This window comes from Rickettsia endosymbiont of Oedothorax gibbosus (genome assembly GCF_936269705.1).
Taxonomy (GTDB): Bacteria; Pseudomonadota; Alphaproteobacteria; order Rickettsiales; family Rickettsiaceae; genus Tisiphia.
In genome coordinates, this window is sequence record NZ_OW370493.1 from 978399 (window position 1) to 1036069 (window position 57671).

Consider the following 57671-nt stretch of genomic DNA (forward strand, 5'->3'; position numbering starts at 1 on the left):
GAAAAATAAACCTTCAACAAAATTTGATTTTAATCTACATGTTCACAATATCCTTATCCCGAATTGACGTAATATAATATTGGTATCAAGTTATGCATTCAAAGAAACATTTAAGTTTTAGTGCAATCAGAAGTATGATTGCAGATAGATTTGCTGGTATAGAAGATAGAAGGGGTGTAAATAGTAGTAATAGTATAGCAGATATTATGTTATCTGGTTTGGCGTGTATGTATTTTCAATCAGTATCTTTGCTAGAATTTCAAAGGCGTATGGAAAGGAAGGAACAACGTAATAATCTGCGTAGCATGTTTACAGTACAATCGCTTCCTAGCGATCAGGGGATGAGGAACGTAATAGACCAAGTAGATAGTGACGTAACGTTTAGACCTATTTTCAAAGAATTATTTAACCTGAGTTTGACGTAAGCACCAAACAAAATGCTAAGCATTATGTAATAACATAAACAAACTGTTGGTGGTGAGCTATGGTAAAAATAAAACCTTCTTTCAAACTAGTGTGTTAGGAGAAAGAATATTTGAAAAGTAAGAAGGGAGGGATTATAAAGTTCTCGAATAATAACAACAAAATTGGAGAATATATTATGATCCCTCTTACGGAGATTTTCTGCTTAATTGATGATTTTTGCAAGCATTTTGATACGGAGCAAAATAAATATATATTACCAAATCCTAACCGTAAGCGTAAAGTAGTTTGCAGTATAGGACTCTCAGAGATTATTACTATTATAGTAATGTTTCACTTGAGTCACTACCGTACCTTTAAAGATTTTTATTTATGCTGCCTATGTCAAAGTTATAGAAAGGAATTTCCAAAACTTGTGAGCTATAGTCGTTTTGTTCAGTTAATGCCAATGAGCTTCATGCCCATGGTATTACTGCTAAAAAGCCTATCAGGAAAACAAACTGGTCAATATTATATCGACTCTACTAAACTTCCTGCTTGCCCTAATTTAAGAATTAATAGACATAAAGTATTCAAAGACATAGCAAAAAGAGGTAAGACTTCCACTGGGTGGTTCTTTGGTTGTAAGCTACATATTGTCATTAACAGTTGCGGAGAGATTATGAGTTTTTCTTTAACTCCAGGAAATGTTGATGATAGAGCAGTGGTGGAAAATTTAGTAGATAAATTACAAGGCTGGCTTTTTGGTGATCGTGGGTATATCAGTAAAAAACTCACTCAATCCCTTGCTAATCAAGGTTTAGAACTAATAACAAAAATTAAAAGTAATATGAAAGAAAGAATAATAGATCCTATTAAAAAGCGGTTTTTAAATAAAAGGTATATTATTGAAACCATTAACGATCAACTAAAAAACCTTTGTCATATAGACCATACAAGGCACAGATCTGTTATGAATTTTCAAACTAACGTATTAGCTGGACTGCTTGCCTATGTTTTTAAGCCTAATAAAATTTCTGTAGCTTTTGGAAAATTAAACAATCTCAACCTTCCTCTTACATCAAACTGAGGTTATTTAGTAAATTACAACGAGGGAAGCATCTAGAACAATATCAAATATTTCCTGGTAAATACTTATTAAATGTTGATGGTACACAATATTACAGCTCTGATAAAGTGAGTTGTAAACGTTGCCTAATTAGAGGGCATAAAAATAACCAATATCATTGTCATCAAGTATTACAAGGGGCTATTGTAAAATTTGGGTTACGACAAGTAATACCAGTAATGCCTGAGGAAATTCGTGTACAAGATGGTGATGAGAAAGAGGATTGTGAGACGAATGCTTTCAAGAGATTTTTGACAAGATTTAGAAAGGATCATGATAAATTAGGGATAATAATCAATGCTGATGCCTTATATGCAACAACTCCAGTGATAGAAACAATTCACGTTAATTCGGGATAAGGATTAGTAAAAATGCTTTAGCTATAACTAATACAAGATTTTGGATATGTATAAATTGCATTTCTGTGAATTCATACATTAATTGCTCTTCGTAGTGTATATATGTCTGCTATTTTTACTAATCCTTATCCCGAATTAACGTAATACCAATTGCAATAATTAACACGGTGTGTTTATCCAGTCTCTATACATAATTGATTTTACTAAATCTACATTATGAGCAAATTGATTCCAAGCGTAACAAGCCATAGTGACGATATCTTCATATACACCATAATACCAATTGCAATAATTAACGCAGTGGTGTAAAATGGGTTTTTAACTGATAAAGGTACTCAAATGGCTAGGTTAATATTACCACAAGGTTTTCATGGTCATGATTTTATAAAAATGATGAAACATGAGCCGCATGGTCGAAATCGTATACGTTTATTGGCGATGTATCACCTTCAATTAGGCAAATCTTTAAAAGCCATATCTGAAATAGTGAAGTCACACTGGAAAACTGTGCAATCATGGCTCAGAAGATTTAGGAATCATGGTTTTGAAGGATTATTTGAATCACAAAGAAGCGGCGCCCCTAGGAAGATTAACACTATACAAGAGTCTGCTCTTTTTGATAAAATCAATACGCTCAGTGAAAGTAAAACTGGTGGGTATATAACTGGAAAGGAGCTACATATCATGTTACTTGAGGAATATGGTGCTAAATGCGCTTTAAAAACAGTCTACAATACTATGCACCGCCTTGGTTTTAGCTGGATTACTTCTCGTTCAATGCATCCAAAGTCAAATCAAGAGACTCAAAATACATATAAAAAAACTTCCCAGACATGTTAACAAAATTATTACCAAAAAATATCGATAGATGTAAAGTTGATATATGGTCTCAGGATGAAACTCGAGTTGGGCAACAAGGTAGCTTAACTCGTATATGGGCTAAGCGTGGCACTAGACCCCGTAAAGTTCGGCAACAGCAATTCATTTCAACATATATTTATGGAGCTGCTTGCCATGATACAGGAGAAGCTTTTGCATTAATTTTACCATATGCAAACACACAGGCAATGAATAAATTCTTAGAAGAGCTTTCTCGCAGTATTCAAGGCAACCGACATATAGCTTTACTAACGGATAATGCAGGTTGGCACACAGCCAAAAAACTAACTGTGCCAAGCAATATCACTTTGATACCGCTTCCGCCCTATGCACCGGAACTTAATGCAATGGAACAAGTTTGGGAATGGATCAAAAATCATTTCTTGTCTAACCAATGTTATGGTGTATATGAAGATATCGTCACTATGGCTTGTTACGCTTGGAATCAATTTGCTCATAATGTAGATTTAGTAAAATCAATTATGTATAGAGACTGGATAAACACACCGTGTTAATTATTGCAATTGGTATAATGTCATATTTGGAATTGCTGCGGCAAAAGATTTAATATCGAAATGCAAATTACTGACGCGGATGATTATGACAAAAGAGCTCTGTATTATTGGGCAAAGTTATATACTGAGCAATTAAAGAATGCAGAGGATTATGCTACTTTATCGAAAGCCATTGGTATTCATATATTAAACTTTACCTCTATTTTACATGAAAATAAATATCATAATGTGTTTCATATAGTAGAAAAAGATAGTGGTTTGTTATATTTTAAAGATTTAGAATTGCATACTATTGAGCTAAATAAGTTTACTAATAATCCGAAGGAACAGCTGACGGACATAGTAAAAAAGGTAAAAACCTCTCTTGATAGATGGAGTACTTTTTTAACTAGACATGATTTGCTGAACAAAGATTTTACCTAAAGAGTTAAATGATGCTAGCCTAAAAAAAGCCCTGACAGTTCTAGATGCAGCAATGCTAAAATTTCCCTATGTATCCATAATGTCATATTTGGAATTGCTGGTACTAATAGCTTAAAATTATTAGCAATAAAAAATATTGAATTAGACTATTTAAATTTGCATTTAAAACACTATATTAATAACATTAAATAGTATTATAGGACTTGACTATGACCCAAGAAAAAAAGAAGTTTGACGCTGAAGTTGGTAAGATTTTAAACTTAATGATCCATTCTCTTTATACTAATAAAGAGATTTTTATGCGTGAGTTAATATCTAATGCTTCAGATGCTTGTGATAAATTAAGGTATTTAGCACAAAGTGATGCCAAACTTATTGCAGATGATCCTACCTTTAAAATTACTGTGAGAATTGATAAAGATAAAAAGCAGATTATTATTAGAGATAATGGTATTGGTATGAACCGAGAAGATTTGATCGATAATCTAGGAACTATTGCAAAATCTGGTACAGGAAATTTCTTAAACAACATGTCTGGAGATGCTAAAAAAGACAGTATGTTGATAGGGCAATTTGGCGTTGGGTTTTATTCAGCTTTTATGGTTGCTGATAATATTACTGTTACCTCAAGAAAAGCAGGAGAAGAGAAAGCTTATGTTTGGCAATCAGATGGTCTTGGAGAATATATGGTTGATGATTTTGACCATGATTTTACCAGGGGAACTGAGGTGGTTATTCACGTTAAGCCAGAAGAAGACAGTTATATTGATCATTTTAGATTGAAGCATATAGTTAAAAGTTATTCTGATCATATAGCCATACCTATATATTTTATTGATGAATCAACTAATAATGAAATACAACTTAACTCAGCTTCAGCATTATGGACAAGACCTAAGTCTGACTTAACTTTTGAGCAATATAAAGAATTTTATAAAGCTTTGTCTTATTCGATGGATGATCCTTGGTTAACTATTCATAACAAAAATGAAGGTACGGTTGAATTTACTAATTTGTTATTTATTCCATCAACTAAGACTTTCGATTTATTTCACCCTGATCGTAAGAGGAGAGTGAAATTATACATCAAGAGAGTTTTTATTTCTGATGAGAATGTAGATTTAATACCTTCTTACCTAAGATTCCTAAGAGGGGTAGTAGATTCAGAGGATTTACCTCTTAATATTAGTCGTGAATCTTTGCAGCATAATAGTACTTTAGAGAAGATTAAGTCAGCAATAACCAAAAGAGTTTTAGGTGAACTCAAAAAGAAAAAAGAGGAGTCTATAGAGGAATATAGCAACTTTTGGAGCAATTTTGGTGCTGCTTTAAAAGAAGGATTGTGTGAGGCAACTAGTGATCATGATAAATTGCTTGAGACCTGTATATTTAAAAGTAGTCTTTTAAGTAAAATGATTAGCCTTGACGATTATATTAGTAACTTTAAAGAAGGACAGAATACTATATATTATCTTAGCGGCGATGATTCAGCAAAATTACTTTCTAGCCCTCAAATAGAAGGATTCTTAAGTAAAAATATAGATGTACTTCTGTTTACTGATACGGTTGATGATTTTTGGGTTAATGTTAATAGTAGCTATAAGGGTTATGCAATTAAATCAGTTACTAGGAGTGATATTGATTTAGAAAAATCTGAGCAAAAAACTGAAGAGACAAAAGAAGACAAGGATGAGTACACTAAATTAACAGAATATTTTAAAGAAATATTAGGTAATTTAGTAAAAGATGTAAGGATTTCTAAAAAACTTACTCTAAGCCCTGCTTGTCTGGTAGTTGGTGATGGAGCGATGGATATTCGTATGGAAAGATTCTTAATTGAGCAAAAACAGTTAATGGCATCATCGGCTAAAATACTTGAGTTAAATCCTAAGCATAAAATTATTGAGAAAATTAACGCTGGTATAATCTCAAATAGTAAAGACTATGCTAACGAGGAGTTGGTAAAATTAATGTATGATCAAGCATGTATTCTAGAAGGTGAGCCAGTCAATGATACTGGTGAATTTGCCAAAAGACTCAATGATATTGTGCAAAAAGCTATATTATAAAATGTTTAGAGGCTTTTCTATTTTTAATAGTAATAATTTTGATTGTAATAGGTAATGAATCTGTTAATATTAATTAAATCTTTCTGAAACCTTTTATTAGCAAAATATAATGAATAAATATTTGATACCATAGCAATTATCTTTTATCTAAATTTTCAAAAAAATATTTATCTAAATAATAAAACAACGTTTTTGTTGAATAAGTTTATGGCAAACTTCAAGTAGCTTACGCATACCAGCAATTCCAAATATGACATTATGGATACATAGGGAAATTTTAGCATTGCGATCCACTCAACTTTAAGACGAATAATCTATTTTTCTGTTAAAGATTTGTATGTATTTTCTTGAATTCTATAAATATTTTTATACAAACTTATCATAATTCACGTTATTGTAATCAATTTGGTAAAAACCAACGGTTAGCAATAAATAAGTCTATTGCTCTAGAAAAAGCTTTTGATAGGTCGAATCTATATTGGCGGGACTCTGTAATCTCGTTTGCCAGCTAATATCTCCCATAACATTTCCATTGATTCAAAGAAAAAAAGGTCTACTAAACTTCTTATTCGTTCCCATAACGATCCTAATCTACCAAATTGCTCCCTCATTTCTTGAAATAATTTATCAACTAATTGGTGTATTTGATGAATAGTAAATGCTAACAAAGTAAAATTGTAGAAATTATAACATAGATTCTCAGAACCATGACCGTAATTATGTTCTATATTATAACCATGATTCTTTAAGCTATTAAAGCATTCGTTCTCTATTTTCCAACGTGCTCTTGCTCCGTCTATTATTGTTTTAGCATTATCTGAGGTGATTTCTAGATCAGTAATCCATTTACCATAATACTGACTTTTGTTACTACCATCTTTCTGCGGCACTAGCTCCCATGCCGCTATATAATTTGTTCTTACCTTAGTGCTAGTAAATAATTCAACATCATTAACCCATTCAATTATCAATTTGTTCCTTCTAAGGCTCAATGTCTCTATCTTTGATTTATCTACAGATTGAACATTATCCATTAATGTCTTATGATTATTGGGTTTTACTTTAAAAATATAATTAGCTTTATGATCACGAATTGTTTCTATCACTGGAGTTGTTGCATATAAGGCATCAGCATTGATTATTATCCCTAATTTATCATGATCCTTTCTAAATCTTGTCAAAAATCTCTTGAAAGCATTCGTCTCACAATCCTCTTTCTCATCACCATCTTGTACACGAATTTCCTCAGGCATTACTGGTATTACTTGTCGTAACCCAAATTTTACAATAGCCCCTTGTAATACTTGATGACAATGATATTGGTTATTTTTATGCCCTCTAATTAGGCAACGTTTACAACTCACTTTATCAGAGCTGTAATATTGTGTACCATCAACATTTAATAAGTATTTACCAGGAAATATTTGATATTGTTCTAGATGCTTCCCTCGTTGTAATTTACTAAATAATTCTTTGAAAATAGGTCTAAACGTTACGTCACTATCTACTTGGTCTATTACGTTCCTCATCCCCTGATCGCTAGGAAGCGATTGTACTGTAAACATGCTACGCAGATTATTACGTTGTTCCTTCCTTTCCATACGCCTTTGAAATTCTAGCAAAGATACTGATTGAAAATACATACACGCCAAACCAGATAACATAATATCTGCTATACTATTACTACTATTTACACCCCTTCTATCTTCTATACCAGCAAATCTATCTGCAATCATACTTCTGATTGCACTAAAACTTAAATGTTTCTTTGAATGCATAACTTGATACCAATATTATATTGATATTATCTTAGATAATTTATCCAACTTTGACTACTTTTTTAACTATTCCTCTACGAAAAACTTATTCCATATCCTTTTACTTACCTTCCTTCTATGACATATTTGGAATCGCTGGTAATAGACCAAGTAGATAGTGACGTAACGTTTAGACCTATTTTCAAAGAATTATTTAGTAAATTACAACGAGGGAAGCATCTAGAACAATATCAAATATTTCCTGGTAAATACTTATTAAATGTTGATGGTACACAATATTACAGCTCTGATAAAGTGAGTTGTAAACGTTGCCTAATTAGAGGGCATAAAAATAACCAATATCATTGTCATCAAGTATTACAAGGGGCTATTGTAAAATTTGGGTTACGACAAGTAATACCAGTAATGCCTGAGGAAATTCGTGTACAAGATGGTGATGAGAAAGAGGATTGTGAGACGAATGCTTTCAAGAGATTTTTGACAAGATTTAGAAAGGATCATGATAAATTAGGGATAATAATCAATGCTGATGCCTTATATGCAACAACTCCAGTGATAGAAACAATTCGTGATCATAAAGCTAATTATATTTTTAAAGTAAAACCCAATAATCATAAGACATTAATGGATAATGTTCAATCTGTAGATAAATCAAAGATAGAGACATTGAGCCTTAGAAGGAACAAATTGATAATTGAATGGGTTAATGATGTTGAATTATTTACTAGCACTAAGGTAAGAACAAATTATATAGCGGCATGGGAGCTAGTGCCGCAGAAAGATGGTAGTAACAAAAGTCAGTATTATGGTAAATGGATTACTGATCTAGAAATCACCTCAGATAATGCTAAAACAATAATAGACGGAGCAAGAGCACGTTGGAAAATAGAGAACGAATGCTTTAATAGCTTAAAGAATCATGGTTATAATATAGAACATAATTACGGTCATGGTTCTGAGAATCTATGTTATAATTTCTACAATTTTACTTTGTTAGCATTTACTATTCATCAAATACACCAATTAGTTGATAAATTATTTCAAGAAATGAGGGAGCAATTTGGTAGATTAGGATCGTTATGGGAACGAATAAGAAGTTTAGTAGACCTTTTTTTCTTTGAATCAATGGAAATGTTATGGGAGATATTAGCTGGCAAACGAGATTACAGAGTCCCGCCAATATAGATTCGACCTATCAAAAGCTTTTTCTAGAGCAATAGACTTATTTATTGCTAACCGTTGGTTTTTACCAAATTGATTACAATAACGTGAATTATGATAAGTTTGTATAAAAATATTTATAGAATTCAAGAAAATACATACAAATCTTTAACAGAAAAATAGATTATTCGTCTTAAAGTTGAGTGGATCGCAATGCTAAAATTTCCCTATGTATCCATAATGTCATATTTGGAATTGCTGGTATTATACCTTCAATAGGCGGCTCCGTTTCATAATACTCTGAGTCTGATTCATTCCAGTACTTATTAATAAATTCAACAGCTTTTAAAATCGGTTGATAACTAGAGTGATCTTCTTTTAACTGAAAAGTTTGTAGTATTGGTAGTAGTGTGGTTCTACTTCCATACGCATACTTTGAATGAATCTTATTTTGTACCTGTTGTTGATACCATTTACCGCGTTGCTGTAAATCAGTAATTATTGCTTCTAGTTTTTCTTTAGAAACTTCAGGGTAAATCTTATCTTCAATTGTACTTTTAGGATTGTTAATTGATAAAGATGCTAATTTCTCTAGAATATCAAATTTTCCATCAACACGCTTAACCTCCTTTACAATATAGTTATCTACGTATTTTTCAGAACTAGAACGCATACGTTTTATAAGCTTAATTAATGTATCAGCTAAACTATCTAATATTAGCTGCAATCTTATATAACAGAATATTGCCATAGTCGCATATTTTGCCACAGGGCTAAACTCTAAAATATTACTAGGCGATAAATCCATGATACGATCATAATATTTCAGCAGTAATTTTCTATCTACTAAATCTACAATCGATTTGGGCAAAGTAATTTGTTTTAATAAAGCGATCTTATCCAAAGCAAAATTAACATTTTTTAGCCTAACCCCAGGTATATCATTTTTTAACTCTGATAATTCTATAATACCATTCTTTGACTGTTCGCTTTGTTCAAGGATTTGCTCAATCAAATAACAGTTATCTTGACTTAAACTTTTAAATATCTTTTCAAAAAATTTTTGTTCAAATTGATGCTTTGCTGAAGCAACATAACGATCCAACTGTTTTTTCTTGAATAGTACAATTTTATTTTGGTCAAAAAATAACCTAGTCTGCTCCATTAATAATTCATTAGATGGATAATGAGGTAGAATATTATTTGTTAGATATTCTGTAAATATTAAAACATCATTATTATTTGCTTGGCGATATCCCAAATATTTTCTAATATCCTGATGATATCTTTCGGCTGTTCTACCGCTCCAATTAAATTTTGAAAGAATAGACTCTTCAATATCCAACTCTGAAGCAATGGCTGATATTAATTTTAATGATATTGGTTTTTCTTCTGCTGCAGGGAATTTAATGTGAGACCGAAAATAAATTAACATTACTCCAAAAGCTAGTTGATTGATTTTACCAGTTTTTGTGTTGCATAGATTAAAATCTTCTAATGATAGTAAATTTGACATATATTATTTTGTATATTCCTAGAATACCTAATGTCGGTACTATTTACGAACAATACTACCTATAATTAAATATTATGAGCTATATCTTTTAATATAAATATCAAAAAGTGTCAACAATATTCTTTTAGGAACTTAAAAAGTTAGAACTTTGCATTAAATGTGGCGGCTCATCGCAGCTACCTTAACACTGGTCCTATTAGTAGAAGAGCCTTCAAGTCTTGGATTAGTAAAACCAAATGTTAGATCGGCTCTAACATTATTTGTTAGATAATAACCTACACCAAGATTAACATCTCCCCCAAACAGAGGGGTCATTTTTATATCGAGGATTTTGTCTCTTGTTTTCTGTAATAAAGCTGTACCAACCTCAGCTTTCACATAAAGCTGCCCTTCACTTGCAAATGACATGCTAGAAATCAAGCTAATAAACGTTACAACTGGAATTGATAATAATCTTTTCATATATTTTTATTATTTAATTTCTTAATTATAAAAAAAATTTATATAATCTTTAATACCAATTGCAATAATTAACACGGTGTGTTTATCCAGTCTCTATACATAATTGATTTTACTAAATCTACATTATGAGCAAATTGATTCCAAGCGTAACAAGCCATAGTGACGATATCTTCATATACACCATAACATTGGTTAGACAAGAAATGATTTTTGATCCATTCCCAAACTTGTTCCATTGCATTAAGTTCCGGTGCATAGGGCGGAAGCGGTATCAAAGTGATATTGCTTGGCACAGTTAGTTTTTTGGCTGTGTGCCAACCTGCATTATCCGTTAGTAAAGCTATATGTCGGTTGCCTTGAATACTGCGAGAAAGCTCTTCTAAGAATTTATTCATTGCCTGTGTGTTTGCATATGGTAAAATTAATGCAAAAGCTTCTCCTGTATCATGGCAAGCAGCTCCATAAATATATGTTGAAATGAATTGCTGTTGCCGAACTTTACGGGGTCTAGTGCCACGCTTAGCCCATATACGAGTTAAGCTACCTTGTTGCCCAACTCGAGTTTCATCCTGAGACCATATATCAACTTTACATCTATCGATATTTTTTGGTAATAATTTTGTTAACATGTCTGGGAAGTTTTTTTATATGTATTTTGAGTCTCTTGATTTGACTTTGGATGCATTGAACGAGAAGTAATCCAGCTAAAACCAAGGCGGTGCATAGTATTGTAGACTGTTTTTAAAGCGCATTTAGCACCATATTCCTCAAGTAACATGATATGTAGCTCCTTTCCAGTTATATACCCACCAGTTTTACTTTCACTGAGCGTATTGATTTTATCAAAAAGAGCAGACTCTTGTATAGTGTTAATCTTCCTAGGGGCGCCGCTTCTTTGTGATTCAAATAATCCTTCAAAACCATGATTCCTAAATCTTCTGAGCCATGATTGCACAGTTTTCCAGTGTGACTTCACTATTTCAGATATGGCTTTTAAAGATTTGCCTAATTGAAGGTGATACATCGCCAATAAACGTATACGATTTCGACCATGCGGCTCATGTTTCATCATTTTTATAAAATCATGACCATGAAAACCTTGTGGTAATATTAACCTAGCCATTTGAGTACCTTTATCAGTTAAAAACCCATTTTACACCACTGCGTTAATTATTGCAATTGGTATAATTCTTTATGCAAGCTAAATCTAAATAGATTGACAGCAGCAACCTAATGGTATATAAGTCTTTAACCTTGTGTTTTGTATGATAGCCTTAAGCAATTAACGGAAAGCTCTTAAGAATAATTTCAGCTTACTAAAAGATCACTCTTTAAGTTGATATATATGTTGAGTTTTTTTTTTGTCTTAGGGAATCTTTATTATGACTATTATAAAGTCAAATTCATTTAGCAGCAAATTCAGAACTATCTTTTGGCCTATCCATAATCATGAACTCGGGAAATTCATACCGATGTGTGGTTTGATGTTCTGTGTCTTATTTAACCAAAATATATTAAGAATTTTAAAAGATAGTATTTTAATTTCAGAGATTAGTGCTGAAGTAGTAAGTTTCACTAAAGTTTATTGTGTAACACCTGCAGCAGCTCTATTCGTTATAATCTATGCTAAGATGCTTAATCATTATAGTTTTGAAAAGATTTATGGCTATTTAATTACCTTTTTTATTAGTTTCTTTATTGTTTTTGCTTTCATCATTTATCCTAATGTCCATATTTTCCACATTAATCCAAATTCGCTGGAACAAATTATGGGGAATTATCCTCATTTAAAATGGTATATAGCTTTAATTGGTAATTGGAGTTATGTGGTTTTTTATACATTATCTGAGCTTTGGCCCAATATCTTTTATGTTTTACTGTTTTGGCAGTTTGCTAATGAGCTTACTACAACAGAAGAAGCAAAAAGGTTTTACACTCTTTTTTCATTATTTGGTAATTCTGCTTTAATATTTGTTGGCTTTTTGATGTCAAACTTATCATCTGCTAACACTATAGCTAAGTATTTTTTTACCGTACCGGACAATAAAACTATATTGGTAAAAATATCAACAAGTTTCGTGGTAGTTGCAGCTGTTATATCATATTTACTTGTAAGATTTATTAGCAAAAATGTTTTTACCAATCCAACATTTTACGCAAAGGCTAAAGCTGCTAGATCGACTAAAGATGGAATGGGATTAATCGAAAGTTTTAGATATATCATAAGATCAAAATATTTATGGTTAATGCTAATTTGCTCTGCTGCTTTTGGTTTATCAATGAATTTGGTAGAAGCAGTATGGAAAGCAAAAATAAAAGAATTATACCCCACTGTTAATAGTTATGCAGAATTTAATAGCCTTTATATTCTTTGGACTGGGGTTACTATCATGATAATGACTATAATAGGCAACAATATAATGCGTAGCCATAGCTGGTTTGTTGCGGCTGTAATTTCGCCAATTATCATGATGGTTACTGGTACATTATTCTTTATTTTAATCGTGTTTGACCATCAAATATTGTCTCTATTTGATAGTGCTATTCTTATGACACCACTTGCTCTTGCAGTATCAATTGGGGCTTTACAGAACATTCTAGTGAAAGGTACTAAATATTCAATTTGGGACACCTCTAAAGAGATGCTATATATCCCTCTAGACAAGGAGCTAAAAACCAAAGGTAAAGCAGCTGTTGACGTTATTAGCTCGAAAGTTGGTAAATCTTCGAGCGGATTAATACAATCAGTTATTTTTACATTAGTACCAACAGCAACTTTTAGCTCTATTTCACCATTTTTAATGGTAGTATTTATTGTTGTTTGTATTACCTGGATTTACTCGGTAAGAAAAATATATTTTGAGTATAAGAAAATTGTCTAACCTATCAGGTACTTATATCATAATTTAAAGATATAAGTACCCTACAATTTTTGTAAAGATGGTATTAGGATAGAAAAAAGTTTTTGTTTGGAGGTATTAATAATGTGGATATTAGCTGCGTTATGGCTGTTGTAGATTGATAAAAAGCATTTTTGATATGATCAAAGCCATAGGTAAATAATGAAAACAATTGTCTTTCAATGGTTTTGTACCGTTTTATTCGGATGGGATTTAAGGCATTTTGTATTATTCCATTTTTGACTATTAAAGCTGAAGCAATAGCAGTTATCACTAATAATTTTTCAAATCTATCCAATTTTACAATGTGACTTTTTTCAATATCAAAACCACCGCTTTTTAGGTGCAAAAATAGTCGTTCAACACTCCAACGAAATTTATATAAAGCAAAAATATCTTGCTCTATTTCAATTGAAGACACCAGAACCATCAGCTCGCTCTTATCATTTCTATATGCACGTCAATTCGGGATAAGGATATTGTGAACATGTAGATTAAAATCAAATTTTGTTGAAGGTTTATTTTTCTTTAATGAGTAAGCAACAAGAGTAGATAATATATGGACAAAGGCATTTATTGGTGATCTATGTCTAGTATGTTCAAGGTTCATTTTATTTTTTAGATAATCAAAAACTGTTTCAATTAAGTTACGCTTTCGAAGTAAGATTTTTTCTTTCAAATCCATTAATTTATTTTCCATATTCTTCTTAATTCCATGAATCATTTTTAAGCCTCTTTCATATAAATTTAAGAACAAATTTTGCTTAATATAACCTTTATCAGCTGCTATAATTCCAGTTAATCTTTTTGTTAACTCCGGTACTGGAACCCTATCATCTACATTGCCTTTGGTCACTTTTAATGCCATAAACTCCCCTTTATTATTGATTATTACATGTAATTTAAAACCATAAAAATACCCCATAGAGGATTTACTATGTTTGGCTAATCCTTTAAAAACTTTATTGCTATAACGCCTTTTATTGTGACAAGCTTTAATCGTTGTAGAGTCAATAAAATAAATACCTGTTTCCTCACCAAACAACAAATGAATCAACATATTTAGCGGTATGAATAATCGTGCCATTAATTCAACAAATCTATTATAACTCAAGGCTTTGGGAAAATCATCCTTATGCATGCACTCTATATAACTTTTATAGAAAAATTTAAAATTCTTAGCATAGGATGTATGAAACATAATTATTATTGTTAACATTTCACTTAGACTCATGCTACAACAGCGATTTCTTTGCTTATTTGATGGTAATAACTTTCTCTGTTCATACTCCAAATAAATTTTACAAAAATCATCTATAAAACTATATAATTCTGTGATATCTTTTTTCATGCCTGTAGTTTGTTTTTTTGTTTAAAAATATAAATACTGCAGGCACTCCTTTTTGACAATCCTTTTATCTATTACTATTTCATCTATATCTTATCCCGAACTGACGTATATGCGGTAAAATTAACCTTTCTATTCCATAATATACCACTACAAGCCCTATACTCTAAGGCTTTAACATCACTAAATATTCTTTCAATGGTTAAAGTTCTTAAACCTTTTGTAAGACGAATTTTATGATCCATTTTTAATGGAATAACAAACTTTAGATGGTTATTTATCAGAAAGTCTAACCATTCTTTATTCATAAATTCTCTATCAGCAAGCAAATATTTTATTCTTTCAACGCCAAAATTATTAATAAATTTCTGTAAAAATTCCTTCATAAATTCTGCAGAACACCCGCCACCATGCGACAAAGTCTTCCAGAATATTGGCACCGATATTTTACCAATTACCATTACTAAAAATAAAATATTAATATCGGATTTACCAAATTTCCAACTTGTCCTATCCATGAGCCTTTCTAATTAAGTGTGTAAATTTTTCATAGGGCTTAAATTCTACCTTCAAATTTTATCAAAAAGTGAGCCATAGCTGCGTTCCAGTTCGGAATCGGCATAACCCATTTCTTGGTCATATAATCAATTGCCAAATATAAGGTCTTAAAAACGGCATTATCATTTGGAAAAACCCTTTTATTCTTAGTAACCTTACGTAATTGGCTATTGACAGATTCTATACTATTAGTTGTGTATATTACTTTCCTTATCGCCTCAGGGTATTCTAGAAAAACCATTAAATTTTCCCAATGAACATACCAAGATTTAGCAATTTGTGGATACTGTTTACTCCATTTAGCTTCAAAAGATTCTAAAGCAAGATGTGCTTCTTCCTCTGTGCTAGCAGTATATGGACCAGTGTTAAGAACAAGCTCTTTTGCCGCCACTTACAGTTCCTAAAAAAATAATGTTTACACTTTTTTATTGTTAGAGCAAAAAATATATTGCAAAATAATTGTAATATGAATAAAATCGAGTAAATCAATACCGACACTGTGATTTCTAGGAACAGATAAAAATGCAATATAATTTATCATTAGAGGATTTAAATTTATGCAAGAAAAAGAAAGGTCAATCAAATCAGTTAACTTTTGCAATAATGTTAGTGTATTTCAAAAAATACATACAATTTCCCTCTAATAAAGCTAACACAGTTTCGATGCAATTATTGTTACAGGTTGCCAAACATTTAGATATTGATCCAACACAAATTATTACATTTGACTGGGATACACGTACTGGAGAAAGGTATCGTCAGGATATCAGACAGTATTTAGGATATCGTGTAGCAAATGCCAAGGATATTACATTAATAATGAATTATCTTGTAGATGACTTGATACCGCGTCATTTCTCAGATTCAGTGCTACTTGAACAAATACGTACATATTTCATCAAAGATAGAATAGAAATTGTTAATACCAAACAATTAGAAAATTACATTTCGTTAGCTAAACAAAAATTTGAACAACAATTTTTTAGAAAAATATTTGATAATTTAAGTCAAGGAAATCTTCTTTTAATAGATCGCATTCTTAGTAAAAATAGTGATGAGGATAATAACATTATAGAATTATCAGAACTTAAAAAAGATATCTCTGGAGCTAAAATTAAGAATATTCAATGTGCCATAAATAAAATCAATTTACTAGGTCAAATCAAATTATCTGACTGCATAATAGAGTCAGTAGACAGAAAATTATTATTAAAATATTATGAACGTGTGATGGTTTTTGCACCTAGCAATATTCTAGATTTTGCCCCGACTATAAAATATGCCACCATGGCAATATTCTGTAGTGTAAGACTGGAGCTATTGTTGGATGCCTTAATAGATACCATGATTAAACTAATTAAAAAGATGCGAGCCGGAGCAGAGAAGCATGTAGACCGTCATATTCTTCAGGAAGTTAAGCGTGTTGACGGAAAGTTTGATATTCTAGAAAAGTTGGCTATACTAAATGCAAAAAATCCTAAAAGCATTATTGAGGACAAAGTTTATCCGGTAGTGCCTCAGGAGAAGCTGGAAGAAGTAATTGAAGATCTACAACATCGTGGTAGTAAGTGGTATCAGGCTCAGGTGCGAGAAAAAATGCATACCACCTATGCTTATGGCAATAGAGGTAGTCTACTTGCGATAATAAGAATATTACAAATTTCTGAAGATCATATTGATTATCAACCTATCTTAAAGGCAATTCGTTTTATCAACCAATACTGGAATGAATCAGATTTAGCTTACTATATTAATATCCCACCAATCAATAGAGCTATCCCACAGAACTGGTATAGCATGATCTTTAAAATAGAAAAAGGTCAATTGCGAATAAATAAATATAATTATGAACTAGCCATATTAGAACAGATTAAAGAACTTCTTGGTTTTAAAGCTATTTGGGTTAATAAAAGTTACCGTTATAGAGATCCGAATAAGGACTTACCGAAGGACTTTATTGAGAAACGAGAATCATATTATGAGTTACGTCAGTTCGGGATAAGATATAGATGAAATAGTAATAGATAAAAGGATTGTCAAAAAGGAGTGCCTGCAGTATTTATATTTTTAAACAAAAAAACAAACTACAGGCATGAAAAAAGATATCACAGAATTATATAGTTTTATAGATGATTTTTGTAAAATTTATTTGGAGTATGAACAGAGAAAGTTATTACCATCAAATAAGCAAAGAAATCGCTGTTGTAGCATGAGTCTAAGTGAAATGTTAACAATAATAATTATGTTTCATACATCCTATGCTAAGAATTTTAAATTTTTCTATAAAAGTTATATAGAGTGCATGCATAAGGATGATTTTCCCAAAGCCTTGAGTTATAATAGATTTGTTGAATTAATGGCACGATTATTCATACCGCTAAATATGTTGATTCATTTGTTGTTTGGTGAGGAAACAGGTATTTATTTTATTGACTCTACAACGATTAAAGCTTGTCACAATAAAAGGCGTTATAGCAATAAAGTTTTTAAAGGATTAGCCAAACATAGTAAATCCTCTATGGGGTATTTTTATGGTTTTAAATTACATGTAATAATCAATAATAAAGGGGAGTTTATGGCATTAAAAGTGACCAAAGGCAATGTAGATGATAGGGTTCCAGTACCGGAGTTAACAAAAAGATTAACTGGAATTATAGCAGCTGATAAAGGTTATATTAAGCAAAATTTGTTCTTAAATTTATATGAAAGAGGCTTAAAAATGATTCATGGAATTAAGAAGAATATGGAAAATAAATTAATGGATTTGAAAGAAAAAATCTTACTTCGAAAGCGTAACTTAATTGAAACAGTTTTTGATTATCTAAAAAATAAAATGAACCTTGAACATACTAGACATAGATCACCAATAAATGCCTTTGTCCATATATTATCTACTCTTGTTGCTTACTCATTAAAGAAAAATAAACCTTCAACAAAATTTGATTTTAATCTACATGTTCACAATATCCTTATCCCGAATTGACGTAAAATAATAGGTAAACCTAAAGGTCTAAGTTTGCCTTTTCGTTTGGGAATATACACACGCTTGATCGGTTTAACAGATGATAGATTATTATTTGCTAACTTTTCCATTAACAAATTTCTTTCTTTATCTGTATTAACAACTATTTTATCAATACCAGGACTTTTCTTCCCTTTATTGATTTGGGTAACACGTCTTATAGCAAGTAATTTATTTGTTCTTGATTTCAACATCAATTTCTGTAAACTACGTACTAATTTCATGTTACCATTTGCAGATGCCCTATAGATACGTCTACGAAGATTATTAACCTTTTTATTAACTTCTTGCCAATTTATTGCATGCCAATAAATTTTCTCAAAGTTATTATTATCGGTCTTAATTGTTACATTTGCGTTTTGCATCTAACTTTTCCAATATAATTCATAATCTTGTTTACTTACTTAGGGTAAATCACCAGTCTCAAGTCAGCATCATTTCTGATTAGCACATAGTGCCTATACACCCAGTTATTTATTCCTGTAGCCTTTCAGCTTAGTGTCATTAGCTTTTTAAGACCTCTCTTACCTACTACAAGTTGTCAAGTAATAGGCTTACCACGTTTCACTAATTAAAGATGCGTTAAGTTGGTTATCTTCTTTATACCGGGGAACTGGCATTTTTAAAGAAGGTCGCGTATGCCTTCTTACAGTTAAGCTTTTCAACTTTATCCCTATAATAGATGTTATCTGGAGTATCTACTTTTATATTTACGATATTTTCCAAACAAAGATTCACTTTCGTTTAACCAATTTTAACTTTACCTTGCCCCTATTTCCCATCCAGATTAGTAATTTAGTTAGGCTTCTTATTGCGCTTAGCACAAGATCGTTACCAACCTTGCACCGCAATAATAGTAATTAGGTCTAAATGCAACCTAGCCGCAATATACTTGCAGACTTTATTTTAGTGCCATCGTGTCGCACTACGCAATATATAAACTAAAGTTTATTGCTTTTTTTTTGCTGGTTCATTTGATCTAGATTCTACTCGATGATTTAAAATTAGCATGGTAATGTAATGCAAGATTGAGATAATGAACAGTAAAGAATTATGGCGATACAATTTGCCGGGATCGAGATAGTAAGTAGAAGCTCAGGAGGAAATAGCTGTTGTAAAGCTGCTTATAATGCTAGGATGATTATTAAAGATCATCAGACTAATGTTACTTATAATTTTGCCAGAAAAGGAGATAACGTATATCATACAGTTTTACTACCTAGCTATGTAGATGGAAGATTTAAAGACCCTGAAATATTGATGAATGAGGTAGAGCGTGCAGAAAAAAGAAAAAATAGCCAGTTATTAAAAGATGTTGTTATAGCCTTGCCTGATGATAAGGAACTAGATTTACAAGATAGAATAGCCATTACCCATGAAATAATAGAAGAGATGGCATGGGTAAAAAATGGTTTAGGAGTGCAAGTAGATATACATAAACCCCATAATGGAGAACGAAATTGGCATGCTCATCTGCTTGTTACTACTAGGAGATTTACAGAAGACGGTAAGAGTTTAGGAGCAAAAGCAGTAGATTTAAATCCCGAATTTAAAAAAGTTAAAGGGAAAGCATTTATTATTCCAGAATCACAGATGATTCATCAAAGAGCCAAAGAAGTAATGAACAGATATTTTGCTAAATTAGGTTTAGAAAATAGAGTGGATTCAATAAGCATGATGCCACAACAACATCTTGGTCCTGTGAGAATGAGAGGTATCATTAATGAAATAGCAGAGCAAAATGAGCTATGCAAGCTAGCTCATCTAAAAATTATTAAAGATAGTGAAGGGGTATTAAATCGTATTATAATACCAATTGCAATAATTAACACGGTGTGTTTATCCAGTCTCTATACATAATTGATTTTACTAAATCTACATTATGAGCAAATTGATTCCAAGCGTAACAAGCCATAGTGACGATATCTTCATATACACCATAACATTGGTTAGACAAGAAATGATTTTTGATCCATTCCCAAACTTGTTCCATTGCATTAAGTTCCGGTGCATAGGGCGGAAGCGGTATCAAAGTGATATTGCTTGGCACAGTTAGTTTTTTGGCTGTGTGCCAACCTGCATTATCCGTTAGTAAAGCTATATGTCGGTTGCCTTGAATACTGCGAGAAAGCTCTTCTAAGAATTTATTCATTGCCTGTGTGTTTGCATATGGTAAAATTAATGCAAAAGCTTCTCCTGTATCATGGCAAGCAGCTCCATAAATATATGTTGAAATGAATTGCTGTTGCCGAACTTTACGGGGTCTAGTGCCACGCTTAGCCCATATACGAGTTAAGCTACCTTGTTGCCCAACTCGAGTTTCATCCTGAGACCATATATCAACTTTACATCTATCGATATTTTTTGGTAATAATTTTGTTAACATGTCTGGGAAGTTTTTTTATATGTATTTTGAGTCTCTTGATTTGACTTTGGATGCATTGAACGAGAAGTAATCCAGCTAAAACCAAGGCGGTGCATAGTATTGTAGACTGTTTTTAAAGCGCATTTAGCACCATATTCCTCAAGTAACATGATATGTAGCTCCTTTCCAGTTATATACCCACCAGTTTTACTTTCACTGAGCGTATTGATTTTATCAAAAAGAGCAGACTCTTGTATAGTGTTAATCTTCCTAGGGGCGCCGCTTCTTTGTGATTCAAATAATCCTTCAAAACCATGATTCCTAAATCTTCTGAGCCATGATTGCACAGTTTTCCAGTGTGACTTCACTATTTCAGATATGGCTTTTAAAGATTTGCCTAATTGAAGGTGATACATCGCCAATAAACGTATACGATTTCGACCATGCGGCTCATGTTTCATCATTTTTATAAAATCATGACCATGAAAACCTTGTGGTAATATTAACCTAGCCATTTGAGTACCTTTATCAGTTAAAAACCCATTTTACACCACTGCGTTAATTATTGCAATTGGTATAAGACATCAAGCTATTTTTAGTAAACAAGATGTAGTAAGAGCGGTTAAAGAAATTCAAGGGAAAGAGGAAAAGCAAAAATTAATTCAAGGCGTATTAAATTCAGACAGGTTAGTAAAACTATATAATGAAGATGGCAAAGATACTAAATATTACACTACTTGCGACGTTCGAGAGGAAGAAACGCGTTTACTTAGAATAGCTAATAAAATTCATGATAATATCAATTATCATATAGTCGGTAATATAGCCAATTTAAAAGAAGAGATAGCAAAACTTTCTAACATTAGCGAATCTCAGAGAGAAGCACTACAACATAGTTTACTTACAATTAAAGGGGTAAGAATACTGCGTGGTAGAGCTGGTACTGGTAAATCACAAATACTGGCTACTGCCTATAAACTTGTTACTCACCATGGACAAAATATTATAGGGCTTAGCCCTACTCATAAAGCTGTATCAGAGCTAAAAAGTAAGGGTTATCAACAATGTTACACGGTAAAGGGATTTTTATTTAAATTGTACAATGGTAAAATTACTCTGCCAAATAATAGTTTACTAGTAGTAGATGAAGCAGGCATGGTAAGTAATAGTGATTACTTAGAATTATTTAAGATAGCAAGAAGCTCTAATTGTAATGTAATATTAGCAGGAGATGAGAAGCAACTAACCTCAATCGAACGAGGTGGAATGTTTGAAATATTTGCCAGTACATTTGGTTCATATGTACTCAGTGATATTAGAAGACAAAGCCAGCAGTGGGCAAGAGAAATGGCTTTATGTTTTGCTAAGTCAGATATTGCAGCTGGGCTGTTGTTGTTAGAGAGGCATAATGGATTAAAGATTGATCATACTTTGGAAGAATCAATGGCAAGATTAATTAATGATTGTAATAGTAGCAGATTTAATCTACAAGAACGTTTAATAATTACTGTAGGTAACCAAGAAGTAGATAGTATTAATCAAGGAATAAGAGAATTATTAAAAGTAAGTGGCATACTGACAGGCAAAGAATATCGTCGCTTTATTCTAGACTCAAAATCAGATAAGCAATATGAAGATTATATGTTAGGAGATCGTATTTTATTTAAAGCTACTGACAAAGAGCTGCAAATAGAAAATGGTGAATTTGCTACTCTAGTTTCAGTAAGTGACAATAAGTTTGTCGCTAAAACAGATCAAGGCAAAGAAATAGCATTTAATCCAGAAAAGATCAGTTTTAAACACGGCTACGCTTCTACAGTCTTTAAAGCTCAAGCAGCATCTATCAAAGATGTATATGTCTTACATAATCTAGCTGGTAATGTTCGGAACTCCTATGTTGAGATGACCAGGCATGTAGAACAAGTAAAGCTGTACTGTAATAGACAAGCTACAAGAAATATGGCAAATTTAATATCACAACTTGCTAGGATAGATAATAGGTTAGCAAGTATGCATTTTAAAACTTTAGAAGATTTAAACAAAATGCATGAAGATAAGAATCCTACTATTATCAATAAACTAGGTAATTGGTTTAAATATATAGCTAATGACATAGAGGATAGATTGCATAATAATAGGCAATATTATCAACCGACAGTAACAGCAGAGTCACCTGTTAAAGTAGTAGAAGTTTTGCAGCAGACTAGCATGAATCTTGCTCAAAATAATCAATGGCAAGAAGAGCGAAGAATAAATACTAAGTTACAAGAAGATACTATGATAAATTACACTTTTACTCAGGATAATATAAAAAATAAAAATATGACAAATAACATTAATTATGATTTTATTAACAAGCAAGAAAGTTTAAAATTGAAGCAACTACTATCTTTCAAAGTTGAAGACATAGCACATAGTCTTCTTGGTAGACCAAATGAGCTTTTATCCAATAATTATATATTACGCTGGGAGAAAGATGGTAAAATAGTAATGAAGATTAGAGGTAGCAAAGCTGGGATATGGTATGATTTTAGTAAAGATGAGGGTGGAGATTTATTTACCTTAGTACAAAGAGAAAGAAAATGTAACTTTGTCGAAGCCAAGAAATATTTGCAAGAAATAGTTGGTATGTCAACTGTCAATAAACAAGACCTACTAGCAGATAAGTCTTACAGGCAAGCTAAAACCCAAAATCAACAAGAACAAGACAGAATAATAGCTAAGATAAAACAAGCGGAAGGATTATATGAAAAATCAAGCTCAGTACTATATTCTACCAATAATAATGTAGCTAGACAATATTTAGGTAAGCACCGTGGAATTGAGATAATACTAGAAAATTTTCAATTAAGCGGAGACCTTAAAACTAACATGATGTGGGATAATGAAACCAAACAATATTATCCAGCCTTAATTGCCTTTGCACGAGATAAAGAAGGTAAAATCACTGGTGGACAATCGATCTATTTAAATAAAGAAACAGGTGCTAAAGCTGATATTGCTGTTAATAAACGTTCATTTGGTAAAATTAGTGGTTCTTTTGTGGAAATTCAACAAGATAATCAACAGAAGAATAAGTTAAGGAATAATATAACAATTATAGCAGAAGGAGTAGAAACAGCTCTAAGCTTGCAGGAAGCAGGTATTAAAGGTAAAATCATCTGTAGCTTAGGTATAAATAATATCAAGAATTATCAGCCTACAACAGGCGAGAAGATAATTATTGCGGCTGATAATGATGGACAAAGTAGCATATCAGTTAATATTGCCACTAAAGCTAAAGAACAATTAGCAAATAAAGGGGCAGTAATATCGGTAATAATGCCCCAAGATATAGGGGATTTTAACGATATGCTCAAAACTAAAGGAGTAGAATCTATTAAAAATCTTATAGAACCTGAAATAGCAAAATTAACAATAAATGAAACACTAAACGAAAAAACAACTAAATTTACTGAGTCATTGAAACCAATTGACAATAGTGAGGCTGATAATAATCAATCACAAATCAAATATATAGAACTAGAACTTGGAAAATCAGCAAATAATAATATGTTACAGCAGTTTCAACAGCAGATAAAATCATTGGAAAGATTTACTACCAAAGAGAATATAGGTACAGCCTTACAGATATATAAGGAAAAAGGTATAGAATCTTTTATTATCTATAGCAAAAATAGTTGTTCTAAAGCTATTGAGCAGAAAATAACACAAGATTTACAAATAATGAAAAATAAGTTTGACCCTAATTATAATCTTAGTGCTATTAAATTTTGTGATATAGTAATAGATGATTTTAAAGGTAAAAGCTATCCAGTACCAGAAGATTACTTAGCTGCCATAGGCAAAGATAAACAAGTGATGCAATATATTAATCCACAATCAGTAATAGGTAAGGAAATAAAACATGAATTACGTTAATTCGGGATAAGGATTAGTAAAAATGCTTTAGCTATAACTAATACAAGATTTTGGATATGTATAAATTGCATTTCTGTGAATTCATACATTAATTGCTCTTCGTAGTGTATATATGTCTGCTATTTTTACTAATCCTTATCCCGAATTAACGTGAATTACAAAATGCAGCAGAGACGCAGAAAAATCAAGGAATAATAGTTAAAGGTACTATATAGGTTATATTAAAAATAATAATAATTAACTAATTAAGAATATGTCAAAACAACTAAAACATGATGCATTGTTTAAAAAGATAATGGTCAATCAAATAGCAGCCCAAGAATTTTTGGAGCATTATTTACCAGAAGAGGTTAAGGAAATAGTTGATTTAACCAAAATAACAATAGAGAAAGAATCATTTGTTGAGGATGACCTAAAAAGAGCTCTTAGTGATTTAGTCTATTCTGTTAAGACTAAAGATAATGAGCAAGCCTTTGTGTATGTGTTGATTGAGGCGGAGATAAGACCAAAATATTGGATGGCACTCAAATTATGGAAATATATGTTGCTATTAGCTGAAAGACATAAAAAAGGTAGAAATAAAATACCGTTGATAGTACCAATGGTGTTTTATCATGGTACTAGAAGATTTAATGTGCCAAAGAATTTGTTTGAATTATTTAGCGATCCCAAACTTGCAAAGCAATTGATGTGTGAGGATTATAAGCTAATAGATTTACAATCAATGTCTGATGATGAGATAAAGCAGAAGCAACATTTTGGCATGTTAGAATATATGATGAAATATGTACAGCAGCGAGATATATTGAAGGTGTGGGATGAACTTTTAACAAATTTTAAATCCTATATTAGTATAGATAAGTCAACAGGCTATATTTACATAAGATCGTTTTTATGGTATAGTGAGGCTAAGATAGAAGAAGGTAAGCAACAAGAGCTAGAGAGGCTAATAGCGAGTCATTTAACTGCAACAGAAGAGGGGAATATTATGAGAACTATTGCTGAGAAATATATTGATGAGGGTATAGAAAAAGGTATAGTCCAAGGTATCCAGATCGGTGAAGCTAAAGGCATCCAGGTTGGTAAAGCTGAAGGTAAAGCTGAAGGTAAAGCTGAAGAAAATATCAGAGTAAAAACAGAAATAGCAAAGAAAATGTTAGCTCAAGGCTCTGATGTTGCTTTTATTTCTGCTGTAACTGGTCTTAGCAAATCTTTTATTCAATCTCTTGCTCAGGAAAAATAAACCCAAATTAGCTGTTTAGAAAGGGGTTATAGTGTAATTTCCCCTTTTTATATACTTTTTTGTTACATAAAGCCATTTACCCCCTCTAAAAACGCTTTAAAATATCTTTGACATTTTAGTGAGTTTGCAAATTCATTGTTAGTTTAGTAATAGGAATATTACCAGCAAGCCTAACATAACAAGTAAGGTCTGGTAGATTCATAATTTCAGATGGCATTACTAATAATTTTCTTTTCTCTATATTATTCATATTTACTCCATCACGCATAGTGTTAGAGCCATAAGAAAGATTTTCTTGTGGCTCAATGATTTCCTGCTCACCAAGCATTAAAGCGGTTCTATGGGCTGTTTGTTGGTCACTAACTCGAAAAATAAACTTACTACTAAATAAATCAAGCATCGAACTACTGCCGGCAAAACCATATATTTCCTCTAGCTGGTAAATGTTCTGCATACCAGCAACAAAACATCCGCCATATTTACGTGCTTCAGCTAAAGCAATTGGCAAAGCGGATATTTTTTGTAAGGCTGGTAGCTCATCTAAAATAAACCACATATTGTTATTACCACTGGTATTCCTATCCATTAGAGCTTTAATAGCAATACTTATCCACGAAGCAATTAATGGACGTAATGTTACTCTTTGATTAGGCGTGCTAGTTATAAATAACCAACCTGTTTCAAGTGGATCACTAAACCATCTTCTAATACTAAAATTACCATTAGGCTTTAAATGTTGTAGAGCAGCAATATTTTTACCAATAGTTGCTTGAATACCGGAAGATGTCTCGGGTGCATTATTACTTATTATACCTGCTACTGCAGTATTTTTAAAAATTCTAGCAAATTGTTTATTATCTGAATAAATAATGCTATTAATTAGCTTTTTTATATCTTTACTATCTTGATATAGTTTTAATCCTTCAGCTAAGACTAGCTCGGCATTCTTAGCAAAAAAATCATCTAACCTAGGATTATAGCCGCTAAAACTACTTGCTATATTATCAAAATCAGCAATCTCATAACAATCATTCCAAGGCAGCCAATGCTCTGTACAATCTGCAAAGGGGTTAAGTAATTTATCACAACTAGAGTCAAAAAATCTATCAACAAAACTACCGGTCAGATCAACAATAATGGCTCTATCTTGTTGTCTTCTAATTTGTGGTAGTAACTCATTTAGCAAATTAGTTTTACCACTGCCGGTAGTTCCAGTAATTAGAATATGTTGCCTCTCACTATTTTTAACTAACGGCAGACCAGCAAGTTTAATTTTTGATGCTTTATTATTTTGATGCAGAATTTTAGTCAACATTTTAGCTTCTACAAAATCTGCTCCTCTAATTTTATCTTTACTAATTGTTTTTTTGCCTTGGTAGATAAAGAAGATTATGGAAGTTATTACCCCGATAGTAAAGATAATTATTCCTTCTAACCAAGCTGAGTGTGATAAAAATTGTCCAATTTTCTCAATCCTTGCTCCGTGAGGTGTAACATACCAGAACTTATCAATGAAGCTTTGAGCATTACGATAAACCCAAGCTTTTTGTTCTAAATAATAGAATTTGATACCTATTTGATTAACAGGATAAAAATATTGTCCTACTGCAAGTTTGAACTGAACATAACGCTCTATTATAAAATAATAAAAACTAATTAAGGATAATTTCTGATATATACGCCATATTAGCCAACTGATAGTTAGTACTAACCCGACCATAACAGCATTTATACTTCCTTGTCCAAACATTCTCAATTGATGAGCAAAGATTTGTGAGCCTCGAGTAAAGTTATTTTGATTATGATTTTGATAGCTCATTAGGGTTAAGAGTTTATAAATTATCTTTTAATATCTTTAATTTCTGTTCAAATTCATCAGCCATACGATTGTTACCTAATTGCCGTAAACCTATAATTATTTTTTCATATTCTTCTATAAGATTAGGTTTATATTTAAGAGCTAAAGCTAAGTTTTCTTTAGCTTCCTGGTGTTTTCTTAAATTGCTTAAAGATATGCCTTTTTCTAAATAGCTTTCTGCAAAATCAGCTTTATACTTAATAGCTAAATTATAGTTTTCTATTGCTTTTTGATGTTTACACGTCAATTCGGGATAAGGATATTGTGAACATGTAGATTAAAATCAAATTTTGTTGAAGGTTTATTTTTCTTTAATGAGTAAGCAACAAGAGTAGATAATATATGGACAAAGGCATTTATTGGTGATCTATGTCTAGTATGTTCAAGGTTCATTTTATTTTTTAGATAATCAAAAACTGTTTCAATTAAGTTACGCTTTCGAAGTAAGATTTTTTCTTTCAAATCCATTAATTTATTTTCCATATTCTTCTTAATTCCATGAATCATTTTTAAGCCTCTTTCATATAAATTTAAGAACAAATTTTGCTTAATATAACCTTTATCAGCTGCTATAATTCCAGTTAATCTTTTTGTTAACTCCGGTACTGGAACCCTATCATCTACATTGCCTTTGGTCACTTTTAATGCCATAAACTCCCCTTTATTATTGATTATTACATGTAATTTAAAACCATAAAAATACCCCATAGAGGATTTACTATGTTTGGCTAATCCTTTAAAAACTTTATTGCTATAACGCCTTTTATTGTGACAAGCTTTAATCGTTGTAGAGTCAATAAAATAAATACCTGTTTCCTCACCAAACAACAAATGAATCAACATATTTAGCGGTATGAATAATCGTGCCATTAATTCAACAAATCTATTATAACTCAAGGCTTTGGGAAAATCATCCTTATGCATGCACTCTATATAACTTTTATAGAAAAATTTAAAATTCTTAGCATAGGATGTATGAAACATAATTATTATTGTTAACATTTCACTTAGACTCATGCTACAACAGCGATTTCTTTGCTTATTTGATGGTAATAACTTTCTCTGTTCATACTCCAAATAAATTTTACAAAAATCATCTATAAAACTATATAATTCTGTGATATCTTTTTTCATGCCTGTAGTTTGTTTTTTTGTTTAAAAATATAAATACTGCAGGCACTCCTTTTTGACAATCCTTTTATCTATTACTATTTCATCTATATCTTATCCCGAACTGACGTGTTACGGTTTAGCAGTGAGACAGTTTCTAAGCGACATTTAGCCCTTTCTGATGAAATATCTCCACTACAAGAACCGATGAGAATAGCCTCCTTTATTTGCTCTGTCTTATTGCCTTTCGAAAAAATAGCTGTATCGACTAACCTAAGCATTATTGGTTCAGGGGCTGCAGCATTATTAGTACCAGTACCTACTACTGCTCCAGTTAGTAAGACTCCCCTAGCAAAACTGCCAGTGGTGATATAATCCTTAACATCTTTTTTTACTTGACATCCAGCTCTTTTAACATATCCAAATTGCCTTTTTGCTGGTAAATCTGTTATTATTTGTTCATGTTGCTCATTTGTTAAATCTTGTACTTGCTGATTATTATTAAAACTATTACCATCATATAATATAGTCTCCTCGTTAGGTTTACTTTCTAATAATTCCAATTTTTGCTGAACATCATCAATTTTATTTTTAGTTTCTAAATATTTATTTTCTATTAAACTCTCTAAACGATTTTTCATATCTTTTACTTCATTTAACACTTCTTCTGTCCATTTTGCTCTTGGATCTACTGCCTTCTCTATTCCAGAGATCTCAGCTCGTGACTTACGATCTTTTTCAAGGATTGCTAGATTCTCTACTTTATGTTCAGAAACACAATAAAATATTAAGATGGTTATTATTCCTATACAGGACAAGGAAATTATAGGTTGTTTGTTAACGATATTTATAAATTCTGACAATCTTTTATTATACTCAGATGATAACTTACTATCAGCTAATTTACCCTCTATCTTTTCCTGTCTGTCACTTAGTTGCTGATTTTCTTTCATCATTACTTATCTTACTTCAAGACTTTACTAACTTTTTATACCTTTTGTGCAGTTATTTATCTTACTTGATTTATGCTTAATTAATCTTCATACCACTAGAGACCCACTCTAAGTAAAATCCTAGTATAATACCAATAGCGACAATAACTCCTGCTAGCCTAATATTACCTCTTGCTACTGCCCAAATAGACGATAGGATAGTTGCTCCTGATATACCAATAGTTTTGACTTTACCGCTAGAGAGTCCACCAATCCGATCTAATTGTCCTTCTAAACTAGCTGCCAACACCATTTCTGGCAAAAAAATATAAGCACAAACTACCATCAATATTACAAATATAATAAATTCATTAAATTTTTCAGTAGTTGACGTTTTGTACTGGTTGTTATTGATTATTTTTGTATTATACCAATTGCAATAATTAACACGGTGTGTTTATCCAGTCTCTATACATAATTGATTTTACTAAATCTACATTATGAGCAAATTGATTCCAAGCGTAACAAGCCATAGTGACGATATCTTCATATACACCATAACATTGGTTAGACAAGAAATGATTTTTGATCCATTCCCAAACTTGTTCCATTGCATTAAGTTCCGGTGCATAGGGCGGAAGCGGTATCAAAGTGATATTGCTTGGCACAGTTAGTTTTTTGGCTGTGTGCCAACCTGCATTATCCGTTAGTAAAGCTATATGTCGGTTGCCTTGAATACTGCGAGAAAGCTCTTCTAAGAATTTATTCATTGCCTGTGTGTTTGCATATGGTAAAATTAATGCAAAAGCTTCTCCTGTATCATGGCAAGCAGCTCCATAAATATATGTTGAAATGAATTGCTGTTGCCGAACTTTACGGGGTCTAGTGCCACGCTTAGCCCATATACGAGTTAAGCTACCTTGTTGCCCAACTCGAGTTTCATCCTGAGACCATATATCAACTTTACATCTATCGATATTTTTTGGTAATAATTTTGTTAACATGTCTGGGAAGTTTTTTTATATGTATTTTGAGTCTCTTGATTTGACTTTGGATGCATTGAACGAGAAGTAATCCAGCTAAAACCAAGGCGGTGCATAGTATTGTAGACTGTTTTTAAAGCGCATTTAGCACCATATTCCTCAAGTAACATGATATGTAGCTCCTTTCCAGTTATATACCCACCAGTTTTACTTTCACTGAGCGTATTGATTTTATCAAAAAGAGCAGACTCTTGTATAGTGTTAATCTTCCTAGGGGCGCCGCTTCTTTGTGATTCAAATAATCCTTCAAAACCATGATTCCTAAATCTTCTGAGCCATGATTGCACAGTTTTCCAGTGTGACTTCACTATTTCAGATATGGCTTTTAAAGATTTGCCTAATTGAAGGTGATACATCGCCAATAAACGTATACGATTTCGACCATGCGGCTCATGTTTCATCATTTTTATAAAATCATGACCATGAAAACCTTGTGGTAATATTAACCTAGCCATTTGAGTACCTTTATCAGTTAAAAACCCATTTTACACCACTGTGTTAATTATTGCAATTGGTATTACTTAGTCTTAGATGCTTGTTTATGTACATCTTTCTCCTCTTTTATGTTAGTTAAATCTTGATTTAAGTCATACTTGATAAGCCTTACAGGACTTGGACTCTTGCTAGCAAAACGTAATATTACATCTTGCACCGTACCGTTTTCACCGATCAAGGTTAAATACACCTTACTATTACCAACTTGTGGTAAAATAAATAAACAACCTGAACCATGTATTACTACTTCAACTGCTTCCTTAGGGTGAATAAAAATATCATTAATCTTTTCTCCTTCTATATTAATCCTAGTGGGTGCATCTTTAGCTATCTGTAATTCTAACAAGGAATCATTATGTAACATATAACCTATCGCATAAGCATTATTAAACCAAAAATTTGATAATAATAACATTATAGAAAAAACTAGATATTGCTTAATCATTGACTTGACCACTATATTATTTTGCTTGTTGATAGTCATATTTCTCTCTGATTAGTTTCTTCCTTAATGCCAGTAAGTAATAATAGGTGATTAGCACCTCGCTTATAAGTTAAAAGATAAGTCTTATCAGCTGCAATATGCTTATTCTCACCAAACCAATAACGAAACGTCCCTTGAATTAATACTCCATCATCAGTTATTTTTGCTTTTTTGCAGAAAAAAACAGAAGACACATTAGAACCCTTAACAAATTGTAAATGTTCTTGAAAAAATTTATCTAACTGTTCTGTACTGCTAGAGACTACTTGCATATCAGCTATCTGTCTTTCTACCTCTTCTGGTGAAGTGGTAAATAAACCTTTCATCACAAATATTGCCCATTCCTGCAAGTAAGTTTCATGATAATTTTTTGATGATACTATCATGCGACGATCTGGCTCTATGGCTGGAATTAATAACCATTTTTCTTCTTTACTTATTAGCTTAATTGTTGCAAGTAAACTAGTAACTGCCAGCAATACAGTTACTAATAATAAATGTTTGTTATATCTAACTAGTTGCTGAATTGATGCTTGTTTAAATAACTGATCCATTATTTTCCTACTATTTTACCAAGTAATAGAGGGTAACCTGCAGGAGCAGGCAACCACTTCTTTGCTACTAAAAAGCTTTTTAGTAAAAAATATTCTGAAACACGCTTAAACTTCTTAAATGCATAACATAAAGCAATACCAACTATCATGCATGCTAAGCCTAGCTTAGCATTACCACTATTAAGCAATATTATACCAGGTACTACACCTACTAAAGTGATCCCCCACTCATCTAAACTTAAGCCCATATATTTTAATGGCTTTGATAATGACCAATATAATCTTTGATTTTGATTCAAATTTTGCATAAGCTTATTCAAATTACTAATAATCTTCATAGTCTCTAACAACTGAGACATTAATAGTTTTATTGTTATTTTGCCAATGAATCATTTATACTAATGGAAGAAATTCTACAGCTAATATAAAACTGCGATAATCGGGAGACATACACTGTTTATTGAAGATTAATTGAGAGATTAATTATTGATTAATCTAGTTAGATTTGTTAAATTAATAATATCTAATTAATGATTAATAATATTATGTTTATAAGTGATATAGAATTAAAAATGGAATGTTTAAAACTGGCAATTCAATCTCATTGCAGCTGTGATGCGGTAGATGTGGCAACGAATTATTATAATTTCCTCACAGGACAAAATGATAATATACCATTTACCTTGGCTTTAACTAATAAAATGAATTTTAATTAAGATTATATTATTATTGATTAATAATCTTTGTTGTTAATATTTTATCATTTTTGTAATAAGGTTGCTTTAAAAATTTAAATAGTGCATTTACTATATTTAGCTTATTAATTCTTCTTTTCAGCGATAGTTATAATTTCATTAATGGCTTTCTCTACAAATTCTCGTACTGGATCAAAGTTCAATTTAGCATAGATTTCTGTTGACCTAGAGTCTTTATGATTTAAAGCTTTACCAATTACATATTGACTTGCTCCACTAATAGCCATCCAACTGGCATGGGTTCTTCTAAGATCATGTATCCTTAAATCTTTAAGTTCTGCTTTTTGGCAAATCCTTCCCCAAGCTTTTTTAGGTTCTCGTAAATGACCAGTGCTACTTCCCTCACTGGGAAATACCCACTCACTGTTAGACTCTCTTTTTCTTTTCTCTAGTATTTTCATTGCTACATTTGCTAATATTACAGTATAAGATTCTTTATTCTTACTCTTTGTCTTTGGAATATACCATTTTTGATCAGCAAAGCTGATATGTTCCCAACGCATAGTAAGTACATTATTTTTACGTACTCCAGTAAATAAAGCGATTAAGAAAAAATCTTGCATTATTTGATTTTTCTCTTCTTTTAAACCTTGAAAAAACCCTGATAACTCTTCTCTCATTAAATATCTGTCTCTGGATTCTTCTTTGTGTTTTTTTATTCCAACAGCAGGATTTAAATTAACTAGCTCCCATTCAATAGCTTTATTAAATATAGCTTTTATCCTCGCTAAAGCCTTATTGGCAGCATGTTTCCCAATTTTAGTAGTCTCAGTAAACCATTGCTGAATATCTGTTTTGCTAATAGTAGAGATTTTTCTTGAATAAAAACACTTGGCATGTCTATTTACCTCATCTATACAATCTTGCCAAGTGTTGTTGTTATATTTAGCATAATCATTGATGTATTTATCAAATAGTTCTTTAAACGTTAATTCATTAGATAGCTTAGTTTTTTCTTCTAGAGGGTTAATACCCTTTACAATTTGACTTTTTAACTCAGATGCTTTCATTCTAGCATTAACAATAGATAAATCAGGAAAACGTCCTATTTTTATTCTATGGTACATTCCTTGAATTTTTTTGCCTAAATAAAATGTTTTACTGCCACCATATGATACTATCAGAATTAAACCTGCTTCTTTAATATCTTTATAAATATCTCTTTTTTCCTTAGGAGATTCAATTTTTTGTAGCACATCTTTAGTAAAAAATAATGATTTTTCTAACATTTTATGCTCTATATTGCTACTTTGATAATTAGCTATTTATTATTAATTTACCTTATCTAATTAATACTACATAATTATTAGTATATAAATTATTTATATTAGTTCTTATTTTTTTAATATATTTTTAATGAAATAGCAAATCAATACAATAAGAAAGCTTTGATAAATATAACCTAATCAGTTAGTGTTATTAATAATTTGCAACTAACTGTAACTAAAGATTTAGTTAATGCTGTGGATAAGATTATCAAAGAAAGTGTTAGGCAAAGAAAATAAAATTAAAATTGCTATAGAAAAAATAGAGGGAAGTTGATTTTATATGTGGCATTTTTATCCATCTAATATGCTCCACATATGCTCCTATTATTTTCAGGTGTGACCTTATATGAAAAATATTGACAGATAATTTAATTTTGTTTAAACTTTAAGTTTTAGTGTTGATAATAGGGGAAAATACCATGAGTACTAGGACTTTAAGAACTAACAGAAGAGATAAAGATATTAATTCTAATCTTTATGTTAGGATAGGAGATTGGATAAAAAACATAACCGTCTCATTGGTAATGATGAGGTCGGAGGTTCAATCCCTCCTAGCGGCACCACCTACCTCAAAGCTTTTTCATTATATTGCAATAATCTGCTTTTTTATGAAAAATTTTTATGCTGTATATATGCTGTAAAAATAGTAGTATAATTGTCCTGAAAGTCCTTCTATAATGATGTTTAGAAGGAATCTATATGCTGCATATATGCTGTAACTTATCTAAATCTGCTACTAAAAGCAGTAGTAATTCCGTAATATTTTACAACTTCGTTGGTAATTTTGTGCCACCTGAATGGCGTGACCTTTCTTCCAACACTGGTAAAGTTTTAAGTAAAACTGCTAGACAACTCCTATCACTGATCGTATTTCGCTTGCAAATCTATCATAATAATAGCTTAGATGAACTCCAGGAAACTTATAACTTCTTTGAACAATCTCTAGGAGTTTGCCAAGAACGGGTTAGACAATGTTTGCTGGAGTTGCAGAAAGCTAGCTTTATTGATCTTCGTAAAGCAACCATAGTCAAATATGGCATTAAGTGTCGTAATGTCCCTTGTATTAAACTGGCAAGAAATTTCCAACCTCATTCTCAATCACTTTCTACTGAAAATGAAAAAATTTTACACTCAACCCAAAAAACTTTTGGGGCTAACCCCAAAGAATTTTTGCCTCAACCCCAAAAAAGTTTGGACCACTCTATATATATAGATAATAATAAAAATATATCTAATAAATCTAGATCTACCAAATCTGAAATTTTTCAAAATGAAAAAAATCAAGTTGATGCGAATGAAATTGATAATAACCAGCAATTACCACAGCAAAAGATTGAGCAAATTTTACAATTTGAACAAGAATTATCAGATGAAGCACAAGTTGATAATACTAATACATCTACTGAAAACCCTATGAGAGATGCCTTGCCACTCAGTACGACATTACAAAAAGTTGTTCAGCAAGTCTCACAGAAATGTCAGCCAGTAGTAGAGTCAAATTGCTCCAATAGTTCAGGCATTCCAGTTGTAAACCATAAAAATAGCTGGTTCAGAAGAAAAAGATTAGCTGATTTTTATCCTCTAACTCAAGAAGATGCTGATTTATTGCAGATTAAATCAAATCGAGAATTTAACTTAGACTTTATTAATAAGTTGTTATTAAAGTTAGCTGGGGAATATTCAAATCATCATTTTGGTCATAAGAAAGTGCTATTGAATTATATGGCTAAAGCTTTAAGCAATGAACTACGAGAAACTACTCAAGCTAATTCTAGCAATTTCCAGTTTAAATCTAGTGATGAAAATAAAGCGAAAGAGCAGTACTTACAAAAGATAGAATATAGTACTGATACTAGCCGCCAGGCTCAGTTAAAATGTAAAATTTCTGGTGCTTTTGATACTGATACAGCTTATCAGTTGTTAACTTCTTGTACATTTGGTAAAGTTTTAGGGGATCAATTTCAGCTCAAATTATTAAAAGATATTTCCTTATCAGAACATGTTAAAACTAAAATATTACAGCAAGTACAAATGGTGTATGGTAATAAAATAACAAAGTTACAAATTATGCCATACAAGCAATCTATACCAACGATACAAGAAAATAATACTAAAGATGAAAATCATGCTTATTTGCTTGAGCTAAGTAAGCAATTAAATCCTGATTCATTATGGTATAAAGCTAGAAAATTTTTAATTGAACGATACAATAAATATGTTGATATCGCTACCTTTAGTAAATTAATAGTACTGCAAGAAGATAACATTAATAAAAAAGTAACTCTTAAACCCACTTCAGCCTTTTACGATTATTATATTAGAGATCGTCATATGCAAGATTTAGAAGTCGCTTTTCAAGCTCAAAATTGTAGCTTTGAATTAATTAGCTGGAATGATAATTACAATATTATTACTTAAAAATTAGTCAGCTTGATGATCTTTCCCTAAAATATTAGGTAGTTTAGGTAATTGAAATGCTTGATGTAAAAGGATTTTAGTCTAGTAAAGCCTTGTTTTAACTTTTAGACGAAAAGATAAGTTCCTTGATAACTTTATTTAATTGTACATCATACAAATTATGACAAAGATTCTCAATCGCTTGCTCATAAGTGATTAGTTCTGATATAGTCCAATTAAACTGGCTAAAAATATTATATGCATTATTGATCTTAGTATTAATACTAGTTATGTTAAGTCTTGTATTAGATAATAATCTTCTTAACTTTCTTTCCTGCATTTTTTTATAGTCATAATGGTTTGCTGTACCAAATTCTGCGATATTATGCATTTCTCTAGTCCGTATTTGTATTTCTATGTTACGTTCATAGATATTAGCTACAACTATGACATGCAGAGAACGGTAGCCATTATTCTTAGGATTATCAATATAGTTTTTAGACTTTTCTATATTAACAGAATAGATGCTGTGAATAATAGCCAATACTTTATAACAATCTTCTTTTTTATCAACTATAACTCTAAAAGCAATTAGGTCAGTTAATTCTTTCAAAGCAATACTCTTTCTTAATATCTTCTTTAAAGCAGAACAAGGATCTTTTAATCTGTAATGTATTTCAGCTACTATATCATTTTTATACAGTTTAGTACTAATAGCACCTATGATATTACGTAAATCGTTAGTATTTTGCATAATTAATACTCTGCTATTAGTTGTAGTAAATTTATTTATTATTTTACAATAATTTAAGTGTAGTTTAACTTCCTTACCTACTAAGCTAGAAGAATTTATTAAAACCTAAATTAGAATTATTCCAACTCTTAAAAAACATTAAGTATTATACGTAAGTAAAATACTTAAATATAATGTAGAGACTCTTTCTATTATTTATGTTTGTATTTACCAAATGGTTCTATAACCTGATAGAATAATAATAGTTTAAATAAATTAGATTTTATGGAAGATAAAGAGATACTATGTCCACAAGATATTTATGAAAAGCACTTGATAATAATTAACAATATCAGCTTTACATCAAGAGAAATAGACGTGATAGCATGCATTATGCATGGGAAAAACACAAAAGGAATAGCTAATTTCCTATCAAATGAGGATAAACAGATCGAGACAAGGACTATTGAAAGTCATATCTCTAATATCAAACGGAAAATACGAACAAATACCCGAGAGGGAATTATAAACTTTATAGAAACATCTGATAAATACAAGCTAATACAAAGTTATTATTTAAGTTTGTTAATTCAACAAGAATTTAAAAAAATCTTAAAGGAAATTTTAATATTAACAAAGTCTGATAATATATCATTTTTTATTGTTTTACAGATGCTAGAAAACAATGATTTAAACTTGATAATTAATAAGATACGTAGTGATTTACAACTTATAGGCATAACAGTTTTTATAGAACTACGGGAAAATTTTGATAACATTCCTATAGTTTTAAGGCACAAGGAGACACATGATGAAGGCAGAAAGCAATTAAGGCAATGTACTGTCTATGTTTTACCTGTAAATGAAGCTAATATATCTAAACAACAGCAAGGTGATAATTCTGTTATTATGTCTAATGAGCACGATATATCTAAAGTATTTTTTCTTATACCGCAGGAATGTATAAAATTTTCATCTAAACAAACTAATTTTGAATATATTAATCTCTCTTTGTCCAAACAATATTATTTTGTTTTTTTAGAAATTATTACAAAGATTTTTCCTAATATGAATGTAAACAACATTATTATTAAGTTCAAGGAAAGGTATAATAATATTATATCCAATAATTCTGCTTCACTTTCTCCTCAATCTTATTTGACAAATAAAAGTGTTCAAGGTAAAGCTAGAAATATTTATCTACTAATAGTTGGTGTATTGATTTTGATTATTTGTAGTACTTATTTTTTAATATTTAGCCCAACTATTAAAAAAACGGTTAAAAATCAAGAAGCAGAAGTGTCATATCTTAAAACACAAGAATCAGTAATACTTCCTAAGAACTTGACTAGTTGGAATATACCTAGACAAGATAATGTTTTTGTTGGAAGAGAAAAACTATTGAGTGATTTATACAATAAATTGCATAAGAATCATACACCAAAAGGAATAAGCAATTTAGCAATTAGTGCATGTGCTGGACTTGGGGGAATTGGTAAAACACAATTAGCCTTGCAATATATAAATCATACAAAACATCCTTATACACTTAAAGCTTGGTTTCCTGCAGAGAACATTGATTATTTGTATAATAAATATGTTGAATTTGCTAAGTTATTAGGATACACAGAAGCCGTCTATACAAAAGAAAACATTATTGCTTATATTAAACAATGGCTAATTGACAATCCAGGATGGCTTTTAGTTTATGATAACGTAAACAACTATCGTGAAATTGAACCATTTCTACCAGAAGCTGGTGGACATGTGATTTTAACAACTCGTCAGCGTTATTGGCCAACAAAGTTTTCAATATTACCGGTTAATATCATGACAGAAGAGGAAGCTATCAAAACAATAAAGACTTTAATAGAGCGAGATATAACAGCAGAAGAACAAGATGCTATAAAAGAATTAGTAGAAGTTTTAGGATATTTACCCTTAGCACTAGTACAAGCTGGTTCTTATATTAAGCAAAAACATATAACTATTCCAGAATATTTAGGTCTTTATAAGAGGTATGAATCAGAACTATTAGCGGATAATTCTTTTTTAGAAGAAACAAAAGGCTATAACTATCCAGTGGCAATAACCTGGAATATTAGCTTAGAGGCAATTGTTAGAGATACTAAAATTAATAATGAACCCCCTATAGCTATTGAACTTTTAGCGGTATGTGCATATCTAGCTCCAGACAAAATCTCTCGTAAACTATTACTGACATGGCTACAAACAGCTTATCCACATTTATTGTCTCCACAATTAACATTAAATAAACATATTGCTCTATTATGGCAATATTCTATGATCAATTATGATGATAATGATAATATTGCTATTCATCGCCTAGTACAAGCAGTTTTATATCACCAGATAAGTCAAGTGTCAGAGAGCAAAAATAATATTTATTCTACCTTAAATTTAAGATGGTTTGAATCACTATTACAATTTTTTATAAATAATGAATACGAATTTAAACTAACTAATTCTTTTCAACAACTTATTGAAACTGGTCAGCAATTTAAAACTAAATTTAAGGATAAATATAATGGAAATCTTGCAGCAATGGACTTAATAATTTCTTTGGTCTACTTTGAGCAAGAGAAATATGAAGATTTTCTAAAGATACTTGATCAGGTTAATACATATTTGCAAAAAACTGATGGTTTAGAAATATTAAAGTGTAAAATTCTAGGTTTATACTCACTATATTTTCGTAAAATTGGTAATTATCACAAGGCTGAAGAAAAAGTAAATGAAGCATTTTATGAGTATAATAATATAAAAATAAGTAAGTCAGAAAAAGATAATGATATAAAAAATTTAAAGGCAAATTTATTGTCGAATAAAGCTAGTCTTATCTTAGTCAGAAATAAAGCAAAGGATAAAATCAATATAAATATACTAGAAATAGAGACTGCTATAAAATCAATTCAAGAAGCAATATTTTTATTCAAGGGAACTCATAACACTAGAAACTTTTTACGATCCATAATATTATATGGAAAATTATTTATTTTAGCCAACCAAGCTGATAAAGTAATAATAGAGTTTAATAAATATAATAACTTAATTGAGCAAGTAGCTGATAACAGAACTAAAATGTTTTTTTATATAACTTATTCAGATGCTTATTTTAGTAAAGGTGATTTCAATAAAGCTTTGGAGTATTGTGGTAAGGCTAAACAACAAGCAGAAAGATTGCATCTTAACGATGCACTAAATAATATTAACAATAAAGAGAAAACTATTAAAGCCTCACTGCAATAAAGTTGAGTAGGGCTTACAGCATAGTACCACAATTTTTGTAAGGAAAAGTGTAGAGTGGGAAAAGCTCTTTTGTAGGAGGTAGTAATAAGGTATCTATTAATTGAGTTACAGCTGTTGTATATTGATAAAAAGTAGTTTTGATATGATCAAACACAACTTAGATTCTCTTACGAGCCAAATACATTGTCCTGATAGCTTCAAACAAAGAATTACTACAATACTTATATCAGTACTGTTAGTAAAACAATAGATTTAATCATCTTATAAATGTTAAACACGACCTTGTCATACATAATTTGTAACAATTACCTCATTAGAAGTTTTTCTTGTTTGGGGCATAGAGTAAGTAACCTTGATAGTATTAATATTAAAATCTTTGTACAAACTTCTAATAAAAGGAGTATCACTATTAGAAATCATAAACTTAACAGCTTTATTATCTAGTTCCTTAGCAAAATCTCTTAGTCTCATTTGTTCTTGTTCATCAAATGGCAATCTAGTATAAAATGTCTCACCAGATTTGTGATAAGGTGGATCGAAATAGACAAAGTCATTTTTCTGAGGCTCAATAAAAGAAAAATCTATAGCACAAATAGATGTACTAGATAATAAACTACTACATTGTTGCAATCTACTAGTAATATCAGATTTATGGTAATTTCTACCAGAGAAGCTTTGAACTGGATCACCATTGATATTGATACGATATATTCCTTTAAAGGAATATCTATTAAGATAGATAAATCTTGCAGTAATTTCATTAGGATTGTTACTATTATTATCACTTCTGACTTGATAATAATATTCTTTGCAATGGTTTGCTTGATGTAAATCAAGTAACTTACTTATTTCTTCTGGATTCTTTTTAACCGCATTATAAGACGTTACTAAGTCAAGATTAATATCAGATAGATAGCATTTATTAAACATATATTTTACTTGAAAGAACAAAGCCCCACCTCCAAGGAAGGGCTCGTAATAATTATTTACTCCTGAAGGAATATATTTAATTAATTTATCAACAATTTTTCTTTTACCACCAACCCATTGGATGAATGGTGGTGTTTTTTCTATAGTTACTGACATGAAGTTATTTACTAAATATTCTACTATAGATTATAGTAAAAAATAAGGTTAAATGCTAGAAAAATTGCTAATTTTAAGGCTTTTTTCTATATTTAATATAAAAATACTATATTCATTAAATCCTAGCTGTCTCATTTATGCAGCTGTTTATTATATTGTGCAAAAATCTGTCAAAAAGCTTGAAAAATCCTCTGTACTTCTAGGAATCGTGGTGATATCTGTGTGAATGATGCTACGTGGTGTAGTGTCAAACACAGAGGTTAAATTAAAAAGACAAAATTTTAATCCTTTAACCTCTGTGACACCTATTTTCATAACCGAAAACGGTAAGAGGTATGCTATGACAATTAATAATGAAAATCAACAACAAGATAACAATAAAATAGAAAATTCTATAGAAAAAAACTGGATTTTACAGCTAGCTCCCACAACTGTCACATTAATACCATCAGATCAAGCTGGTCAAATGATAGTTCCACAAGGAAATTATGCTGATATTATTAGATATAGAGAAATACAACTAGAATTGCAAGAAACACAAAATAAACTAAAAATAGATGAATTAATAAGATTAGATTTAATTCGTAATATTGGTCATAGTATAGAAATACCTTGCAGTAGAATTTTTGCTTTAATAACAGTTCTGTATGAAGTAGAGCAAGATACAGAGAGAAAGCATTACCTAAAAACTATAGTAAATTGTGCTGAAAGATTACTTGATTATTCTCATCATGTTCTTGAGTTTTTAAGAAAAAATGCTGCATTAACTGCTATAACTCTAGAAAAATTTAACATAAAGGAATTAGTCAATAAAACAATTACTAAAGCTAAACCAGCATCTATAAGTAAAGGGTTAAATCTTTCTTGTAATTTTCAATATGATATAGCAGAGCATATCATTGGTGATCATTCTAGATTGCAAGCAGTCTTAGATCAATTAGTGGGTAATGCTATTAAATTTACTAAAGAAGGTAATGTTATTGTAACAGTTGGGTTATTTCCACTTTTAACTGAAACAAAAAATACAAGGAATAAGATATTACAATTTATTGTGCATGATACAGGTATTGGTATTGCTGAAGGAACACAGCAAGATATGCATAAAGAATTAGATGATGCAAATACAATTGCTAAATATAACAAAGGATTAGGCTTAGGACTAACATTTGTCAAACAACTTATCAATGAAATGGACGGTAAGATTACAATAACCAGCAAAGAGGGTAAGAGTACAACTATTACCTGTCAAGTACCGGTGAAATTGTTAGCTAATTAATTAGCAGCAAATGCCAGAATGTCGTTAAAAATATCTAATAAATTTGGAGGTACAAATATTATGACTAAACTTGTTGAACTTAATAAATTTTATGAACTTCTTGAAAAACTACAAGTTGGTGAAAATGTGTCCGATATAAATCTTGAAAACTATAATATTGGTAGTATTGGGATCAAGCTACTTAGCCAAGCTTTGAAGAGCAATAACACAGTAAATGACATAAATCTTTGCAATAACATGCTTGGCGATGCTGGAACAGAGATAATTGCAGAACTTTTACAAAATAATAACACTGTAACCCAAATAGATCTTAGCGATAATAATATTGGCAATAGTGGTATATATAGACTTGCAGAAGCGATGAAAAACAATAACACTATAACCACAATATATCTTAGCAATAACAATATTGGTGACACGGGAGCTAGTAGACTTGCAGAAGCTTTAAAAAACCATAATATAACTGTACTAAATCTTAATGGGAATAATATTGAAGATGGTGGGGTAGAAGGCTTAGCTATGTTTCTAGAGAATAATAATAGTATATATTGGCTATGTCTTACTGAAAATAATATAGGAGTAAAAGGAGCCGGACTACTTGCCAAGGCACTAAAGTATAATAAGTCTATGGAGATACTGGATCTTGCGTGTAATAATATTGGTGTAGAAGGAGTACAATTGTTAAGCAATCTTCTCGAGCATAACGAAACTCTAACCTCCATAAATCTTGCATATAATGGCATTGGGATAGAAGGAATAGAGCTACTTAACAAAGCTTTACGACATAATAAAGTTCTAAGTGAAATAAATCTTAACAACAACAATATTGGTTCTGAGGGAGTAAGTCTACTTATCAAAGGGTTAGAAGCTAATAGCACATTGGATTATATAAAGCTTGAATATAACGATATTGATTATTATGGAGCAGTTACACTAGCATGGTTTCTAGCAAATAATAGCACTATCAAGTACATAGATCTTGAGGGTAATAATATCGGTGATTTTGGTATTGTTCAACTTGTTAAAGCTCTAGAAATTAACAGAACCATCAAAGAGATAGATTTTGGTTACGTGGATATGAGTAATGATAGGGCAATGGAACTAATAATTGGACTTTGGACAAAAACCCCTGTTTTTTCACAAAATAGAAAGTTTTATACAAAACTAGTATTATAAGTTAATTTTTTAAGATTATTATTAATCTATAGTTAATATTTTTACAATTTTAGGTAATTATTTTATATAATAGATAAATTATAAGTTGCTAAATATAGGCTAAATTATTTTGTCCAAAGTCCAATAATAAAAATTCTAGAGTCTAATAAAGTTGTCAGCGAAATAACAATAGATTTTGCAGAAAGAATGATTAGTAACGAAATAGGAGAGTTGTTAATTAAAGCTCTAGATATCCACGACAAAAAACTGACTGGTAGTTTGTCTGTGGTTTAACACTATATTAGGAGAAAAACAACTACAGCTTTGTGATTATACAGAATTGGGAGTAGATGCCACATGGTGTGGTGTCAAGCACTAGAGCAGATGAGCATAATTTGTACAATTATGAACTGGTAACTGAAGAATTTACCAACAATTTACTTGGCGAACTAGTTTTAAAATTGTATATCAGGAGGTCCATACATGTGATTTGTACTATAGTACCCTACAATTTTGAGAAGATGAAGAAGAATGGTTGATTTAGAGTGGTGTGAAGTAGTATAAGGTAGGTATTTTTATAACAAAATGCATAATATAATACTTCAAGAATTGATTTTATATATAGACGGAAATAAATCAAGATTAAAATGTTTGGTTGGTATGGTAATTAGTTTGCTGACGGGCAGCTCAATTTATCAAAAAGGTTTAGCACTTGGTATTTTAGGTGATGCTAAAGCGACGTCAAAAACTCATAGAATTTATCGTTTTTTAAAAGATTTTAATTTTGATTATATGAAGGTTGGCTATTTGCTATTAAGCTTTTTTGCTTCAAAAAATTATGTCGTAGCAATGGATAGGACAAGTTGGAAATTTGGTAAATCCGATATTAATATTTTATTTTTAGTAATGGTAATTGGTAAAATATCGGTGCCAATATTCTGGAAGACTTTGTCGCATGGTGGCGGGTGTTCTGCAGAATTTATGAAGGAATTTTTACAGAAATTTATTAATAATTTTGGCGTTGAAAGAATAAAATATTTGCTTGCTGATAGAGAATTTATGAATAAAGAATGGTTAGACTTTCTGATAAATAACCATCTAAAGTTTGTTATTCCATTAAAAATGGATCATAAAATTCGTCTTACAAAAGGTTTAAGAACTTTAACCATTGAAAGAATATTTAGTGATGTTAAAGCCTTAGAGTATAGGGCTTGTAGTGGTATATTATGGAATAGAAAGGTTAATTTTACCGCATATAGAAATGATAAGAGCGAGCTGATGGTTCTGGTGTCTTCAATTGAAATAGAGCAAGATATTTTTGCTTTATATAAATTTCGTTGGAGTGTTAACGACTATTTTTGCACCTAAAAAGCGGTGGTTTTGATATTGAAAAAAGTCACATTGTAAAATTGGATAGATTTGAAAAATTATTAGTGATAACTGCTATTGCTTCAGCTTTAATAGTCAAAAATGGAATAATACAAAATGCCTTAAATCCCATCCGAATAAAACGGTACAAAACCATTGAAAGACAATTGTTTTCATTATTTACCTATGGCTTTGATCATATCAAAAATGCTTTTTATCAATCTACAACAGCCATAACGCAGCTAATATCCACATTATTAATACCTCCCAAACAAAAACTTTTTTCTATCCTAATACCATCTTTACAAAAATTGTAGGGTACTTATATCTTTAAATTATGATATAAGTAATGGTAAGAGGGTGATTTGAGGGGTACTTGATTGAGATAATCGAGCATAGAATAAGTACCCTCTTACAAAGTTTGCTTTGAACAAATTGCAGAAGGTGTTGGAAGTAGCAGCCTTGCACAATAAGACGAAGGAGATTATATCATGAGTAAAATAATAGGTCTAGATGTAAGTAAACAATGGCTTGATATATGTGTATATAATACAAGCGATAAACCTAAATATCATCGTTTTGCCAATGATGCAGCTGGTCATGAAGAGGTGATTAAATTAGCAAAAGAGCAAGAGATTAAGCTAATAATATGTGAACCCACTGGAGGATACGAAGCTGAGATTTGTCAAAAGCTGTATAATAATAAGCAACAAATACATAAGGTCAATACATATAGTTTTAATTCTTTTAGTAAATCGGTAAATTTGTGTAAAACTGATAGGAAGGATGCATTTAAATTAGCATATTATGGTGATAAGATGCAGCTTTCAGCGAATTATATATATCAAGTTGAATCAGAGAATTTGAAGAGATATAAGCAAAGACGAGAAGATTTAGTATTAATGCTTAGCAATGAAAAGAAAAGACTACATCATAGTATTGATGGTATTGATAAAGATAGTATAGAAAAACACATTAAATTCTTACAAAATGAAATAGCTGAGCTTGATAAGAAGTTAAACAAAACAATAGATGAGTCAGAAGAGTTAAAAGAGAAGGTAAAAATATTAGAGACTGTACCTGGTATTGGTAAATGTTTGGCTACAAAACTAATTAGTTTTGTACCTGAATTAGGGGATAAAAATTATAGTAGTAATGAATTGTCAGCAATTGTGGGGATAGCTCCGTACGCCCGTGATAGTGGTAATAAGCAAGGACGAAGATTTATTAGGGGAGGCAGAAAAATACCACGGGATGCTTTATACATGGCGGTATTAACTGGCAAAAATGGTTTTCAATATTTAAAAACTTTATACAATAGGCTTGTTAATAATTTTAAACCTAAGAAAGTTGCGATAGTTGCTTGTATGCGTAAGCTACTTGAAGTTTGCCATAAACTTATTCAACAAAAACGTTGTTTTATTATTTAGATAAATATTTTTTTGAAAATTTAGATAAAAGATAATTGCTATGGGTAATGTCACTGATGATATAATCAATAACTACATTAACAATCATTCAGATGCACATCAGCCTAATAATGTAATGAATATCTCTTTAGAGTAAATCCGTGACTTCTAGTCGCAACTTCAACCTACCAGCTTCAGCTGGTTAGTTATTGAGTTTCTTTGTTGACAAATTCACTCGTCCATATATGACAAATTTTGCGTTTAAAGATAGATGTTGTGACTCGGATATATTCAAATTTCCTTCAAACAACCTACTATTTATAAGCTCTGCAAAAAACTTGATTATCGAGTATAAGTATTAAACAGCATAAAACGTCATTGCGAGAGGTGCGGAAACCGCCCGACGAAGCAATCCATCTAGTCTTGATGTATCATACTAATTCTTATGAGTTGCTTCGTTGTGCTTTAGCACTCCTCGCAATGACGTTTGGGGTGCATATACGTCATTGCGAGACCATGTAATGGTCGAAGCAATCCGTTTTTAATTACTTTCTGGATTACTTTGTCGGCTCATGCCTCCTCGCAATCTGATGTATCCCCACGAAATTAAGCACGACAAAGCTCCGTCTTTATAATAGATGCCAGGGGTTCTACCAATGGTTTTATGGCATGCAAATAATTAAATTCAATAATAAATTTCCCAAGGGTAAAATACGAATAAATCTTTTTATCTTTTACTGTGTTAGGTTGGAAAATTCTTTGCATACCTTGGCTATAGCCTACCACACCTATAACCCAATATGTTATAATAACAATGGCAGATAGTAACATTAAAACTCCCCATCTATTCACATCTAAAGTTCGAATATATCTTCCAGCAAGACCAAATTGATGACTTTTTATCCATAATACCCTACAATTTTTGTAAAGATGGTATTAGGATAGAAAAAAGTTTTTGTTTGGGAGGTATTAATAATGTGGATATTAGCTGCGTTATGGCTGTTGTAGATTGATAAAAAGCATTTTTGATATGATCAAAGCCATAGGTAAATAATGAAAACAATTGTCTTTCAATGGTTTTGTACCGTTTTATTCGGATGGGATTTAAGGCATTTTGTATTATTCCATTTTTGACTATTAAAGCTGAAGCAATAGCAGTTATCACTAATAATTTTTCAAATCTATCCAATTTTACAATGTGACTTTTTTCAATATCAAAACCACCGCTTTTTAGGTGCAAAAATAGTCGTTCAACACTCCAACGAAATTTATATAAAGCAAAAATATCTTGCTCTATTTCAATTGAAGACACCAGAACCATCAGCTCGCTCTTATCATTTCTATATGCGGTAAAATTAACCTTTCTATTCCATAATATACCACTACAAGCCCTATACTCTAAGGCTTTAACATCACTAAATATTCTTTCAATGGTTAAAGTTCTTAAACCTTTTGTAAGACGAATTTTATGATCCATTTTTAATGGAATAACAAACTTTAGATGGTTATTTATCAGAAAGTCTAACCATTCTTTATTCATAAATTCTCTATCAGCAAGCAAATATTTTATTCTTTCAACGCCAAAATTATTAATAAATTTCTGTAAAAATTCCTTCATAAATTCTGCAGAACACCCGCCACCATGCGACAAAGTCTTCCAGAATATTGGCACCGATATTTTACCAATTACCATTACTAAAAATAAAATATTAATATCGGATTTACCAAATTTCCAACTTGTCCTATCCATTGCTACGACATAATTTTTTGAAGCAAAAAAGCTTAATAGCAAATAGCCAACCTTCATATAATCAAAATTAAAATCTTTTAAAAAACGATAAATTCTATGAGTTTTTGACGTCGCTTTAGCATCACCTAAAATACCAAGTGCTAAACCTTTTTGATAAATTGAGCTGCCCGTCAGCAAACTAATTACCATACCAACCAAACATTTTAATCTTGATTTATTTCCGTCTATATATAAAATCAATTCTTGAAGTATTATATTATGCATTTTGTTATAAAAATACCTACCTTATACTACTTCACACCACTCTAAATCAACCATTCTTCTTCATCTTCTCAAAATTGTAGGGTACTATACTTTTTATCACTCGAAACGTCTCCTCTATTTGCATACGTTTGCTATATAACCTCACTATTTCCGCTCCCTTATATTCATCAGAACTTAAGTTAGTTACCAATATCCAAGGTTCTTTTGCAGCTTTGTTATATGAACCATTTGCTGTTTTACTGCTAGTACGATTCCTGCTAACCTTCTGCACTCGACCCTTAGGGACTTTGCAAGTTGTAACCATTCTGCAGGAATATTTATGAGCTTTGGTTAGCAGAATCGTACCACATTCCATCGTTTTTGAACCAATTGATGGCATGAAATTTTCAACTGATATCCAATCCTCATTCTTAGCTAATTTTAAATCTTTTCCTTGTCGTACCCGACACACCCAACTCCACCCTTGTTTTTCTATTTCCTTAAACCATTCAATATGAAAGCCAGCGTCCATAATCACAATAACCCTTTTTCCATCAGGTATTATACTCTTTAATTTATTTAAAAATTCTACCGTTCTGCCCTTTAATTCACCTTCTTCAAACACATCTTGATACAAAGGTAAACTCATCCCTCTTGTACAAAATTGAGCACTTAGCATTTGTACCATGCGATCATCTTTAAGATAACATAAATCAATCACAACACTGTCATCATTAGAATGCTTGATAAACTCAAATATGAAATATGATAAAGCACTATTAAGGTGGTCCCCTTTGTCTAGACAAAAATTTAGATAAATAGAGATATAATTCACAAAAATTAAATTGTTGTTTTTATACAATATTTTTTTCAAAATATACACATTCTGGAGTTTTATAATCCAAAGCTTGATGCATCCTTTGTCTATTATAAAAGTCCATATATTCGTTAATTGCTGTCTTTGCCTCCTTTACTGTTGTTAAAATAATCCGATAAATTTTTTCCTGTTTTAATGATCGCCAAAAACGTTCAATAAAAATATTATCTAAGGCTCGTCCCTTACCATCCATACTAATCAAGATATTATGTAGCTTTAGCATACTAATAAAATTCTCCGAGGTAAATTGTACTCCTTGATCAGTATTAAATATTTTTGGCATACCATATTTTTCTATAGCGTCTTCAAGGGCTGTTACACAAAATTCACTTTCCAAACTAATGGAGATTCGCCAACTTAGAATATAACGACTATACCAGTCAATAATAGCTACTAAATATACGAACCCTTGGCTCAGTCTTATATACGTTATATCTGCACTCCAAACCTGGTTTGGCAATACTATTTCTAATCCTTTTAGTAAATAAGGATATATTTTATGCGCTTGATTCCTCTTGCTTAAATTTATTTTAGGATAAACAGCTTCAAGACCCATTATCTTGTAGTAACGTCTAACAGCTTTACGACCTACCAAAAAACCTTGGGCTTGTAAATATTTAGCCATCCGCCGCATACCATAATATGGATGCATAGTATAGGTCTCATCAATTATTGCCATAATCTTGATATCTTGTTCACTAATACCAATTGCAATAATTAACGCAGTGGTGTAAAATGGGTTTTTAACTGATAAAGGTACTCAAATGGCTAGGTTAATATTACCACAAGGTTTTCATGGTCATGATTTTATAAAAATGATGAAACATGAGCCGCATGGTCGAAATCGTATACGTTTATTGGCGATGTATCACCTTCAATTAGGCAAATCTTTAAAAGCCATATCTGAAATAGTGAAGTCACACTGGAAAACTGTGCAATCATGGCTCAGAAGATTTAGGAATCATGGTTTTGAAGGATTATTTGAATCACAAAGAAGCGGTGCCCCTAGGAAGATTAACACTATACAAGAGTCTGCTCTTTTTGATAAAATCAATACGCTCAGTGAAAGTAAAACTGGTGGGTATATAACTGGAAAGGAGCTACATATCATGTTACTTGAGAAATATGGTGCTAAATGCGCTTTAAAAACAGTCTACAATACTATGCACCGCCTTGGTTTTAGCTGGATTACTTCTCGTTCAATGCATCCAAAGTCAAATCAAGAGACTCAAAATACATATAAAAAAACTTCCCAGACATGTTAACAAAATTATTACCAAAAAATATCGATAGATGTAAAGTTGATATATGGTCTCAGGATGAAACTCGAGTTGGGCAACAAGGTAGCTTAACTCGTATATGGGCTAAGCGTGGCACTAGACCCCGTAAAGTTCGGCAACAGCAATTCATTTCAACATATATTTATGGAGCTGCTTGCCATGATACAGGAGAAGCTTTTGCATTAATTTTACCATATGCAAACACACAGGCAATGAATAAATTCTTAGAAGAGCTTTCTCGCAGTATTCAAGGCAACCGACATATAGCTTTACTAACGGATAATGCAGGTTGGCACACAGCCAAAAAACTAACTGTGCCAAGCAATATCACTTTGATACCGCTTCCGCCCTATGCACCGGAACTTAATGCAATGGAACAAGTTTGGGAATGGATCAAAAATCATTTCTTGTCTAACCAATGTTATGGTGTATATGAAGATATCGTCACTATGGCTTGTTACGCTTGGAATCAATTTGCTCATAATGTAGATTTAGTAAAATCAATTATGTATAGAGACTGGATAAACACACCGTGTTAATTATTGCAATTGGTATAATACCAGTAGGTTGATAGTAATAGGTTGACCTGCTAATATCCAATAACTTACACTGTTGTACAATTGTTAACTTATTATGATTAGGCTCTATCATATTACACCTAACCTTTAATTCCAAACAATGCAGATTTTTTTTTGAGCCAGTCACACTCAACGCTTAACTGACCAATTTGCTCATATAGATTCTTGATTAACCCCTGCTGATTTGGATCAGCACTCTGTGTTTTATTCTTAAAACCTTGTACTAACAACTCAAGACCTTGTTTTTTCCAGTTACTGATCTGTGTTGCATGAACACCATACTTACTGGTTATCTGGGCTATTGTTAGCTCTCCCTTAATTGCTTCTATGACAATTTTGGCTTTCTCCTCAGCACTACATTGCCTTACTTGTTTTTTCATCTCTAGCTCTCCTTGTTTGCTAAAGAATTCTATCTCATTTTTCTTATTTTTCTGTCCAAAATATTGGAACCATTATACTATCAATTCTTGCTATTTTGCAACAATTTCGTGGGGATACATCAGCTCGCAATGACGCTTTTATGCTGTACCACTTGCTACCATTATACACATTTGTCCGCATTAGCGGCTGTACCAGCTACCATATTTATAATTTCAGGAGCTTTAAACAATATTATAACCCCAGTCACAATAACCAATGCAACTTCCCATTTTAATTGTCCTCTAAGAGTTTGAATTCCTAGTACAACTATAGCAATAACTGCTATACCACGAGCCGTATTTCCACGAAATATTTTAATCATCTTGCACAACGCAGCACCTACAGGATCAGAAGGAGTACCACCATTAGGAGCAGTAGTAGTAACAGTATTAGCAAAAGCATCTGATACTGCAATAATTAGAGCAACGCTGCAAAGAACAAACAGCAAACGCCAGACAAAGTTACTATCAAATTGTTCCAAATATGGTCTATAAACATTCATATTTTACCTCATTAACGAATTATTAGACATGTCGTTGATTCTATATGCTAGCTTTTTACAATTCAAGGATTAATATACGGATAGGGCTAATCTAGGTAAAGAATGGCTGAGAAATAAAGCCTTGCGTGTTGTTTTAGTCGCAATTTTTACAAATTAGTTAATTTAAAAATTCATTTTCCAAGAACATATATAAAAGTGAATAAAAATAACCATACTACATCGACAAAATGCCAGTACCAAGCGGCAAATTCAAAACCTAAATGACCATTGCCTTTAACAAAATCACCTCTTCGTGCTCTATAATAACAAACAGTTAAGAATATAGTGCCAATTATTACATGAACACCATGAAAACCGGTTGCTAAATAAAAATTAGAAGAATAGATACCGTCTTTAAATTTAAAAGTTGCATGATGATATTCGTAAGCTTGCATTAAACTAAAAAATACCCCCAATATTATGGTCAAACCAAGAGCAGTCAGACAATCTTTCTGATTATTTTCCTCAACAGCATAATGTGCCCATGTTACTGTTGTACCAGATAATAAAAGAATCAATGTATTAATAAAAGGAATGTCAAAAGGATCAAATGTTTGAATAGATGCAGGAGGCCATATACCAGGCTTTACTACCCATACACCATCTAGCAATCCTACAGGAAAAAGACTTGCGTTAAAAAAGGATCCAAAAAATGCCACAAAAAACATTATCTCTGACAAGATAAATAATGCCATACCTATCCTTAAGCCAATCCTTACTGGCTCAGTATGATGTTTTCCAATTAATCCCTCTTTAATTACATCCCTCCACCAGGAAGATAAACAAAAAATCACCGAAAGAATACCGACCCCAAAAACATATGTTCCAAATCGATATTGATGCATAAACATTATGCTACCACTAGCTAAAAGCAATAAGGCAAATGCCGTCAGAATTGGCCAAGGGCTGGGATCGACAAGATGGAATGGATGCTGTTTTCCTGGTAAAGAAACAAAACTATTATTTTTAATAGACCCATGTAACATAAATAAAGACTCATAAACAATTTATTGCTTGGTATATTCTATGCTATCTTCTATAAATATCAAGAATAGTCTTCTGGTGCTTAGCGATTCTATAGTGAATTAACTTGAATTAGCAACGTTATAAATCCGATTATATTCAATTCAGGGGAATTTGGGGCTAGGAGCGATGGAGCGACGCCTATAACTCGATAATCAAGTTTTTTTGCAGATTTGAATAAAATATAGGACAATGGTTGTCATCCCTGCTTCAGCGCGGGATCTAAAAATGCCCTGAGGTATTATAGATTCCGCACCGAAGCGGGAATGATGGTATGGACGAGTGAAGCGAAATATGCTTTACTTGTACGGAGTCAGCTGAAAAATAGTTTTCAGCTGCTCCAAATTAAATAATAATTTAATTAATAGGTCCATACCATGATAAATAATAGCATAAAAAATACTATAATAGGAATAGATTTAGCAAAAAATAGTATGCACTTGGTGCAAGTTGATCAAAATGGCAAAAAAATCGGTTATCAAAAAGTTACAAGAGATGAGTTGATAGCCTATTTGCAATCTCGATAAAAGTTCATTGGTAGCTATGGAAGCATGTGGAGGAGCTAATTATTGGTCACAGGAAATTGCTAAGCTTGGTTTGCAAGTCAAACTAATGAAAACAAAAGATGTAAAAGTTTATGCTACATCGAAACAGAAAAATGATTATAACGATGCGTTAGCAATATGCAAAGCGGCTCGTGATCCAGAATTAAAAACTGTGCTGCCAAAAAGCAAAGAGGAACAAGATATAAAATTTTTGCATAAAACTAGAAGTAATACGATCAGAGACCGTGTGCAAAAAACTAATTCTGTAATATCAAGTTTATGTGAATATGGCTATAATACAAAATTAGGTAAAAATAAATTTTGCAAATCATGTAGGTTGGAGGTAGAGTTAGCGTATAGTAAAGGTTATATAAATTCTGGGATACAAGCAATTTTACTTTTAGAATGTGAAGAAATTGAGGATTTGTGTAATACCAATTGCAATAATTAACACGGTGTGTTTATCCAGTCTCTATACATAATTGATTTTACTAAATCTACATTATGAGCAAATTGATTCCAAGCGTAACAAGCCATAGTGACGATATCTTCATATACACCATAACATTGGTTAGACAAGAAATGATTTTTGATCCATTCCCAAACTTGTTCCATTGCATTAAGTTCCGGTGCATAGGGCGGAAGCGGTATCAAAGTGATATTGCTTGGCACAGTTAGTTTTTTGGCTGTGTGCCAACCTGCATTATCCGTTAGTAAAGCTATATGTCGGTTGCCTTGAATACTGCGAGAAAGCTCTTCTAAGAATTTATTCATTGCCTGTGTGTTTGCATATGGTAAAATTAATGCAAAAGCTTCTCCTGTATCATGGCAAGCAGCTCCATAAATATATGTTGAAATGAATTGCTGTTGCCGAACTTTACGGGGTCTAGTGCCACGCTTAGCCCATATACGAGTTAAGCTACCTTGTTGCCCAACTCGAGTTTCATCCTGAGACCATATATCAACTTTACATCTATCGATATTTTTTGGTAATAATTTTGTTAACATGTCTGGGAAGTTTTTTTATATGTATTTTGAGTCTCTTGATTTGACTTTGGATGCATTGAACGAGAAGTAATCCAGCTAAAACCAAGGCGGTGCATAGTATTGTAGACTGTTTTTAAAGCGCATTTAGCACCATATTCCTCAAGTAACATGATATGTAGCTCCTTTCCAGTTATATACCCACCAGTTTTACTTTCACTGAGCGTATTGATTTTATCAAAAAGAGCAGACTCTTGTATAGTGTTAATCTTCCTAGGGGCGCCGCTTCTTTGTGATTCAAATAATCCTTCAAAACCATGATTCCTAAATCTTCTGAGCCATGATTGCACAGTTTTCCAGTGTGACTTCACTATTTCAGATATGGCTTTTAAAGATTTGCCTAATTGAAGGTGATACATCGCCAATAAACGTATACGATTTCGACCATGCGGCTCATGTTTCATCATTTTTATAAAATCATGACCATGAAAACCTTGTGGTAATATTAACCTAGCCATTTGAGTACCTTTATCAGTTAAAAACCCATTTTACACCACTGCGTTAATTATTGCAATTGGTATAACAAAGAGAAAACTTTAGAAAAGCTGATTATCAGCAATAATAAGCAAAGTGAGAAAGCTACTAGGTTGCAGACAATTTTTGGCATTGGAGCAATCAATGCTAGTTGTTTGAGTGTAGCCCCAATGGAAAGTTATCCAACCCCGAGGGATTTTGCTGCTTCGCTTGGTTTGGTACCAAAGCAACATAGCTCAGGAGATAAGATAGTTTTAGGAGGGATTACCAAACAGGGAGATAGATATGCCAGAACTATGTTGATTCAAGCCGCAAGGACAATAGCAATAAGAGCAAAAAGTGGTAAGGAATCGAAAGATAAACTAGTGCAGTGGGCAGTGAAGAAATTTGCTGAAAATAAATCATATAATATTATATGTGTTGGTTTAGCAAATAAGTTAGCAAGGATTGCTTATGCAGTAGTCACCAATGGTAGCGAATATGTTGCAAATTAGTTTAGTTGAGAAAAAAGAAGAAACTATGTCAACTAAATAAAAATTGGTAATTGATAAATATTGCGAGTAAAGAATAGTAACAATAAAGAGAACGAAAGTTAAAGAGTTAATGAATAAGTATTCTGAACAAAATCCGTAAGTATGTCGAGGCTCTAGAAGCCGTGGGAATGAGAGGTTACTCAAGGATATTTATAAGAATGCAGAAACCATTATGGCACTCGATGCCGAATATATGACTGCTTCCTTTGTGGCTCTATTTTTTTATTTTCTTTGTTGACAAATTCACTCGTCCATATATGACAGATTTTGCGTTTAAAGATAGATGTCGTGTTTAAAGATAGATGTCGTGACTCGGATATATTCAAATTTCCTTCAAACAACCTACTATTTATAAGCTCTGCAAAAAACTTGATTATCGAGTTATAGACAACCCCAATTAATACACCATATCAACATAATGTGCCACCTCTGATCCTCTTCCATCACAAGCTATTTCTTCATTATGGTATTCTTGAACACAGCTAATAGCTTCATTAATAATATTATCTTCATGTTCAAACATTGAACTAAAAAATTTAAGAAATTTATTCTGAAAATGACTAAGTTCAGATATATTGATATTTTTAAAATTGCCATCAGCAATTAAAGGCAGGTGAGCAGACAAAGCTTCAAGCTGTGTGTCATTTAATCCTTTTAAGAATACTTGCAGAACATCATATTCTTTGGGTGATAATTTCATCAAGCCTTCTTTTAAAGACTCAGCTTGCTTCTCAGTTAAGTTTATCGCTAATTTTGCTTCAAATTCTTCTGATATTACGTGAGTATTAACAGTATCCTTATCTTGTCCTTTTTTGTCAATATTATCGCTCTTTTTATCCTCGCTAAGAACACTAGACTCCTCAACACTTTGTGCATCATGAAGTTTTAAGCTTTCCTCTCTAGCTTGAACATTCTTAACCAATGTTGTGCATAGTTTTTCGATCAATTCTTTATTATCTTCTACATATTTCTCAGCAGCCTTTTTTAATTTAGCCATATTTGCTGGTTTAGAATTATCTAATTTCGTAGACCCTTTTGGTACAGGAAGTAAAAATTCTGTAAATTGCCCATCTTCTGCTAAGTCTCGTTTAACTTCTGCTGTAGCAGCGTCTTGAGCAGC

At 31.5% G+C, this 57671-nt stretch carries 56 protein-coding genes and 5 pseudogenes (2 of these 61 cut by a window edge); 24 read left to right on the plus strand and 37 right to left on the minus strand.

The window, feature by feature from the left end:
- The 4 genes and pseudogenes from NBW66_RS05415 to htpG all read left to right on the plus strand — a co-directional run.
- Nucleotides 1-67: pseudogene (locus tag NBW66_RS05415) on the plus strand (IS982 family transposase) (its annotated part extends 416 nt beyond the left edge of the window); the annotation flags it as partial.
- 25 nt (nt 68-92) lie between these two features.
- On the plus strand, nt 93-425 hold the full coding sequence (locus tag NBW66_RS05420) for a hypothetical protein (RefSeq protein WP_250311953.1): 333 nt from the start codon (nt 93-95) through the stop codon (nt 423-425).
- 2919 nt (nt 426-3344) lie between these two features.
- On the plus strand, nt 3345-3707 hold the full coding sequence (locus tag NBW66_RS05445; protein ID WP_250311956.1) for an Rpn family recombination-promoting nuclease/putative transposase: 363 nt from the start codon (nt 3345-3347) through the stop codon (nt 3705-3707).
- A 209-nt stretch (nt 3708-3916) separates the two neighbouring features.
- Nucleotides 3917-5776, plus strand: a complete 1860-nt coding sequence (gene htpG, locus NBW66_RS05450; RefSeq protein ID WP_250311957.1) for a molecular chaperone HtpG — start codon at nt 3917-3919, stop codon at nt 5774-5776.
- A 171-nt stretch (nt 5777-5947) separates the two neighbouring features.
- Here htpG and NBW66_RS14475 read toward each other — a convergent pair whose 3' ends face one another.
- Both NBW66_RS14475 and NBW66_RS05455 read right to left on the minus strand, forming a co-directional pair.
- Nucleotides 5948-6070 (minus strand): hypothetical protein, encoded by a 123-nt coding sequence (locus tag NBW66_RS14475; RefSeq protein WP_284346730.1) that lies wholly within the window; start codon nt 6068-6070, stop codon nt 5948-5950.
- A gap of 179 nt (nt 6071-6249) precedes the next feature.
- A complete protein-coding gene (locus NBW66_RS05455; RefSeq protein WP_250311217.1) occupies nt 6250-7554 on the minus strand; it encodes a transposase in 1305 nt (434 codons plus the stop codon).
- Between the two features lie 117 nt (nt 7555-7671).
- On the opposite strand from NBW66_RS05455, the gene NBW66_RS05460 reads away from it, so the two are divergent.
- Nucleotides 7672-8739: a transposase gene (locus NBW66_RS05460; RefSeq protein ID WP_250311958.1), complete on the plus strand. Its 1068-nt coding sequence runs from the start codon at nt 7672-7674 to the stop codon at nt 8737-8739.
- A 169-nt stretch (nt 8740-8908) separates the two neighbouring features.
- Here NBW66_RS05460 and NBW66_RS05465 read toward each other — a convergent pair whose 3' ends face one another.
- The 4 genes from NBW66_RS05465 to NBW66_RS05480 form a co-directional block, all read right to left on the minus strand.
- Nucleotides 8909-10231, minus strand: a complete 1323-nt coding sequence (locus tag NBW66_RS05465; protein ID WP_250311959.1) for a DUF4158 domain-containing protein — start codon at nt 10229-10231, stop codon at nt 8909-8911.
- Nucleotides 10232-10384: 153 nt separating this feature from the next.
- Nucleotides 10385-10693, minus strand: a complete 309-nt coding sequence (locus NBW66_RS05470; RefSeq protein ID WP_250311960.1) for a hypothetical protein — start codon at nt 10691-10693, stop codon at nt 10385-10387.
- 68 nt (nt 10694-10761) lie between these two features.
- Complete coding sequence (locus tag NBW66_RS05475; RefSeq protein WP_250310543.1) at nt 10762-11322, minus strand: IS630 family transposase; 561 nt, start codon at nt 11320-11322, stop codon at nt 10762-10764.
- Entirely contained in the window at nt 11316-11816 is a 501-nt protein-coding gene (locus tag NBW66_RS05480) for a helix-turn-helix domain-containing protein (RefSeq protein ID WP_250310542.1), read from the minus strand. The genes NBW66_RS05475 and NBW66_RS05480 overlap by 7 nt, the downstream gene beginning before the upstream one ends.
- A 259-nt stretch (nt 11817-12075) precedes the next feature.
- Between NBW66_RS05480 and NBW66_RS05485 the strand changes: the two genes are divergently transcribed.
- Nucleotides 12076-13575, plus strand: a complete 1500-nt coding sequence (locus tag NBW66_RS05485) for an Npt1/Npt2 family nucleotide transporter (protein WP_250311961.1) — start codon at nt 12076-12078, stop codon at nt 13573-13575.
- Nucleotides 13576-13639: 64 nt separating this feature from the next.
- Here NBW66_RS05485 and NBW66_RS05490 read toward each other — a convergent pair whose 3' ends face one another.
- From NBW66_RS05490 to NBW66_RS05505, 4 genes and pseudogenes are all read right to left on the minus strand, one after another.
- Complete coding sequence (locus tag NBW66_RS05490) at nt 13640-14023, minus strand: transposase (protein ID WP_250311962.1); 384 nt, start codon at nt 14021-14023, stop codon at nt 13640-13642.
- A gap of 30 nt (nt 14024-14053) precedes the next feature.
- Nucleotides 14054-14944, minus strand: a complete 891-nt coding sequence (locus NBW66_RS05495; protein WP_250310582.1) for an IS982 family transposase — start codon at nt 14942-14944, stop codon at nt 14054-14056.
- Between the two features lie 83 nt (nt 14945-15027).
- Nucleotides 15028-15459 carry a transposase gene (locus tag NBW66_RS05500; protein ID WP_250311963.1) on the minus strand — a complete coding sequence of 144 codons (432 nt, stop codon included), beginning with the start codon at nt 15457-15459 and terminating at the stop codon, nt 15028-15030.
- A 38-nt stretch (nt 15460-15497) separates the two neighbouring features.
- Nucleotides 15498-15857, minus strand: a pseudogene (locus NBW66_RS05505) (transposase); the annotation flags it as partial.
- Nucleotides 15858-16021: 164 nt separating this feature from the next.
- On the opposite strand from NBW66_RS05505, the gene NBW66_RS05510 reads away from it, so the two are divergent.
- Entirely contained in the window at nt 16022-17512 is a 1491-nt protein-coding gene (locus tag NBW66_RS05510) for a DUF4158 domain-containing protein (RefSeq protein ID WP_250311965.1), read from the plus strand.
- A gap of 79 nt (nt 17513-17591) precedes the next feature.
- Nucleotides 17592-18482, plus strand: coding sequence for an IS982 family transposase (locus NBW66_RS05515; RefSeq protein WP_250310582.1), 891 nt, complete (start codon nt 17592-17594; stop codon nt 18480-18482).
- Here NBW66_RS05515 and NBW66_RS05520 read toward each other — a convergent pair.
- Nucleotides 18458-18886, minus strand: coding sequence for a reverse transcriptase N-terminal domain-containing protein (locus tag NBW66_RS05520; RefSeq protein ID WP_250311966.1), 429 nt, complete (start codon nt 18884-18886; stop codon nt 18458-18460). The two genes, NBW66_RS05515 and NBW66_RS05520, sit on opposite strands and share 25 nt — an antisense overlap.
- A 688-nt stretch (nt 18887-19574) precedes the next feature.
- Here NBW66_RS05520 and NBW66_RS05525 point away from each other — a divergent pair.
- Nucleotides 19575-20330: pseudogene (locus tag NBW66_RS05525) on the plus strand (MobA/MobL family protein); the annotation flags it as partial.
- 16 nt (nt 20331-20346) lie between these two features.
- On the opposite strand, the gene NBW66_RS05530 reads toward NBW66_RS05525, so the two are convergent.
- Nucleotides 20347-20907: an IS630 family transposase gene (locus NBW66_RS05530; protein WP_250310543.1), complete on the minus strand. Its 561-nt coding sequence runs from the start codon at nt 20905-20907 to the stop codon at nt 20347-20349.
- The gene (locus tag NBW66_RS05535) at nt 20901-21401 is read right to left on the minus strand and encodes a helix-turn-helix domain-containing protein (RefSeq protein WP_250310542.1); all 501 of its coding nucleotides are present in this window, start codon (nt 21399-21401) and stop codon (nt 20901-20903) included. The genes NBW66_RS05530 and NBW66_RS05535 overlap by 7 nt, the downstream gene beginning before the upstream one ends.
- A gap of 61 nt (nt 21402-21462) precedes the next feature.
- Here NBW66_RS05535 and NBW66_RS05540 point away from each other — a divergent pair.
- Nucleotides 21463-24807 (plus strand): annotated as a pseudogene (locus tag NBW66_RS05540) (AAA family ATPase); the annotation flags it as partial.
- Nucleotides 24808-25060: 253 nt separating this feature from the next.
- The gene (locus tag NBW66_RS05545; RefSeq protein ID WP_250311967.1) at nt 25061-26050 is read left to right on the plus strand and encodes an Rpn family recombination-promoting nuclease/putative transposase; all 990 of its coding nucleotides are present in this window, start codon (nt 25061-25063) and stop codon (nt 26048-26050) included.
- A 115-nt stretch (nt 26051-26165) separates the two neighbouring features.
- On the opposite strand, the gene NBW66_RS05550 is transcribed toward NBW66_RS05545, so the two are convergent.
- The 10 genes and pseudogenes from NBW66_RS05550 to NBW66_RS05595 form a co-directional block, all read right to left on the minus strand.
- Nucleotides 26166-27869, minus strand: a complete 1704-nt coding sequence (locus NBW66_RS05550; RefSeq protein ID WP_250311968.1) for a type IV secretion system DNA-binding domain-containing protein — start codon at nt 27867-27869, stop codon at nt 26166-26168.
- 13 nt (nt 27870-27882) lie between these two features.
- Entirely contained in the window at nt 27883-28155 is a 273-nt protein-coding gene (locus NBW66_RS05555) for a hypothetical protein (RefSeq protein WP_250311969.1), read from the minus strand.
- Complete coding sequence (locus NBW66_RS05560; protein ID WP_250310582.1) at nt 28152-29042, minus strand: IS982 family transposase; 891 nt, start codon at nt 29040-29042, stop codon at nt 28152-28154. Before NBW66_RS05560 ends, NBW66_RS05555 begins: the two co-directional genes overlap by 4 nt.
- Before the next feature lie 83 nt (nt 29043-29125).
- Nucleotides 29126-29974 (minus strand): TraB/TrbI/VirB10 family type IV secretion system protein, encoded by an 849-nt coding sequence (locus NBW66_RS05565; RefSeq protein ID WP_250311970.1) that lies wholly within the window; start codon nt 29972-29974, stop codon nt 29126-29128.
- Nucleotides 29975-30047: 73 nt separating this feature from the next.
- Nucleotides 30048-30266 (minus strand): annotated as a pseudogene (locus NBW66_RS05570) (hypothetical protein); the annotation flags it as partial.
- Between the two features lie 127 nt (nt 30267-30393).
- Nucleotides 30394-30954 (minus strand): IS630 family transposase, encoded by a 561-nt coding sequence (locus NBW66_RS05575; protein ID WP_250310543.1) that lies wholly within the window; start codon nt 30952-30954, stop codon nt 30394-30396.
- A complete protein-coding gene (locus tag NBW66_RS05580) occupies nt 30948-31448 on the minus strand; it encodes a helix-turn-helix domain-containing protein (protein ID WP_250310542.1) in 501 nt (166 codons plus the stop codon). The genes NBW66_RS05575 and NBW66_RS05580 overlap by 7 nt, the downstream gene beginning before the upstream one ends.
- 62 nt (nt 31449-31510) lie before the next feature.
- Nucleotides 31511-31972 (minus strand): hypothetical protein, encoded by a 462-nt coding sequence (locus tag NBW66_RS05585; protein WP_250311971.1) that lies wholly within the window; start codon nt 31970-31972, stop codon nt 31511-31513.
- Entirely contained in the window at nt 31969-32526 is a 558-nt protein-coding gene (locus tag NBW66_RS05590; protein ID WP_250311972.1) for a type IV conjugative transfer system protein TraE, read from the minus strand. Before NBW66_RS05590 ends, NBW66_RS05585 begins: the two co-directional genes overlap by 4 nt.
- On the minus strand, nt 32526-32834 hold the full coding sequence (locus NBW66_RS05595; protein WP_410525851.1) for a hypothetical protein: 309 nt from the start codon (nt 32832-32834) through the stop codon (nt 32526-32528). The genes NBW66_RS05590 and NBW66_RS05595 overlap by 1 nt, the downstream gene beginning before the upstream one ends.
- 222 nt (nt 32835-33056) lie before the next feature.
- Here NBW66_RS05595 and NBW66_RS05600 point away from each other — a divergent pair, with 222 nt between their 5' ends.
- A complete protein-coding gene (locus NBW66_RS05600) occupies nt 33057-33242 on the plus strand; it encodes a hypothetical protein (RefSeq protein WP_250311974.1) in 186 nt (61 codons plus the stop codon).
- A gap of 104 nt (nt 33243-33346) precedes the next feature.
- Here the strand turns inward: NBW66_RS05600 and NBW66_RS05605 are convergent, their stop codons facing one another.
- Entirely contained in the window at nt 33347-34510 is a 1164-nt protein-coding gene (locus NBW66_RS05605) for a tyrosine-type recombinase/integrase (protein WP_250311975.1), read from the minus strand.
- Between the two features lie 738 nt (nt 34511-35248).
- Between NBW66_RS05605 and NBW66_RS05610 the strand changes: the two genes are divergently transcribed.
- Nucleotides 35249-36967 carry a hypothetical protein gene (locus tag NBW66_RS05610; RefSeq protein ID WP_250311976.1) on the plus strand — a complete coding sequence of 573 codons (1719 nt, stop codon included), beginning with the start codon at nt 35249-35251 and terminating at the stop codon, nt 36965-36967.
- Between the two features lie 97 nt (nt 36968-37064).
- Here the strand turns inward: NBW66_RS05610 and NBW66_RS05615 are convergent, their stop codons facing one another.
- Complete coding sequence (locus NBW66_RS05615) at nt 37065-37700, minus strand: bifunctional (p)ppGpp synthetase/guanosine-3',5'-bis(diphosphate) 3'-pyrophosphohydrolase (protein ID WP_250311977.1); 636 nt, start codon at nt 37698-37700, stop codon at nt 37065-37067.
- Between the two features lie 264 nt (nt 37701-37964).
- On the opposite strand from NBW66_RS05615, the gene NBW66_RS05620 reads away from it, so the two are divergent.
- Nucleotides 37965-40949, plus strand: coding sequence for a DUF7779 domain-containing protein (locus NBW66_RS05620; RefSeq protein WP_250311978.1), 2985 nt, complete (start codon nt 37965-37967; stop codon nt 40947-40949).
- A gap of 285 nt (nt 40950-41234) precedes the next feature.
- On the opposite strand, the gene NBW66_RS05625 is transcribed toward NBW66_RS05620, so the two are convergent.
- The gene (locus NBW66_RS05625) at nt 41235-42035 is read right to left on the minus strand and encodes a DNA adenine methylase (protein ID WP_250311979.1); all 801 of its coding nucleotides are present in this window, start codon (nt 42033-42035) and stop codon (nt 41235-41237) included.
- A gap of 226 nt (nt 42036-42261) precedes the next feature.
- Here NBW66_RS05625 and NBW66_RS05630 point away from each other — a divergent pair, with 226 nt between their 5' ends.
- The 5 genes from NBW66_RS05630 to NBW66_RS05650 all read left to right on the plus strand — a co-directional run bounded on the left by NBW66_RS05630 (nt 42262) and on the right by NBW66_RS05650 (nt 47264).
- A complete protein-coding gene (locus NBW66_RS05630) occupies nt 42262-43311 on the plus strand; it encodes a sensor histidine kinase (protein ID WP_250311980.1) in 1050 nt (349 codons plus the stop codon).
- Nucleotides 43312-43329: 18 nt separating this feature from the next.
- The gene (locus tag NBW66_RS05635; RefSeq protein WP_250311981.1) at nt 43330-44487 is read left to right on the plus strand and encodes a leucine-rich repeat domain-containing protein; all 1158 of its coding nucleotides are present in this window, start codon (nt 43330-43332) and stop codon (nt 44485-44487) included.
- Between the two features lie 564 nt (nt 44488-45051).
- Nucleotides 45052-45834, plus strand: a complete 783-nt coding sequence (locus tag NBW66_RS05640) for a transposase (protein ID WP_250310771.1) — start codon at nt 45052-45054, stop codon at nt 45832-45834.
- On the plus strand, nt 45825-46151 hold the full coding sequence (locus NBW66_RS05645; RefSeq protein WP_250310575.1) for a hypothetical protein: 327 nt from the start codon (nt 45825-45827) through the stop codon (nt 46149-46151). Before NBW66_RS05640 ends, NBW66_RS05645 begins: the two co-directional genes overlap by 10 nt.
- Before the next feature lie 174 nt (nt 46152-46325).
- Nucleotides 46326-47264: an IS110 family RNA-guided transposase gene (locus NBW66_RS05650; RefSeq protein WP_250310767.1), complete on the plus strand. Its 939-nt coding sequence runs from the start codon at nt 46326-46328 to the stop codon at nt 47262-47264.
- A 585-nt stretch (nt 47265-47849) separates the two neighbouring features.
- Here the strand turns inward: NBW66_RS05650 and NBW66_RS05655 are convergent.
- The 4 genes from NBW66_RS05655 to NBW66_RS05670 all read right to left on the minus strand — a co-directional run bounded on the left by NBW66_RS05655 (nt 47850) and on the right by NBW66_RS05670 (nt 50831).
- Nucleotides 47850-48095, minus strand: a complete 246-nt coding sequence (locus NBW66_RS05655; RefSeq protein ID WP_250310733.1) for a hypothetical protein — start codon at nt 48093-48095, stop codon at nt 47850-47852.
- A gap of 61 nt (nt 48096-48156) precedes the next feature.
- Nucleotides 48157-49257 carry a transposase gene (locus NBW66_RS05660; RefSeq protein WP_250310546.1) on the minus strand — a complete coding sequence of 367 codons (1101 nt, stop codon included), beginning with the start codon at nt 49255-49257 and terminating at the stop codon, nt 48157-48159.
- Between the two features lie 46 nt (nt 49258-49303).
- The gene (locus tag NBW66_RS05665) at nt 49304-50071 is read right to left on the minus strand and encodes a transposase (RefSeq protein WP_250311982.1); all 768 of its coding nucleotides are present in this window, start codon (nt 50069-50071) and stop codon (nt 49304-49306) included.
- A 19-nt stretch (nt 50072-50090) separates the two neighbouring features.
- Complete coding sequence (locus tag NBW66_RS05670; RefSeq protein ID WP_348539316.1) at nt 50091-50831, minus strand: IS3 family transposase; 741 nt, start codon at nt 50829-50831, stop codon at nt 50091-50093.
- Nucleotides 50832-50877: 46 nt separating this feature from the next.
- Between NBW66_RS05670 and NBW66_RS05675 the strand changes: the two genes are divergently transcribed.
- Together NBW66_RS05675 and NBW66_RS05680 are read left to right on the plus strand one after the other, a co-directional pair.
- The gene (locus tag NBW66_RS05675; protein WP_250310651.1) at nt 50878-51378 is read left to right on the plus strand and encodes a helix-turn-helix domain-containing protein; all 501 of its coding nucleotides are present in this window, start codon (nt 50878-50880) and stop codon (nt 51376-51378) included.
- Nucleotides 51372-51932, plus strand: a complete 561-nt coding sequence (locus tag NBW66_RS05680; protein WP_250310543.1) for an IS630 family transposase — start codon at nt 51372-51374, stop codon at nt 51930-51932. Before NBW66_RS05675 ends, NBW66_RS05680 begins: the two co-directional genes overlap by 7 nt.
- Here NBW66_RS05680 and NBW66_RS05685 read toward each other — a convergent pair.
- The 4 genes from NBW66_RS05685 to NBW66_RS05700 all read right to left on the minus strand — a co-directional run bounded on the left by NBW66_RS05685 (nt 51898) and on the right by NBW66_RS05700 (nt 53918).
- Complete coding sequence (locus NBW66_RS05685; RefSeq protein ID WP_250310688.1) at nt 51898-52044, minus strand: hypothetical protein; 147 nt, start codon at nt 52042-52044, stop codon at nt 51898-51900. The two genes, NBW66_RS05680 and NBW66_RS05685, sit on opposite strands and share 35 nt — an antisense overlap.
- A 7-nt stretch (nt 52045-52051) precedes the next feature.
- The gene (locus NBW66_RS05690; RefSeq protein WP_250310689.1) at nt 52052-52351 is read right to left on the minus strand and encodes a helix-turn-helix domain-containing protein; all 300 of its coding nucleotides are present in this window, start codon (nt 52349-52351) and stop codon (nt 52052-52054) included.
- A gap of 161 nt (nt 52352-52512) precedes the next feature.
- Nucleotides 52513-52893: a TrbC/VirB2 family type IV secretion system protein gene (locus NBW66_RS05695; protein ID WP_250311984.1), complete on the minus strand. Its 381-nt coding sequence runs from the start codon at nt 52891-52893 to the stop codon at nt 52513-52515.
- A gap of 170 nt (nt 52894-53063) precedes the next feature.
- Nucleotides 53064-53918 (minus strand): cytochrome c oxidase subunit 3, encoded by an 855-nt coding sequence (locus tag NBW66_RS05700; protein ID WP_250311985.1) that lies wholly within the window; start codon nt 53916-53918, stop codon nt 53064-53066.
- 414 nt (nt 53919-54332) lie between these two features.
- Between NBW66_RS05700 and NBW66_RS05705 the strand changes: the two genes are divergently transcribed.
- The gene (locus NBW66_RS05705) at nt 54333-54482 is read left to right on the plus strand and encodes a hypothetical protein (RefSeq protein ID WP_250311986.1); all 150 of its coding nucleotides are present in this window, start codon (nt 54333-54335) and stop codon (nt 54480-54482) included.
- Nucleotides 54483-54498: 16 nt separating this feature from the next.
- Entirely contained in the window at nt 54499-54951 is a 453-nt protein-coding gene (locus tag NBW66_RS05710; RefSeq protein WP_250312271.1) for an IS110 family transposase, read from the plus strand.
- Here NBW66_RS05710 and NBW66_RS05715 read toward each other — a convergent pair.
- The gene (locus tag NBW66_RS05715; RefSeq protein ID WP_250310543.1) at nt 54948-55508 is read right to left on the minus strand and encodes an IS630 family transposase; all 561 of its coding nucleotides are present in this window, start codon (nt 55506-55508) and stop codon (nt 54948-54950) included. The two genes, NBW66_RS05710 and NBW66_RS05715, sit on opposite strands and share 4 nt — an antisense overlap.
- Nucleotides 55502-56002, minus strand: coding sequence for a helix-turn-helix domain-containing protein (locus NBW66_RS05720; protein WP_250310542.1), 501 nt, complete (start codon nt 56000-56002; stop codon nt 55502-55504). The genes NBW66_RS05715 and NBW66_RS05720 overlap by 7 nt, the downstream gene beginning before the upstream one ends.
- A 129-nt stretch (nt 56003-56131) precedes the next feature.
- On the opposite strand from NBW66_RS05720, the gene NBW66_RS05725 reads away from it, so the two are divergent.
- Nucleotides 56132-56512, plus strand: coding sequence for a transposase (locus NBW66_RS05725; RefSeq protein WP_250311987.1), 381 nt, complete (start codon nt 56132-56134; stop codon nt 56510-56512).
- A 436-nt stretch (nt 56513-56948) separates the two neighbouring features.
- Here NBW66_RS05725 and NBW66_RS05730 read toward each other — a convergent pair whose 3' ends face one another.
- Nucleotides 56949-57671, minus strand: partial view of a patatin-like phospholipase family protein gene (locus NBW66_RS05730; RefSeq protein ID WP_250311988.1) — the 3' portion only. Its footprint extends 819 nt past the window's final position; 723 of the gene's 1542 nt are visible here — the last part of the coding sequence; the start codon falls outside the window, past its right edge; it ends in the stop codon at nt 56949-56951.

Coding starts and splice junctions, on each gene's coding strand:
- NBW66_RS05420 (WP_250311953.1), top strand. CDS start 93: ATGCATTCAAAGAAACATTTAAGTTTTAGTGCAATCAGAAGTATGATT.
- NBW66_RS05445 (WP_250311956.1), top strand. CDS start 3,345: ATGCAAATTACTGACGCGGATGATTATGACAAAAGAGCTCTGTATTAT.
- htpG (WP_250311957.1), top strand. CDS start 3,917: ATGACCCAAGAAAAAAAGAAGTTTGACGCTGAAGTTGGTAAGATTTTA.
- NBW66_RS05455 (WP_250311217.1), bottom strand. CDS start 7,554: ATGCATTCAAAGAAACATTTAAGTTTTAGTGCAATCAGAAGTATGATT.
- NBW66_RS05460 (WP_250311958.1), top strand. CDS start 7,672: ATGACATATTTGGAATCGCTGGTAATAGACCAAGTAGATAGTGACGTA.
- NBW66_RS05465 (WP_250311959.1), bottom strand. CDS start 10,231: ATGTCAAATTTACTATCATTAGAAGATTTTAATCTATGCAACACAAAA.
- NBW66_RS05470 (WP_250311960.1), bottom strand. CDS start 10,693: ATGAAAAGATTATTATCAATTCCAGTTGTAACGTTTATTAGCTTGATT.
- NBW66_RS05475 (WP_250310543.1), bottom strand. CDS start 11,322: ATGTTAACAAAATTATTACCAAAAAATATCGATAGATGTAAAGTTGAT.
- NBW66_RS05480 (WP_250310542.1), bottom strand. CDS start 11,816: ATGGCTAGGTTAATATTACCACAAGGTTTTCATGGTCATGATTTTATA.
- NBW66_RS05485 (WP_250311961.1), top strand. CDS start 12,076: ATGACTATTATAAAGTCAAATTCATTTAGCAGCAAATTCAGAACTATC.
- NBW66_RS05490 (WP_250311962.1), bottom strand. CDS start 14,023: ATGGTTCTGGTGTCTTCAATTGAAATAGAGCAAGATATTTTTGCTTTA.
- NBW66_RS05495 (WP_250310582.1), bottom strand. CDS start 14,944: ATGAAAAAAGATATCACAGAATTATATAGTTTTATAGATGATTTTTGT.
- NBW66_RS05500 (WP_250311963.1), bottom strand. CDS start 15,459: ATGGATAGGACAAGTTGGAAATTTGGTAAATCCGATATTAATATTTTA.
- NBW66_RS05510 (WP_250311965.1), top strand. CDS start 16,022: ATGCAATATAATTTATCATTAGAGGATTTAAATTTATGCAAGAAAAAG.
- NBW66_RS05515 (WP_250310582.1), top strand. CDS start 17,592: ATGAAAAAAGATATCACAGAATTATATAGTTTTATAGATGATTTTTGT.
- NBW66_RS05520 (WP_250311966.1), bottom strand. CDS start 18,886: ATGCAAAACGCAAATGTAACAATTAAGACCGATAATAATAACTTTGAG.
- NBW66_RS05530 (WP_250310543.1), bottom strand. CDS start 20,907: ATGTTAACAAAATTATTACCAAAAAATATCGATAGATGTAAAGTTGAT.
- NBW66_RS05535 (WP_250310542.1), bottom strand. CDS start 21,401: ATGGCTAGGTTAATATTACCACAAGGTTTTCATGGTCATGATTTTATA.
- NBW66_RS05545 (WP_250311967.1), top strand. CDS start 25,061: ATGTCAAAACAACTAAAACATGATGCATTGTTTAAAAAGATAATGGTC.
- NBW66_RS05550 (WP_250311968.1), bottom strand. CDS start 27,869: ATGAGCTATCAAAATCATAATCAAAATAACTTTACTCGAGGCTCACAA.
- NBW66_RS05560 (WP_250310582.1), bottom strand. CDS start 29,042: ATGAAAAAAGATATCACAGAATTATATAGTTTTATAGATGATTTTTGT.
- NBW66_RS05565 (WP_250311970.1), bottom strand. CDS start 29,974: ATGATGAAAGAAAATCAGCAACTAAGTGACAGACAGGAAAAGATAGAG.
- NBW66_RS05575 (WP_250310543.1), bottom strand. CDS start 30,954: ATGTTAACAAAATTATTACCAAAAAATATCGATAGATGTAAAGTTGAT.
- NBW66_RS05580 (WP_250310542.1), bottom strand. CDS start 31,448: ATGGCTAGGTTAATATTACCACAAGGTTTTCATGGTCATGATTTTATA.
- NBW66_RS05585 (WP_250311971.1), bottom strand. CDS start 31,972: ATGACTATCAACAAGCAAAATAATATAGTGGTCAAGTCAATGATTAAG.
- NBW66_RS05590 (WP_250311972.1), bottom strand. CDS start 32,526: ATGGATCAGTTATTTAAACAAGCATCAATTCAGCAACTAGTTAGATAT.
- NBW66_RS05595 (WP_410525851.1), bottom strand. CDS start 32,834: ATGCAAAATTTGAATCAAAATCAAAGATTATATTGGTCATTATCAAAG.
- NBW66_RS05600 (WP_250311974.1), top strand. CDS start 33,057: ATGATTAATAATATTATGTTTATAAGTGATATAGAATTAAAAATGGAA.
- NBW66_RS05605 (WP_250311975.1), bottom strand. CDS start 34,510: ATGTTAGAAAAATCATTATTTTTTACTAAAGATGTGCTACAAAAAATT.
- NBW66_RS05610 (WP_250311976.1), top strand. CDS start 35,249: ATGCTGCATATATGCTGTAACTTATCTAAATCTGCTACTAAAAGCAGT.
- NBW66_RS05615 (WP_250311977.1), bottom strand. CDS start 37,700: ATGCAAAATACTAACGATTTACGTAATATCATAGGTGCTATTAGTACT.
- NBW66_RS05620 (WP_250311978.1), top strand. CDS start 37,965: ATGGAAGATAAAGAGATACTATGTCCACAAGATATTTATGAAAAGCAC.
- NBW66_RS05625 (WP_250311979.1), bottom strand. CDS start 42,035: ATGTCAGTAACTATAGAAAAAACACCACCATTCATCCAATGGGTTGGT.
- NBW66_RS05630 (WP_250311980.1), top strand. CDS start 42,262: ATGATGCTACGTGGTGTAGTGTCAAACACAGAGGTTAAATTAAAAAGA.
- NBW66_RS05635 (WP_250311981.1), top strand. CDS start 43,330: ATGTCGTTAAAAATATCTAATAAATTTGGAGGTACAAATATTATGACT.
- NBW66_RS05640 (WP_250310771.1), top strand. CDS start 45,052: ATGCATAATATAATACTTCAAGAATTGATTTTATATATAGACGGAAAT.
- NBW66_RS05650 (WP_250310767.1), top strand. CDS start 46,326: ATGAGTAAAATAATAGGTCTAGATGTAAGTAAACAATGGCTTGATATA.
- NBW66_RS05660 (WP_250310546.1), bottom strand. CDS start 49,257: ATGCATAATATAATACTTCAAGAATTGATTTTATATATAGACGGAAAT.
- NBW66_RS05675 (WP_250310651.1), top strand. CDS start 50,878: ATGGCTAGGTTAATATTACCACAAGGTTTTCATGGTCATGATTTTATA.
- NBW66_RS05680 (WP_250310543.1), top strand. CDS start 51,372: ATGTTAACAAAATTATTACCAAAAAATATCGATAGATGTAAAGTTGAT.
- NBW66_RS05685 (WP_250310688.1), bottom strand. CDS start 52,044: ATGATAGAGCCTAATCATAATAAGTTAACAATTGTACAACAGTGTAAG.
- NBW66_RS05690 (WP_250310689.1), bottom strand. CDS start 52,351: ATGAAAAAACAAGTAAGGCAATGTAGTGCTGAGGAGAAAGCCAAAATT.
- NBW66_RS05695 (WP_250311984.1), bottom strand. CDS start 52,893: ATGAATGTTTATAGACCATATTTGGAACAATTTGATAGTAACTTTGTC.
- NBW66_RS05700 (WP_250311985.1), bottom strand. CDS start 53,918: ATGTTACATGGGTCTATTAAAAATAATAGTTTTGTTTCTTTACCAGGA.
- NBW66_RS05705 (WP_250311986.1), top strand. CDS start 54,333: ATGATAAATAATAGCATAAAAAATACTATAATAGGAATAGATTTAGCA.
- NBW66_RS05710 (WP_250312271.1), top strand. CDS start 54,499: ATGGAAGCATGTGGAGGAGCTAATTATTGGTCACAGGAAATTGCTAAG.
- NBW66_RS05715 (WP_250310543.1), bottom strand. CDS start 55,508: ATGTTAACAAAATTATTACCAAAAAATATCGATAGATGTAAAGTTGAT.
- NBW66_RS05720 (WP_250310542.1), bottom strand. CDS start 56,002: ATGGCTAGGTTAATATTACCACAAGGTTTTCATGGTCATGATTTTATA.